General features: G+C 70.1%; 53 protein-coding genes, 1 tRNA gene and 1 pseudogene (2 of these 55 running past the window's edge). 37 read left to right on the forward strand and 18 right to left on the reverse strand.

Annotated elements, in window-relative coordinates; all coding sequences use genetic code 11:
- On the forward strand, positions 1 to 88 hold the 3' end of the coding sequence (locus tag ABH923_RS12230) for a hypothetical protein (RefSeq protein ID WP_370055634.1). The gene continues 281 nt to the left of window position 1, outside the view; only the last 88 of its 369 coding nucleotides appear in the window; the start codon falls outside the window, past its left edge; it ends in the stop codon at positions 86 to 88.
- Positions 89 to 101: 13 nt separating this feature from the next.
- Here the strand turns inward: ABH923_RS12230 and ABH923_RS12235 are convergent, their stop codons facing one another.
- Positions 102 to 386 (reverse strand): GNAT family N-acetyltransferase, encoded by a 285-nt coding sequence (locus tag ABH923_RS12235; protein WP_370055636.1) that lies wholly within the window; start codon positions 384 to 386, stop codon positions 102 to 104.
- A gap of 57 nt (positions 387 to 443) precedes the next feature.
- Here ABH923_RS12235 and ABH923_RS12240 point away from each other — a divergent pair, with 57 nt between their 5' ends.
- Positions 444 to 1,328: a site-specific DNA-methyltransferase gene (locus ABH923_RS12240; protein ID WP_370055637.1), complete on the forward strand. Its 885-nt coding sequence runs from the start codon at positions 444 to 446 to the stop codon at positions 1,326 to 1,328.
- 20 nt (positions 1,329 to 1,348) lie between these two features.
- Here the strand turns inward: ABH923_RS12240 and ABH923_RS12245 are convergent, their stop codons facing one another.
- A complete protein-coding gene (locus ABH923_RS12245) occupies positions 1,349 to 1,798 on the reverse strand; it encodes an SRPBCC family protein (RefSeq protein ID WP_370055638.1) in 450 nt (149 codons plus the stop codon).
- Positions 1,799 to 1,906: 108 nt separating this feature from the next.
- On the opposite strand from ABH923_RS12245, the gene ABH923_RS12250 reads away from it, so the two are divergent.
- Positions 1,907 to 2,734, forward strand: coding sequence for a phosphatase PAP2 family protein (locus ABH923_RS12250; RefSeq protein WP_370055639.1), 828 nt, complete (start codon positions 1,907 to 1,909; stop codon positions 2,732 to 2,734).
- A gap of 79 nt (positions 2,735 to 2,813) precedes the next feature.
- On the opposite strand, the gene ABH923_RS12255 is transcribed toward ABH923_RS12250, so the two are convergent.
- The 5 genes from ABH923_RS12255 to ABH923_RS12275 all read right to left on the reverse strand — a co-directional run bounded on the left by ABH923_RS12255 (position 2,814) and on the right by ABH923_RS12275 (position 8,811).
- On the reverse strand, positions 2,814 to 3,836 hold the full coding sequence (locus ABH923_RS12255) for a LacI family DNA-binding transcriptional regulator (RefSeq protein ID WP_370055641.1): 1,023 nt from the start codon (positions 3,834 to 3,836) through the stop codon (positions 2,814 to 2,816).
- A 56-nt stretch (positions 3,837 to 3,892) separates the two neighbouring features.
- Positions 3,893 to 5,386 (reverse strand): GH1 family beta-glucosidase, encoded by a 1,494-nt coding sequence (locus ABH923_RS12260; RefSeq protein ID WP_370055642.1) that lies wholly within the window; start codon positions 5,384 to 5,386, stop codon positions 3,893 to 3,895.
- Positions 5,387 to 5,388: 2 nt separating this feature from the next.
- Complete coding sequence (locus tag ABH923_RS12265; protein ID WP_370055643.1) at positions 5,389 to 6,264, reverse strand: carbohydrate ABC transporter permease; 876 nt, start codon at positions 6,262 to 6,264, stop codon at positions 5,389 to 5,391.
- Positions 6,261 to 7,394, reverse strand: coding sequence for a carbohydrate ABC transporter permease (locus ABH923_RS12270; RefSeq protein ID WP_370055644.1), 1,134 nt, complete (start codon positions 7,392 to 7,394; stop codon positions 6,261 to 6,263). Before ABH923_RS12270 ends, ABH923_RS12265 begins: the two co-directional genes overlap by 4 nt.
- Before the next feature lie 91 nt (positions 7,395 to 7,485).
- Positions 7,486 to 8,811 carry an extracellular solute-binding protein gene (locus ABH923_RS12275; protein ID WP_370055645.1) on the reverse strand — a complete coding sequence of 442 codons (1,326 nt, stop codon included), beginning with the start codon at positions 8,809 to 8,811 and terminating at the stop codon, positions 7,486 to 7,488.
- Between the two features lie 291 nt (positions 8,812 to 9,102).
- Here ABH923_RS12275 and ABH923_RS12280 point away from each other — a divergent pair, with 291 nt between their 5' ends.
- Positions 9,103 to 9,696 (forward strand): TetR/AcrR family transcriptional regulator, encoded by a 594-nt coding sequence (locus ABH923_RS12280; protein WP_370055646.1) that lies wholly within the window; start codon positions 9,103 to 9,105, stop codon positions 9,694 to 9,696.
- A gap of 211 nt (positions 9,697 to 9,907) precedes the next feature.
- Positions 9,908 to 11,254 (forward strand): cation:proton antiporter, encoded by a 1,347-nt coding sequence (locus ABH923_RS12285; protein ID WP_370055647.1) that lies wholly within the window; start codon positions 9,908 to 9,910, stop codon positions 11,252 to 11,254.
- 14 nt (positions 11,255 to 11,268) lie between these two features.
- Here ABH923_RS12285 and ABH923_RS12290 read toward each other — a convergent pair whose 3' ends face one another.
- A complete protein-coding gene (locus tag ABH923_RS12290; protein ID WP_370055648.1) occupies positions 11,269 to 13,470 on the reverse strand; it encodes an MDR family MFS transporter in 2,202 nt (733 codons plus the stop codon).
- Positions 13,471 to 13,785: 315 nt separating this feature from the next.
- On the opposite strand from ABH923_RS12290, the gene ABH923_RS12295 reads away from it, so the two are divergent.
- Together ABH923_RS12295 and ABH923_RS12300 are read left to right on the forward strand one after the other, a co-directional pair.
- Entirely contained in the window at positions 13,786 to 14,682 is an 897-nt protein-coding gene (locus ABH923_RS12295) for an amidase domain-containing protein (protein ID WP_370055650.1), read from the forward strand.
- Positions 14,683 to 14,753: 71 nt separating this feature from the next.
- Positions 14,754 to 15,542, forward strand: a complete 789-nt coding sequence (locus ABH923_RS12300; RefSeq protein ID WP_370055651.1) for a M15 family metallopeptidase — start codon at positions 14,754 to 14,756, stop codon at positions 15,540 to 15,542.
- Here the strand turns inward: ABH923_RS12300 and ABH923_RS12305 are convergent.
- Entirely contained in the window at positions 15,539 to 16,789 is a 1,251-nt protein-coding gene (locus ABH923_RS12305; RefSeq protein WP_370055652.1) for an LCP family protein, read from the reverse strand. The two genes, ABH923_RS12300 and ABH923_RS12305, sit on opposite strands and share 4 nt — an antisense overlap.
- Positions 16,790 to 16,922: 133 nt before the next feature.
- On the opposite strand from ABH923_RS12305, the gene ABH923_RS12310 reads away from it, so the two are divergent.
- From ABH923_RS12310 to ABH923_RS12325, 4 genes are read left to right on the forward strand one after another with little or no spacing between them, the layout of a single operon-like run.
- Positions 16,923 to 18,098 (forward strand): PP2C family protein-serine/threonine phosphatase, encoded by a 1,176-nt coding sequence (locus tag ABH923_RS12310; protein ID WP_370055653.1) that lies wholly within the window; start codon positions 16,923 to 16,925, stop codon positions 18,096 to 18,098.
- Positions 18,095 to 20,047: a glycosyltransferase family 2 protein gene (locus tag ABH923_RS12315; RefSeq protein WP_370055654.1), complete on the forward strand. Its 1,953-nt coding sequence runs from the start codon at positions 18,095 to 18,097 to the stop codon at positions 20,045 to 20,047. The genes ABH923_RS12310 and ABH923_RS12315 overlap by 4 nt, the downstream gene beginning before the upstream one ends.
- Positions 20,044 to 20,376 (forward strand): STAS domain-containing protein, encoded by a 333-nt coding sequence (locus ABH923_RS12320; RefSeq protein WP_370055655.1) that lies wholly within the window; start codon positions 20,044 to 20,046, stop codon positions 20,374 to 20,376. The genes ABH923_RS12315 and ABH923_RS12320 overlap by 4 nt, the downstream gene beginning before the upstream one ends.
- Complete coding sequence (locus ABH923_RS12325) at positions 20,369 to 20,794, forward strand: ATP-binding protein (protein WP_370055656.1); 426 nt, start codon at positions 20,369 to 20,371, stop codon at positions 20,792 to 20,794. The genes ABH923_RS12320 and ABH923_RS12325 overlap by 8 nt, the downstream gene beginning before the upstream one ends.
- Before the next feature lie 51 nt (positions 20,795 to 20,845).
- Here ABH923_RS12325 and pgm read toward each other — a convergent pair whose 3' ends face one another.
- Positions 20,846 to 22,465 (reverse strand): phosphoglucomutase (alpha-D-glucose-1,6-bisphosphate-dependent), encoded by a 1,620-nt coding sequence (pgm, locus tag ABH923_RS12330; protein ID WP_370055657.1) that lies wholly within the window; start codon positions 22,463 to 22,465, stop codon positions 20,846 to 20,848.
- A 72-nt stretch (positions 22,466 to 22,537) separates the two neighbouring features.
- Here pgm and pheA point away from each other — a divergent pair, with 72 nt between their 5' ends.
- Genes pheA through ABH923_RS12345 form a run of 3 tightly spaced genes read left to right on the forward strand, consistent with a single transcriptional unit; the run spans position 22,538 to position 24,933 of the window.
- Entirely contained in the window at positions 22,538 to 23,530 is a 993-nt protein-coding gene (gene pheA / locus ABH923_RS12335; RefSeq protein WP_370055658.1) for a prephenate dehydratase, read from the forward strand.
- Between the two features lie 27 nt (positions 23,531 to 23,557).
- Positions 23,558 to 24,208: a hypothetical protein gene (locus tag ABH923_RS12340; protein ID WP_370055659.1), complete on the forward strand. Its 651-nt coding sequence runs from the start codon at positions 23,558 to 23,560 to the stop codon at positions 24,206 to 24,208.
- 44 nt (positions 24,209 to 24,252) lie between these two features.
- On the forward strand, positions 24,253 to 24,933 hold the full coding sequence (locus ABH923_RS12345) for a DUF4190 domain-containing protein (RefSeq protein WP_370055660.1): 681 nt from the start codon (positions 24,253 to 24,255) through the stop codon (positions 24,931 to 24,933).
- 9 nt (positions 24,934 to 24,942) lie between these two features.
- Here the strand turns inward: ABH923_RS12345 and ABH923_RS12350 are convergent, their stop codons facing one another.
- Positions 24,943 to 25,929, reverse strand: coding sequence for a diacylglycerol kinase family protein (locus tag ABH923_RS12350; RefSeq protein ID WP_370055662.1), 987 nt, complete (start codon positions 25,927 to 25,929; stop codon positions 24,943 to 24,945).
- 35 nt (positions 25,930 to 25,964) lie between these two features.
- Here ABH923_RS12350 and serS point away from each other — a divergent pair, with 35 nt between their 5' ends.
- The 6 genes from serS (at position 25,965) to glsA (ending at position 32,162) form a co-directional block, all read left to right on the forward strand.
- Positions 25,965 to 27,230 carry a serine--tRNA ligase gene (serS, locus tag ABH923_RS12355; RefSeq protein ID WP_370055664.1) on the forward strand — a complete coding sequence of 422 codons (1,266 nt, stop codon included), beginning with the start codon at positions 25,965 to 25,967 and terminating at the stop codon, positions 27,228 to 27,230.
- Positions 27,227 to 28,039: an HAD family hydrolase gene (locus ABH923_RS12360; RefSeq protein WP_370055665.1), complete on the forward strand. Its 813-nt coding sequence runs from the start codon at positions 27,227 to 27,229 to the stop codon at positions 28,037 to 28,039. The genes serS and ABH923_RS12360 overlap by 4 nt, the downstream gene beginning before the upstream one ends.
- Before the next feature lie 169 nt (positions 28,040 to 28,208).
- Positions 28,209 to 29,480, forward strand: a complete 1,272-nt coding sequence (locus ABH923_RS12365) for an LCP family protein (protein WP_370055666.1) — start codon at positions 28,209 to 28,211, stop codon at positions 29,478 to 29,480.
- 172 nt (positions 29,481 to 29,652) lie between these two features.
- On the forward strand, positions 29,653 to 30,924 hold the full coding sequence (locus ABH923_RS12370; RefSeq protein ID WP_370055667.1) for an MFS transporter: 1,272 nt from the start codon (positions 29,653 to 29,655) through the stop codon (positions 30,922 to 30,924).
- 29 nt (positions 30,925 to 30,953) lie between these two features.
- Positions 30,954 to 31,038 (forward strand) — tRNA-Ser (locus tag ABH923_RS12375).
- A 74-nt stretch (positions 31,039 to 31,112) separates the two neighbouring features.
- Positions 31,113 to 32,162, forward strand: a complete 1,050-nt coding sequence (glsA, locus tag ABH923_RS12380; RefSeq protein ID WP_370055668.1) for a glutaminase A — start codon at positions 31,113 to 31,115, stop codon at positions 32,160 to 32,162.
- Positions 32,163 to 32,293: 131 nt separating this feature from the next.
- On the opposite strand, the gene ABH923_RS12385 is transcribed toward glsA, so the two are convergent.
- From ABH923_RS12385 to ABH923_RS12395, 3 genes and pseudogenes are all read right to left on the reverse strand, one after another.
- A complete protein-coding gene (locus tag ABH923_RS12385; protein ID WP_370057356.1) occupies positions 32,294 to 32,572 on the reverse strand; it encodes an SDR family oxidoreductase in 279 nt (92 codons plus the stop codon).
- Between the two features lie 4 nt (positions 32,573 to 32,576).
- Positions 32,577 to 33,011 (reverse strand): annotated as a pseudogene (locus ABH923_RS12390) (SDR family oxidoreductase); the annotation flags it as partial.
- A gap of 35 nt (positions 33,012 to 33,046) precedes the next feature.
- Positions 33,047 to 33,919, reverse strand: a complete 873-nt coding sequence (locus ABH923_RS12395) for an aldo/keto reductase (RefSeq protein ID WP_370055669.1) — start codon at positions 33,917 to 33,919, stop codon at positions 33,047 to 33,049.
- 100 nt (positions 33,920 to 34,019) lie between these two features.
- Between ABH923_RS12395 and ABH923_RS12400 the strand changes: the two genes are divergently transcribed.
- From ABH923_RS12400 to ABH923_RS12440, 9 genes are all read left to right on the forward strand, one after another.
- A complete protein-coding gene (locus ABH923_RS12400) occupies positions 34,020 to 34,910 on the forward strand; it encodes a helix-turn-helix transcriptional regulator (RefSeq protein WP_370055670.1) in 891 nt (296 codons plus the stop codon).
- A gap of 14 nt (positions 34,911 to 34,924) precedes the next feature.
- Complete coding sequence (locus ABH923_RS12405) at positions 34,925 to 35,260, forward strand: carboxymuconolactone decarboxylase family protein (protein WP_370055671.1); 336 nt, start codon at positions 34,925 to 34,927, stop codon at positions 35,258 to 35,260.
- Between the two features lie 10 nt (positions 35,261 to 35,270).
- Complete coding sequence (locus ABH923_RS12410) at positions 35,271 to 36,254, forward strand: aldo/keto reductase (protein WP_370055672.1); 984 nt, start codon at positions 35,271 to 35,273, stop codon at positions 36,252 to 36,254.
- A gap of 108 nt (positions 36,255 to 36,362) precedes the next feature.
- Positions 36,363 to 37,808: an APC family permease gene (locus ABH923_RS12415; RefSeq protein WP_370055673.1), complete on the forward strand. Its 1,446-nt coding sequence runs from the start codon at positions 36,363 to 36,365 to the stop codon at positions 37,806 to 37,808.
- A gap of 36 nt (positions 37,809 to 37,844) precedes the next feature.
- Positions 37,845 to 38,603, forward strand: a complete 759-nt coding sequence (locus ABH923_RS12420; RefSeq protein ID WP_370055674.1) for a DeoR/GlpR family DNA-binding transcription regulator — start codon at positions 37,845 to 37,847, stop codon at positions 38,601 to 38,603.
- 13 nt (positions 38,604 to 38,616) lie between these two features.
- Positions 38,617 to 40,149 (forward strand): GMC family oxidoreductase, encoded by a 1,533-nt coding sequence (locus tag ABH923_RS12425; RefSeq protein WP_370055675.1) that lies wholly within the window; start codon positions 38,617 to 38,619, stop codon positions 40,147 to 40,149.
- 11 nt (positions 40,150 to 40,160) lie between these two features.
- Positions 40,161 to 41,198 carry an SIS domain-containing protein gene (locus ABH923_RS12430; RefSeq protein WP_370055676.1) on the forward strand — a complete coding sequence of 346 codons (1,038 nt, stop codon included), beginning with the start codon at positions 40,161 to 40,163 and terminating at the stop codon, positions 41,196 to 41,198.
- A complete protein-coding gene (locus tag ABH923_RS12435; RefSeq protein ID WP_370055677.1) occupies positions 41,195 to 42,160 on the forward strand; it encodes an ROK family protein in 966 nt (321 codons plus the stop codon). The genes ABH923_RS12430 and ABH923_RS12435 overlap by 4 nt, the downstream gene beginning before the upstream one ends.
- Positions 42,161 to 42,318: 158 nt before the next feature.
- Entirely contained in the window at positions 42,319 to 43,065 is a 747-nt protein-coding gene (locus tag ABH923_RS12440; RefSeq protein WP_370055678.1) for a hypothetical protein, read from the forward strand.
- A 55-nt stretch (positions 43,066 to 43,120) separates the two neighbouring features.
- On the opposite strand, the gene ABH923_RS12445 is transcribed toward ABH923_RS12440, so the two are convergent.
- Together ABH923_RS12445 and ABH923_RS12450 are read right to left on the reverse strand one after the other, a co-directional pair.
- Positions 43,121 to 43,546: a hypothetical protein gene (locus ABH923_RS12445; protein WP_370055679.1), complete on the reverse strand. Its 426-nt coding sequence runs from the start codon at positions 43,544 to 43,546 to the stop codon at positions 43,121 to 43,123.
- 40 nt (positions 43,547 to 43,586) lie between these two features.
- A complete protein-coding gene (locus tag ABH923_RS12450) occupies positions 43,587 to 44,561 on the reverse strand; it encodes an RNA polymerase subunit sigma-70 (protein WP_370055680.1) in 975 nt (324 codons plus the stop codon).
- A gap of 171 nt (positions 44,562 to 44,732) precedes the next feature.
- Between ABH923_RS12450 and ABH923_RS12455 the strand changes: the two genes are divergently transcribed.
- Entirely contained in the window at positions 44,733 to 45,179 is a 447-nt protein-coding gene (locus tag ABH923_RS12455; protein ID WP_370055681.1) for an SRPBCC domain-containing protein, read from the forward strand.
- A gap of 18 nt (positions 45,180 to 45,197) precedes the next feature.
- Here ABH923_RS12455 and ABH923_RS12460 read toward each other — a convergent pair whose 3' ends face one another.
- Together ABH923_RS12460 and ABH923_RS12465 are read right to left on the reverse strand one after the other, a co-directional pair.
- Entirely contained in the window at positions 45,198 to 46,052 is an 855-nt protein-coding gene (locus tag ABH923_RS12460) for a lipase family alpha/beta hydrolase (RefSeq protein WP_370055682.1), read from the reverse strand.
- Between the two features lie 226 nt (positions 46,053 to 46,278).
- Positions 46,279 to 48,720 (reverse strand): LamG-like jellyroll fold domain-containing protein, encoded by a 2,442-nt coding sequence (locus tag ABH923_RS12465; protein ID WP_370055683.1) that lies wholly within the window; start codon positions 48,718 to 48,720, stop codon positions 46,279 to 46,281.
- A 362-nt stretch (positions 48,721 to 49,082) separates the two neighbouring features.
- Here ABH923_RS12465 and ABH923_RS12470 point away from each other — a divergent pair, with 362 nt between their 5' ends.
- From ABH923_RS12470 to ABH923_RS12500, 7 genes are all read left to right on the forward strand, one after another.
- A complete protein-coding gene (locus tag ABH923_RS12470) occupies positions 49,083 to 50,093 on the forward strand; it encodes a LacI family DNA-binding transcriptional regulator (RefSeq protein ID WP_370055684.1) in 1,011 nt (336 codons plus the stop codon).
- Positions 50,094 to 50,237: 144 nt separating this feature from the next.
- Entirely contained in the window at positions 50,238 to 51,245 is a 1,008-nt protein-coding gene (locus ABH923_RS12475) for a LacI family DNA-binding transcriptional regulator (protein WP_370055685.1), read from the forward strand.
- A 79-nt stretch (positions 51,246 to 51,324) separates the two neighbouring features.
- On the forward strand, positions 51,325 to 52,578 hold the full coding sequence (locus ABH923_RS12480) for an extracellular solute-binding protein (protein WP_370055686.1): 1,254 nt from the start codon (positions 51,325 to 51,327) through the stop codon (positions 52,576 to 52,578).
- 28 nt (positions 52,579 to 52,606) lie between these two features.
- Positions 52,607 to 53,581, forward strand: a complete 975-nt coding sequence (locus ABH923_RS12485; RefSeq protein WP_370055687.1) for a carbohydrate ABC transporter permease — start codon at positions 52,607 to 52,609, stop codon at positions 53,579 to 53,581.
- Entirely contained in the window at positions 53,578 to 54,396 is an 819-nt protein-coding gene (locus tag ABH923_RS12490) for a carbohydrate ABC transporter permease (RefSeq protein ID WP_370055689.1), read from the forward strand. Before ABH923_RS12485 ends, ABH923_RS12490 begins: the two co-directional genes overlap by 4 nt.
- Positions 54,397 to 54,399: 3 nt before the next feature.
- On the forward strand, positions 54,400 to 56,127 hold the full coding sequence (locus tag ABH923_RS12495) for an amylo-alpha-1,6-glucosidase (RefSeq protein ID WP_370055690.1): 1,728 nt from the start codon (positions 54,400 to 54,402) through the stop codon (positions 56,125 to 56,127).
- Positions 56,124 to 56,578, forward strand: the start of a protein-coding gene (locus ABH923_RS12500) for a glycoside hydrolase family 127 protein (protein WP_370055691.1). It continues 1,486 nt past the right edge of the window; the window shows 455 of its 1,941 coding nt (coding positions 1-455); it begins with the start codon at positions 56,124 to 56,126; its stop codon lies off the right edge, out of view. Before ABH923_RS12495 ends, ABH923_RS12500 begins: the two co-directional genes overlap by 4 nt.

The following is a 56,578-nucleotide window of genomic DNA, read 5'->3' on the forward strand; positions in this document are numbered from 1 at the left end:
GGCCGGCCGGGGTCAGCGCGCCGAGGGCCGCGCGCCCTCCGAGGAGGGTCGCGCCACCACGCGCACGACCGCCTCCCACCGCGCCTGACGCAGCCGGCGCCTCAGCGGTGCTGCAGCGCCTGGTACTCGGGGTGGTCGGCGAGCCAGCGCCGCACGTACGGGCAGGTGGCGACCACCCGCAAGTCGGTCCGGTCGCGCACGTCGTCGAGCGCCGTCTGGACGAGCTGGGAGGCCATCCCTCGTTCGCGCTTCTCGGGGTCGACCTCCGTGTGCACGAACACGATCGCGTCGTCGCGGAGCTCGTATTCGGCGATCCCGATGACCTCGCCGTCCTTCAGCAGGGCGTAGCGCGACTGGCCGGGCTGGTTCTCGACGGTGAGGGTCATGCGGCCAGGCTACCCGTCCGGCCGCCGCGCACCGGCGCATGCGGGAGAATGGAGGACATGTCAGAGCCCGTCGCCGCCACGCAGCCGCTGTGGCTCCCCGACGGGCCGAGCACGGTCGTCCACGGCGACAACCTGGAGGTCGTCGCGGGCCTGCCCGACGGAGCCTTCCAGCTCATCTACCTCGACCCGCCCTTCAACACCGGCCGGTCGCAGGCGCGGCAGCGAACGACCGCGGTACGCACGGAGGCCGGCGTCGGCAGCGTCATCGGCTTCAAGGGCCGCAGCTACGAGCGCATCAAGGGCGACATCCTCAGCTACGACGACCGCTTCGAGGACTACTGGGGCTTCCTGGAGCCGCGGCTGATCGAGGCGTGGCGCCTCCTCGCCGACACCGGCACCCTGTACCTGCACCTGGACTACCGCGAGTCGCACTATGCGAAGGTGCTGCTCGACGCACTGTTCGGCCGGGAGTCCTTCCTCAACGAGATCGTCTGGGCGTACGACTACGGCGCCAAGGCGAAGAACCGCTGGCCGGCGAAGCACGACACCATCCTCGTGTACGTGAAGAACCCGGGCTCGTACTACTTCGACTCGTCCGCCGTCGACCGCGAGCCATACATGGCGCCCGGCCTGGTCACCCCCGAGAAGGCCGAGCTCGGCAAGCTGCCCACCGACGTGTGGTGGCACACCATCGTGTCCCCGACCGGGCGCGAGAAGACCGGTTACCCCACGCAGAAGCCGGAGGGCGTCCTCCGCCGAATCGTCCAGGCGTCGAGCCGGGACGGCGATTGGGTGCTCGACTTCTTCGCCGGGAGCGGGACGACGGGCGCGGTCGCGGCGGCACTGGGCCGGCGGTTCGTGCTGGTCGACAGCAGTCCGGACGCGGTCGCGGTGATGCGCGCGCGGTTCGGCGCCCAGCCTGAGGTGCGTTTCGTCGGCTGACCGCCTCGGCGAATGGCGACTCAGGCGGGAGCCTCGACGTGCGCCTTCAGCGCCCGCATCGTGCGCCGGCTCTCCCTGGCCGCCATCATCGCGAACATCGGCTCGACGGCGCGGTACACGCCGTGCGTGGTGAGCTGGCCGATCCGGGTGACGCGCGTGACGCCTCCCCGGTCTTCGACCCCGTACACGATGAGCGCGTCGACGCGCCCGGACGGCTTGGACTGGTGGAAACGCAGCTCATGGTCGGGGACGTCATCGATCAGCTCGCCGCGCATCCGCCCGACCATCGTCGAGTCGACGTAGGTCGCGGAGTCCGGCACGGGGACGGTGGATGCCGCGGTGGGCACGCGGGTCCCGCGGTAGACCAGCGAGTGGCCGAGCCATGCGGGGTATGCGTCGACCGCCCGCAGGGTCGCGTAGACGTCGTGCGCCGGCGCGTCGATCTGGATGGTGTCGGTGAAGCTCTTCATGGCGCCCGTCCTACACCGTGCGGGACGGGTTGCGCACTGGCAATCTCCCTGCGACGATCCGGTTCCTTCATGGAAGTTCCCGGGGACGGTGTGGAAGGGTTGTCTACTATGCGACCCGCGCCCCTCCGTCTGCTCCCGTTCGTCTGGGGTGCGCTCGGGACGGCCGTGATGTTCGTCGCGATCTACCTGTTCTTCGTGCAGAGCTACATCGGCCAGGTGATCGACGAGCGGTCCTTCGCCGGCGCGGACGAGTGGAAGGGCAACCTGATCGACTTCGCGCACGCGTTCCTCAACGCGCTGCCCGTCGCGGCCGTCGTGGCCGGCGCGATCATCGCGGTGATCATCGTCCTGGTGCGGCGCAACTGGCTGGTGTTCGCGGTCGCCGTCGGCGCGGCCATCGCGGCGAACGTGAGCACCCAGGTGCTGAAGTATTCGATCCTCTCCCGTCCGGAGAAGGGCGTGGACGCCGGCCTCGCGAACTCGCTGCCGTCCGGTCACACCTCGGTCGCGGCCTCGGCGGCGCTCGTCGTCTTCCTGGTCGCGTCGCCGCGCCTGCGGCCGCTCGCCGCGGTGCTCGGATCGGTCTTCACCATCGCCGCCGGCGCCTCCACGCTGGTCGAGCAGTGGCACCGGCCGAGCGACGTCATCGCCGGGATGCTCGTCGTGGCGTTCTGGGGGTGCATCGCCGGGATCGTCCTCGCCGCGCTGCGCCTGCGCCCGGCCGACCCGCCCGTGCGGTCGAAGCTGTGGGCGCTGGTCTGGATCGCCGCCGCCACCGGCGTCGTCGCCGCGGTGGCGCTCGTCGTCACCTACAACTCCACCCAGAACGGCACAGAGCACCTCTTCATCGCGTACGCCGGCGGCGTCACCGCGATCGCGACCACGGGATTCTTCCTCGCCGTGATCGGCAACCGCCTCTACCGCGCCCTCGCCTGACCGCAGCCATCCCTTCCGGAGCTATGTACGCGACACGCCGGTGCCGGGCGTACACAACTCCGGAAGAGATTGCGTCGGGCTAGGAGCTCTGCCGGACGACGAGCTCGGTCGGGAGGAGGGTGACGCGCTCGACCGGCTCCCCGGCGAGCCGGCGGACGAGCACGCGGGCCATCGCCTCGCCGAGGCCGATGGACGGCTGGTGCACCGTCGTGAGCGGCGGCGTCGCCGTGAGTCCGAAGTTGTCGTCGTCGAAGCCGACCACCGCGATGTCGCCGGGGATGCTGAGCCCCGCCTCGTGGATGGCCGAGTACGCGCCCGCCGCCATCTGGTCGTTCGCCGCGAAAAGGCCGTCGATCGGGCGGCCGGTCGCGAGCAGCCGGCGCATGGCCTCCATGCCGGAGTACGGCGAGAAGTCGCCGTACTCGACCAGCGTGTGGTCCAGCCCGTGCGCGTCCAGCGCCCGGCGCCAGCCCGTGTAGCGGTCGAGGCCGGCCGGCATGTCCTGCGGGCCGGTGATGAGCGCGATGTTCCTGCGGCCGCGCGCGATCAGGTGCTCCGCAGCCCCCGCCGAGCCCGCGACGTTGTCCACGTCCACGAAGTACGACTCGTGCTGGGCCTCGCTCACCGGCCGGCCGCCGAACACGATCGGCAGCGTCGAGCCGAGCTGCGCGTACGAGTGGTCGCCGGAGTGGTGGGAGACCACGAGCGCGCCGTCCACGTTGCCGCCCATCAGGTAGCGGCGGGTCTTGTCGGGGTTGGTCTCCGACGAGATGACCATATTGAGCGTGTACTCGGTGTCCGCCAGGCTGAGCGCGACGCCCTGAACGATGGACGCGAAGAACGGGTCGGCGAACACCTTGGCCGTCGACTCCGGAACCACCAGCGCGATCACCTGCGTGCGGCGGGAGGCCAGCGAGCGCGCGGCGCGGTTCGGCACGTAGTTGAGGTCGGAGATGGCACGGGTGACGGCCTCCACGACCTCCGGAGTCACCTTGGTGGACCCGTTCACGACACGGGACACGGTCGCCCGGGAGACGCCCGCGCGCGCGGCCACGGCCTCCAGGGTGGGCACAGTGCGGCCGTCCACCTGCTCCGTCGTCATGGGGTCCTCTCCTCGGGCCTCTCGGGCGTCGGGCGTCGGTCGACGCCCGACCCATGTTAGGCGTGTGCCGCGGCAGGTCCAGTGGGCACGCCCACGACCTCGGCGGTGCGTGCCGCCTCCGCGATGCGGGCCTCCGTGATGACGCGCGCGTACGCCCGCCCGGAGTCCTTGACCGTGCGCTCCAGCGTGTCGTAGTCGACGTGCACGATCCCGAACCGCTTCGCGTAGCCCCACGCCCACTCGAAGTTGTCGAGCAGCGACCAGACGAAGTACCCGCGCACGTCGGCGCCCTGCTCGATCGCCTCCCTGACCGCGTCCAGGTGATCGAGGATGTACGCCTCCCGCTCCAGATCGCGGATGCGCCCGTCGTCGTCCACGACGTCGTCGTACGCTGCGCCGTTCTCGGTGATGTAGAGCGGAGGCAGCGCCGGGTACTCCGCCGTCAGCCGCACCAGCAGGTCCCGGAGGCCATTCGGGTTGACCTCCCAGCCCATCGCGGTGGTCGGCAGGTCGCGGGACGGGAACGTGACGAACTCGCTGCCGACGAACGGCGACGACTTGGGCCGGTCGGTCGGCACCGGCGCGTGAACGGTGTCCGCGGGCAGCGGCCGGCCGCTGACGTTGTCGTCGTGGTAGTGGTTCACGCCGAGGAAGTCGATCGGCTGCCGGATGACGCCGAGGTCGCCGTCGTGCACCAGCTCCTCGAAGCGGTGCTCGCGGAGGTCCTCCAGCACGTCCGCCGGGTACGTCCCGTCGAGCAGCGGGTCGAGGTACATCCGGTTCCAGAGGCCGTCGATGCGGCGGGCGGCGTCCAGGTCGCGGGCGTCCTCCGGGTCGTCGGGGATCGCGTTGGTCAGGTTGAGCGTGATGCCGACGTGCAGCGCCTCGAAGCGCCCCTCGTGCTCCCCGGCCAGGTCGCGGATGGCTGCGGCGGCGAGACCGTGCGCGAGGTGCTGGTGGTGGAGGGCGGCCAGTGCCGCGCGCGGCTCCCGGCGGCCCGGCGCGTGCTCGCCCGCCGCGTACGCGATCAGGGACGAGCAGAGCGGCTCGTTGAACGTCGTCCAGTGCGTCACCCGGTCGCCGAGGGCGTCGTACACGGCGACCGCGTAGTCGCGGAAGCGGTACGCCGTCTCCCGGGTCGCCCAGCCGCCGCGCTCCTCCAGCGCCTGCGGCAGATCCCAGTGGTAGAGCGTCAGCCAGGGCAGGATGTCCGCCTCCAGCAGCTCGTCGACGAGCCGGCTGTAGAAGTCCAGCCCGGCCCGGTTGACCGAGCGGTCGCCGGGCTTGACCCGTGCCCACGAGGTGGAGAAGCGGTACGACTGGAGGCCGAGCTCCCGCATGAGCGCGACGTCCTGCGGTACGCGGTGATAGTGGTCGATCGCGCGCTCGGGGGTCTCGCCTCCCGCGATCGCGCCGGGGACCCGGGCGAACGCGTCCCAGATCGAGTCCTCCTTGCCGTCCTCGTGCGCGGCGCCTTCGATCTGGGCGGCCGCGGTGGCGGAGCCCCAGAGGAAGCCGGCGGGCCAGGCGGCGGTGGAGTCGTCGGTCATTATTAGCCTTTCACCGCGCCGGCCATGATGCCGGAGACAAGCTGCCGGCCGGCGAGCACGAAGAGGATGAGCAGGGGGATGGTCGCGAGCACCGCGCCGGCGAGCACGATCGAGTAGTCGACGTACTTGGCGGACTGGAGCTGGCTCAGTGCGACCTGCAGGGTCGGGTTCTGCGGGGCGACCAGCAGCGGCCAGAGGTAGTCGGTCCACGCGGTCATGAACGTGAACAGGCCGAGGATGGCCATGGCCGGCCGGGCCGCGGGGACGCCGACATGCCAGAAGGTGCGGATCATGCTGGCGCCGTCCACCCGGGCGGCCTCGATGAGTTCCTCCGGGATGACGTCCACGAGGTACTGCCGCATGAAGAACACGCCGAACGCCGTGACGAGGGTCGGCACGATCACCGCGCCGAGGGTTCCCGTCCAACCGAACTGCTTCATCACCATGAAGAGCGGGATGATGCCGAGTTGGGTCGGCACGGCGAGCGTCCCGACGACGAACACCAGCAGTCCCTCGCGGCCGCGGAACCGCAGCTTCGCGAACGCGTACCCGGCGAGCGTCGAGAAGGAGACGACGGACACCGTGATGACGGTGGAGACGATGATCGAGTTGCCGAGCGCCTGCCAGAACGGCACGGTGTCGAGCACGGCGCCCACGTTCGTCCAGAACTGGCCGCCCGGCAGCAGCGGAGGCCACGTCGAGGTGAGCACGGTGCTGTTGCTGGAGCCGGCGACGAACGACCACCACAGCGGGTAGGCGCCGCCGACGAAGATCGCGAGCAGGATGCCGTAGGTGAGGAAGCCGGGGCGCCGGTCGATGCCGAGGGCGCGGCGGCGCGGGGCGCGCTGCGTGGCGGGGGTGCGAGTCGCGGTGGTCATACGTTCTTCTCCTCGCTCGCCGCGGCCAGCGCCAGGGCGCCCTCGGCGCTCGCCGCAGCCTCGGCGTCGGAAAGGGATGCGGTGTCGGCGGTGGAGCCCGCAGCCGCCCGGCTCCGCGCCAACCGCTTGGCCGTCCGCGACCGGTGCACGCGGGCCTCGGTGGAGGCGATCCGCCGCGAGATCAGGAAGTTCAGCACGCCGAACAGCACGATGATGAGGAACAGCATCCACGCGATCGCGGACGCCCTCCCGAAGTTCTGCCGGTTGAACGCCATGTCCCACAGGTAGAGCACGGTGGTCTGGTACTGGCGCTGCGGGCCTCCCGGCACCGCGCTCGACGGGTTGAACAGCTTGGGCTCTGTGAAGATCTGGAGTCCGCCGATCGTCGCGGTGATGATCACGAAGATCATGGTCGGCCGGATGCTCGGCAGCGTGATCGAGAAGAACCGGCGGAACGATCCCGCACCGTCCAGCGCCGCCGACTCGTGGATGTCGCGCGGCACCGCCTGCATCGCTGCGAGGAGGATGAGCGCGTTGTAGCCGGTCCAGCGCCAGTTGACCATCGTCGCGATCGCGATGTGCGACGGGAAGGTCTCGGTCTTCCACATGATCGGGTGGAGGCCGACGGCCTGGAGGATGTTGTTGATCAGCCCGTACTTCTCGTCGAACGCGCTCGAGAAGATCAGCGTGACGGCGACGGGGGTGACGACGTAGGGGAGCAGCACGCTCATCCGCCAGAAGGTCTTCGCCCGGAGGTTCTGGTCGAGCATCGCGGCGATGAACACGGCGGCGATGAGCTGCGGGATGGCGGAGAGCAGGAAGATGCTGACCGTGTTGAAGAGCGAGTTCCAGAAGAACGGGTCCTTCAGCTCGGTGACGTAGTTGGCGAAGCCGACCCACTGGCCGGGGCCGGTGAGCAGGTTCCAGTTGTTGAGCGAGACGACGAACGTGTAGATCAGCGGGAACAGGCCGACGAGGGCGAAGAGCACGAAGAACGGCGCGATGTAGAAGTACGGCGACGCCTTGACGTCGAAGCGGCTGAGCTTCTGCTTGAACGTGAGCGCCCGGTCGTCGCGGTCGCGCGGGGCCGCTGCGGGGGCGGCCTCCGGGGTGCGGGTGACGGTGGTCATGCGGTTCTCCGTGGGGGAGGGGAGCGGATGGTTCGAGTGGAGGGTTCGGGCCCCGCCGCCGACAGCAGCGGGGCCCGACTGGTGAGGTGTACTACTTGTTGACGACGAGCTGGTTCAGCAACGTCATCGCGTTGGCCCAGGCCTGGTCGCCGTTCGCCTTCTTCGAGTCGAGCTGCTGCACCGACGGGCCGAAGACCTGGGACTGGATGACCGAGTCGTCCGGTCCCTTGTACTGTGCGACGACGCCCTTCGCGCGCTCCGCCAGGATCTGGCCGACGGGGGCGTTGTTGAAGAACTTCGTCAGGTCGCTCGCGCCGGTCACTCCGGGGTCGGACTGCGCCGCGGTGACCGAGGGGAACGTGCCGGCCGCCTGGAAAGTGGCGACCTGCGACTTGGCCGAGGTGAGCCACGCGGCGAGGGCCGCGGCCTCCTTCGGGTGCTTGGACTGCTTCGGGACCGTCAGGAACGAGCCGCCCCAGTTGGCCGCGCCGCCCGGGAACACGTTGGCGAAGTCCCAGCCGGTGGAGGCGTCGCCGCCGCCGGCCTTGACCTGGCCCTGCACGACGCCGAGCATCCAGCCCGGGCAGACGAACGTGGCGAACGAGCCGTCGGTGAAGGCCTTGCCCTTGCCCCAGTCCCACTGGGTCTGGTTGGAGGAGAGGCCCGCAGCGGCGCCGCCGGCGAGCTGCGCCCACAGCGCCTTGAGGTCGCTGTTGTTCTCGATGTTGAGCTTGCCGTCCTTGGTGTAGTAGCCCTCCGGCTGCTGGTTCACCATGGCGTTCCACAGGAAGCCGGACTGGTCGTAGAACGCCTTGCCGGTCGCCGCGTGGTACTGCTCGCCGACCTTGAAGTAGTCGGCCCAGGTGGCGTTGTCGCCGCCGAACAGCTTGGCGACGGAGTCGCGGTCGCTGGGCAGGCCCGCCGCGGCGAAGAGCTTGCTGTTGTAGCAGAGGCCCTCCGGTCCGATGTCGGTGCCGTAGCCGATGATGCGGCCGTTCTTGTCGGTGGCCTGCTTCAGCTTCCAGTCGACCCAGCGGCTCTTGATGTCGTTGGCGCCGTAGTCCTTGAGGTCGTTGAACTGGTCGGAGACCTGCATGACCTTGGAGAGCCAGCCTTCTTCGACCGCCTGGACGTCGGGGAGCCCGCTGCCTGCGGCCTCCTTGGTCTGCCAGTCGGTCAAGGCGTTGTCACCGGTGTCGATGTTGGTCGCCTTGATCTTGATCCCCGGGTGCTCCTTCTCGTACTGCGAGTAGAGCTTGTCGAAGCCCATCGTGCCGAACGTCGTGACGGTCAGCGTGATGGGATTCGAGCTGGTTCCTGCGTCGCTGCCGCTCGCTGAGCAGCCAGTCGCGAGGAGGGCGAACGAGGCCGTGGCGGCGACTGCCGCAGCGACCTTGGTGCGTCGTGAAAGCTTCACGGATCACTCCCTTGTGCGTGTGTGTGCGTGGTCTGGTGTGACCAGTGAGAGCGCTCTCTTTGAAGGCCATGAGAGCGCTCTCACGGGTTGGATGAGAATGTAGATCGATGAGGATCGTCTTGTCAAGCGCGCCTGTGGTCGCGCTCTCATCGTTGAAAACACAGGATTTGTTGACCGTGCGGCGAAATGCGCGGGATTCCGCGTACCCGCGGTCCGCGGCGTGATCGAACCGTGATCTTGAATGTGCGTCTTTTAGATAGACTGATCTACCTAGACAGGGGAGGGGCGCCGATGGCGGAGTCCGCGCGCAACACCGGTGCCCGCACGGGCGCGGCGCGCCGCCGCATCCTCGAAGCGGCCGCCCGCAGGTTCTATGCCGACGGCATCGCCGCCACCGGGATCGACGCGATCACCGCCGACGCCGCCGTCGCGAAGATGAGCCTCTACAACAACTTCGCCTCCAAGTCGGCGCTGGTCTCGGCCGTGCTGGAGGCCCGCCACGCCGAATGGCTCGCCCTCTACGCCCGCCGCGCACGCCGGACGCCGGACCCGCTCACGCGCGTCCTCGCCGTCTTCGACGCCTACCTCGACCAGGCCGCGCTCGCGCCCGAGCCGGGCTACCGCGGCAGCGGCCTCCTGAACGCCGCCGCCGAACTACCGCTCGGCGACCCCGGCCGTGAGACCGTGCGCCGCCACCTGGCGGAGGTCGACGCCATCCTCGCGGCCGGCCTCCGCGAGCTCACCGACCGCGCCCGCGCCGAGCGGATCGCGCAGCACCTCTCCTACGTGCTGAACGGCGCCCTGGTCCGCGCCGGCCTGGAGGCCGACCGCCGCCGCCTCCGCGACGCCCGCGCCCTGGCCGTCGACGTGCTCGCCACTCTCTGACCCCGCGCACATTCGGCACGAATGTCGCCTTTCGCGCCCCCATTCACGACATTCGGCACGAATCGCGACTCCCGCCCGCGCGCACATTCGGCACGAATGGTGCGTTTGGTGCGCGCATTCACGACATTCGGCACGAATGTGCGGCCCTGGTGCGCGGGCGGGTGGGGAGGCAGACTGGACGCGCTTCGGGAGACGAGGGGAGGTGCGCGGGATGCCGGTCATCATCCTCGTGGGGTTCGCGGCGGTCGCACTCTGGTCGCTCGTCGCGCACCGGTTCGAGCGGTACGGGATCGCCGGGCCGGCGGCGCTCGCGGTGCTCGGCTCGATCGTCGTGCTCGTGGACGTGAAGGGCTTCACCGAGGCCATCGACAGCGACGTCGCCCAGCACGTGGTCGAGTTGATCCTCGCCGTGCTCCTCTTCGTCGATGCGTGCGAGGTGCGCGGCGGCATCTTCGGCGGCCAGGGCCGGAGCCTCGCGCGGCTGGTGCTGATCGCCCTCCCGCTGTCGCTCGCGCTCGTGGTGGTGACCGGCGCCTGGCTCCTGCCCGCGCTCAACGTCTTCGTGCTGATCGCCATCGCCTGCATCGTGATGCCCACCGACTTCGCGCCGGCGACCGCCCTGCTGCGGTCGGGGCGGGTCCCCGCCCGGGTGCGCCAGATCCTCAACGTGGAGAGCGGCTACAACGACGGCCTCATCTCGCCGCTGTTCGCCATGTCGGTCGCCATCGCCGTGGCCCTCCCGAGCATCCTGAAGGTCGCGAACACCGGCGCGCGGCTCTCCGGCGCCAGCGAGAAGGAGGTCGAGAAGAACCTGTCGGAGGCCGTGTACGCCTTCTTCGGCGCGATCCCCGCGACCGTCGTCGCGATCGTCGTCGGCATCGTGATCGGCGGCGTGCTCGGCTTGCTGACCCGCTGGGCCTCCGACCGCGGCTGGGCGAACGCGTCCGGCATCCGCTTCGTGATGCTCATCGCTCCGCTGCTGACCTACGGGATCGCGACCATCCACGACCTGGCGGCGAACGGCTTCGTCGCCGCCTTCGTCGCCGGCGTGATGTTCCGCGTCACCCGCACCCGCCGCCGCGAGCTGCGCGCGGTTCCGGAGGACGAGCTGCTGCTGGTGGAGGAGGCGAGCAAGGTCGCCTCCGACTTCGTCTGGTTCATCCTCGGCGGGATGACCATGGCGGTGATCGTGGAGGGCATCGACTGGCGGGTGCTCGTCATCGCGGTGCTGGCGCTCACCCTGTTCCGCGCGGTGCCCGTCTACGCGTCGATGCTCGGCTCGCCGGTGACCTGGCGCGAGCGCACCTACATCGGGTTGATCGGCCCACGCGGCACGGCCTCCATCGTGTTCGGCCTGCTCGCCTACAACCACCTCCCGGACAGCGACAGCGGCGACGTCCTGAGCGTGACGGTGCTGACCGTGGTGGGGAGCATCGTGCTGCATGGCGTGGTGACCCCGCTCGTGCTGCGCCGCATTCCGCCGCAGCCCGCGGGCGCAGACAGCGGAACGGCCGCCGCCCGGATGGGCGACGGCCGTCCCGTCGGTGAGGTGGACTGAGCCAGGTACCGGTGTCAGTCGACCGCCGGCCGCGGCCGCTGGGCGGCGACGGAGGCGGTGTCGATCACCGGTTCGATGAGCGCACCGGTCTCTCCGGCGACGCGGCTGGCGATCAGGCCGAGGTCGGTCTCCTCGAGCTCGCCGCGGGCTGCGGCGTCCGACTGGGTGGAGGCCATCGCCCCGACCGGCACCGGCTGACGCTCGCCTGCCTCGGCGCCCTCGCGGGCGGCTGCGGCCTCCGCGCTGGCGTCCGCGGCCTCCTGCAGCGCCGACTTGGCGCGCAGCGGCGGGGTGCGGAAGAACAGCGACAGGACGAACGCGACCAGGACCACGATCATCGCGACCCAGTAGACCTGCACGGCCGAGCTGTTGAACGCCACGAGGAACGGCTTGGACAGCCGCTTGTCGGCGGTGTTCAGGAACGAGGTGTCGTTGATGTCCGAGCTGCTGTTCGCGCCGTTGCCCTTCTTGAGCTGCGTCTGCATGACGGGCACCAGGGTGTCCACGTAGGCGGAGCGCGCGGCGGGGTCGGAGAGGTCCAGCGTCACCGTGCCGTCGCTCGCGACCTTCGCGTACGGGGCCTGCGCCTCGATCTTGGCCGTCGCGGCCTGGATGGCCTGCTGCTGCGCCGCGGCCGTCGCCTGGGCCTGAGCCTGGGCGGGGATGTGGCCGGCGGCGACCTGACCGGCGACGGCCTGGGTGGCCGCGGTCTTGGCGCCGTCCACGGCCTTCTGCAGCGCCTGCTGCGTGGCCGCGGTCGCCTTGCTGGTGATCGGCGTGTAGATCTTCTCCATGATCTGCTTGTTCTCGGGAGCCGAGGCGACCGAGGGGGTCAGCGCGGCGTCGAGGGCGCTGGTCAGCGTCGGCTTGTCGGTGAGCGCGGTCTGGATGTTCGTCGGGAACACCGTGAACAGCAGCGACAGCAGCACAGCCGTGCCGAGCGTTCCACCGATCTGGCGGAAGAACGTGGAGGCGCTGGTCGCCACACCCATGTCGCGGAGGCCGACCGAGTTCTGGCTGGCGATGGTCAGCGTCTGCATGAGCTGGCCGAGGCCGAGGCCGATCAGCAGCATCGCGCCGGCGATGAACCAGTACGAGTCGCCGTACCTCAGGAAGGTGAGGTAGAAGAATCCGCCCGCGAGCATCGCGGTGCCGATGATCGGGAACTGACGGTAGCGGCCGGTGCGCGCGATGATCTGGCCCGAGGCGATCGAGGAGATCATCAGGCCGAGGATCATCGGGAGGAGCTGGAGGCCCGACACGGTCGGGCTCGAGCCGAGCACGATCTGCAGGTAGAGCGGGAGGGTCAGCATCGCACCGAACATGCCGAAGCCGACGAGCACGCCGATGACCGTCGCCATCGAGAAGGTGCTGGAGCGGAACAGCTTGAGCGGGATGAGCGCGTCGTCCTTCATCGCACGCTCGACGAGGATGAACCCGACGATGCCGATGGCTCCGATCACGTAGCAGGCGATGGAGCCCGCGCTGCCCCAGCCCCAGTCGCGGCCCTGCTCGGCGACGAGCAGCAGCGGGACGAGCGCGACGATGACGCCCGTTGCGCCCCACCAGTCGATCCGCGCGGAGCCCCGGTCGTGCTTCGGCAGGTGCAGGAAGCGCAGGACCATGAAGAGCGCGGCGATGCCGATCGGGACGTTGATGAGGAACACCCAGCGCCAGCCGGCGATCCAGAGGATCTGGTCCGCACCGGCGAACAGGCCGCCGATCAGCGGGCCGATGAGGCTGGAGATGCCGAAGACGGCGAGGAAGTAGCCCTGGTATTTGGCGCGCTCGCGCGGGGCGAGCATGTCGCCCATGATCGCGAGCGGCATCGACATCAGACCGCCGGCGCCGAGGCCCTGGATGGCGCGGAACGCCGCCAGCCCGAGCATCGAGGTCGAGAACGACGCCAGGATCGAGCCGACGATGAAGATGCCGATGGCGATGATGAACAGCGGCCGGCGTCCGAAGATGTCGGAGAGCTTGCCGTAGATCGGCGTCGAGATCGTCGAGAGGATGAGGTAGCCCGTGGTGACCCAGGCCTGCTGGCTGAGGCCGTGCAGGTCGTCGCCGATCGTGCGGATCGCGGTTCCGACGACCGTCTGGTCGAGGGCCGACAGGAACATGCCGGCCATCAGGCCGAAGATCACGAACAGGATCTGCCGATGCGACATGATCGGTTTGGGTGCGGCCACTGCCGCGCTGGTCTGACTGGACATCTGTCTCCGTGTCGAGAGTCGTGTGAGGGGACGCCCGTCACTGTGAGAGCGTCACACCGGTGTGGGGCAAAATATTTTTGCGGAGAGTGCAAAGTTACACCCAGTGCGAGTCTTTCGGCAACGCGAGACTACGCCTCATGGGCCCTCGTTCGCCATGGGCGAACGCACGGGTGAATCCGCGAGTTGACGCGGTCGGCTGCGGTTTCCCGCAGCTTTCACAGGGCGGTTTGTACCCCATCCAGGTGTCGCATAGGTGTGCGGCGTACCGTGGAGGAGGTGGTTCCCGTCACCCTCCCAATCCTCCCCGAAGGTCGTATGAGTTCTCTCAGCCGTTCCCGTCGCTTGTTCGCCGTCGCCGCGGCGGTGGCCGCCGCAACCCTCCTGTTCACGGGATGCGCGGGCGAACCGTCCCCGGTGACGAAGGCCATCGCGAAGGCTGCTCCCGTCGCGCAGCCGAAGAACGCGACCGTCTCGGCCATCGTGCCGGCCGTGGGCAGCGTCTCCGGCGGCACGGCGACCATCACCGGCACGAACCTCGACAAGGTCGCCTCGGTGCAGATCGGCGGCCAGGCGGCTCCGGTCACCCAGCCCGGCAGCGACAAGATCGTCGTGACCGTCCCCCAGGCGGCGAACTTCGCGGCAGGGGCCGTGCCGATCGTCGTCACCGCGGCGGGCGGCGCGGTCGTCCCCACCGTCGGCAAGACCTTCACGTACCAGGTGCAGACCCCGGTGGACCAGCAGCTCGCCTACGCGATGGCGCACTGGAACAACTACAACACGGCCCAGTACGGCGACCTCAACCCGGTCGGCGGCGACTGCGCCAACTTCGTCAGCCAGACCCTGATCGCCCGGGGCTGGCAGATGAACTCCGACTGGTACAACCACGACGCCGCGGCCGACTGGAGCCCGGCGTGGGGCTATGTGCCGGCGATGGACGACTACTTCCGCGAGAACGCGGCGAAGCTCGGGCTGACCGAGTACTCGCTGGACCAGCGCGACAAGATCAAGGTCGGCGACATCGTGATGTTCGACTGGAACAACAACAACTCGCTCGACCACGTCCAGATCGTCTCGGCGGTGAGCACCGTGAACGGCAAGACCACCATCGAGATGGCGGGCCACAACACGGACACCGACTACCGCGATCTCGATCACACGATCACGGTCGACCACCCCGGTGCGACCGGTCACTTCTGGAGTCTCTCAAAGTAGGAGGCCCCAGTTCGGGTCAGACCGGGAATGCGCTGACAGGAACGGCGCCCTGAGGCGCTTATGCTCGTGCAGTGAATTCGACCGGTCCCCGTCGTCGTCTCGCGGCCGTCGCTGCCGCGGCGATCGTGCTGCTCGCCGTCACGGCGTGCTCCGCCGCCGACCAGCCGTCCCGCAAGCCGGCGCCCTCCAAGACCGCGACGCACGCACCCCGTCCCGTCCCCACGTCCACGCCGACCGCGACCGTCGCCGGCTTCGACAAGCACGCCCAGTCGATCGACGACCCGGCGAGCACCTGGGTGGTCGTGAACAAGCCGCGTCCGCTGGTCCCGGCGAACTACGCCCCGGCCTCCCTTGTCTACCCGGAGGTCGCCTACGTCAACCGCCAGCCGATGCGGCCCGAGGTGGGGGAGGCGCTGGTCTCGATGTTCCGCGCGGGCAAGGCGGAGGCGGGGCTCGACTTCTCGGTGCAGAGCGCCTACCGGTCGTTCGAGTCGCAGACCGGCGTCTACAACGATGATGCCGCGCGCAACGGAGTGGCGTACGCCGACACGGACACCGCCCGCCCTGGCCACAGCGAGCACCAGACCGGCCTCGCGGTCGACATCAGTGCCGTCCCGGCGAAGTGCTCCCTCGACGCCTGCTTCGCCCACACGCCGCAGGGGGAGTGGCTGGCCGCGAACGCCTGGCGCTTCGGGTTCCTGCTGCGCTACCCGGCCGACAAGGTCGGGGTCACCGGCTTCACCTTCGAGCCGTGGCACTTCCGGTACGTCGGTGTCCCCCTCGCCACCCAGCTCAAGGAGACGAAGGTCACGACCCTGGAGGAGTTCTTCGGGGTGCCGGGCGGCACCGAGTACCACTAGTCCGCGAACGGCCGCGAGCAGGTGACCTGCGCTGCGGTCTGCCCGTGCACGCTCGACGGCAGTTCGACCGTGGCGGGGTCGGCGGCGACCTCTCCGGCCTGGGGCTCCGCCGTCGACGGTGCCGGCTCCGCGGTCTCCGACCCCAGCCCGGCGTCGCCGGTCAGCGTGACCGGGCGGTCCTCGCGCAGCGCCGACATCAGCAGCTCCGCCTCGTCGGCGGTCGGGTCGACGCCGTCGCCCTCCAGATGGTTCGGGTACTGCACGAAGACGACCTTGGCGGGGTCGACGTCCTTCAGGGCCATGCTCAGCGACGCGATCGTGGTGACGTCCTTGAGGCTCTCGGAGAGCTGGATGTTGTCGGCAGCCGCCTTCGCCAGTCCGTAGACCCTCAGCGGGTTGGCCAGGGTGTCCGCGCTCTTGATCGTGCGGACCAGCGATGACAGGAACACCTGCTGGTTGCTGATCCTGGCGAGGTCCGAGCCGTCGCCGACGCCGTGCCGGGTGCGGAGGAACGCGAGCGCCTGCGCGCCCTGCAGGCTGTTGTCGCCGGCTTTCACGTCCAGTCCGCTGTACGGGTCGAAGATGTCGCCCGAGACGCAGACGTTCACGCCGCCGACCGCGTTGGACATCTCGATGACGCCGTCGAACTCGATCACCCCGGCGTAGTCGATCTCCAGCCCGGTGAGCCGCTTCACCGTCAGCACCGTGCAGGCGAGACCGCCGTAGCTCAGTGAGGTGTTGAGCTTCTGGCGTCTCAGGGAGTTGTGGCTGCCGCCGTCGCCGTCCGGGCAGGACGGGATGGGCACGTACATGTCGCGCGGGAGGCTGACGACGGTGGCGTTCTTGTGGTCGGCCGACACGTGCAGCAGCATCGTCACGTCGTTGAGGGCGGCCTCGCGCTCGTCGTAGGCCGGGTTCCCGCCACCGCTGTCGCTACCCGCGAGGAGCACGTTGAAGGCCCCGTCGACCGCTCCGACCCGCGGCGGCAGGGCCTTGCCGGCGGCGTCGACGAGCTGCACCCCCTCCTTCGCGTTCACGGTCGCGAACACATCGAGGACGGCGAAGCCGCCCAGGGCCGCGGCGCTGACCGCCACGACGGCGACCGAACGGAGCGCCAGGGCGCCGAGGGATGAGCGCAGAGTGCGGGGCTTCAGGCGTCCGTGACGGGCGACCGGCGCGCCGGGCGACCTCTCGCTGGCACGCGCCTGCGCGCGGGTCGGGGTGTTGGACGTCGGGTCGGAGCGCATCGCAACAGGCTATTCATCGATCCTGAATGTAAGACGTAAGCACTGTGACGCCTAGATTTCACGCCGGAATTAACCCGCGTAACGGGATGACGTCACCCTGGACTGCGGTAGACACCTCAGTACAGTTGTACGCATGGTCGTCGACGCGCAGGCGGTGCAGCAGACAGAGAGCGCGCGGCAACGCGCGCTCGCCGGCCTCCGGGTCGTGGACAGCGGGCCGGAGGCGCGGTTCGACCGGATCACCCGGCTCGCGCAACAGCTCTTCGCCGTGCCGATGGTGAGCATCACCCTCCTCGACGGCGACCGGCAGTGGCGCAAGTCGCACATCGGGCTGACCACCGAGGCCCCGCGCGAGAAGGCGTTCTGCGACGTCACCGCCCGGCAGGACTCGGCGCTGATCGTCTTCGACGCGACCGTGGACGACCGCTTCGCCGACAACCCGTTCGTCGTCGGCGACCCGCACCTCCGCTTCTACGCGGGCGAGCCGCTGCACGCGCCGGGCGGGGAGGCCGTCGGCACCCTGTGCGTGCTCGACACCGAGCCGCACACCATCACGCCGGAGCAGGAGCGCGTGCTGCGCGACCTGGCGGACTGGGTGCAGGACGAGCTCAACCGCGACGACGAGCTCGATCGGGCGGCGATCGCCCAGAAGGGCCTGCTGCCGCGCCGCAAGCCCCGGGCGCCCGGATTCGACGTCGCGGCGGCCTGCGAGCCGTCGCGCGGCGTCTCCGGCGACTTCTACGACTGGTACGACGTCGGAGACGACTTCTGCGTCACGGTCGGCGACGTGATGGGCAAGGGGATGGCCGCGGCGATCGTGGGCGCCTCCGTCCGCACCGCCCTGCGCAGCACGATGGACTTCTCCGACCTGGAGGACTCCGTGGACGCGGCCTCCCGGCTGGTGGAGGAGGACCTCGACCAGCTCGCCACGTTCGTCACCCTCTTCCACGCCAAGGTGCACACGGACGGCGCGGTCGACTACGTCGACGCCGGCCACGGGCTCGCGGTGATCGTCCGCGACAGGGGTCCGCTCGAACGGTTGGTGAGCAGCGCGCTCCCGCTCGGCCTCCCCGCTCCGGAGCCGCGGACGCCCGACCGGGTGATGCTCGGCCCCAACGACTCCCTGGTCTGCGTGAGCGACGGCGTCCTCGACGCGCTCGGCGGCGACCGGGCCTTCCCGCTGCTGGAGGCCATCGTGCGGGGCAACGCCACCCCGGGCGGCGCGGTCTCCCGCATCCTCAGCGCCGCGCGCGGAGGCGTTCCGATCGACGACGTGACCGCCGTGATCGTGCGCCGGAGCACCTGGTGAGTCGCGGGCTGCTCCGCCTCGTCTGCGTGCTCACGGTCCTGGCGGGCCTCGACTACGTGGTGTGGCGGTGGCTGGCCTCGGTCAACTGGTCGGCCTGGTGGATCGCCGTGCCGCTGGTGATCGCGGAGACCTACAGCCTGGTCGACACCTTCTTCTTCGCCATCACGATGTGGCGGGTCAAGGTGCGCACCGGCCCGGACGCGCCGCCCGCGGGCACCGTGGACGTCTTCATCACCACGTACGACGAGCCGATCGACCTCGTGCTGACGACCGCGCGGGCGGCGAAAGCCATCCGCTACCCGCACAGCACCTGGATCCTCGACGACGGCGACCGCCCGGCAATGCGCGCCGCGGCCGAGCGGGAGGGGCTCGGCTACGTCACCCGCTCCGACGACTGGGTGGACAAGCCGCGCCACGCCAAGGCGGGCAACCTCAACAACGCGCTCTTCCAGACCGACGGCGAGTTCCTCCTCATCCTCGACGCCGACCAGATCGCCGAACCGCAGATCCTGGACAGCACGCTCGGCTACTTCGCCGACCCGAAGGTCGCGCTCGTCCAGACGCCGCAGTTCTTCTCGAACGTGGACGAGGCCGACCCGCTCGGCAACCAGGCTCCGCTGTTCTACGGCCCCATCCAGCAGGGCAAGGACGGCTGGAACGCGGCCTTCTTCTGCGGCTCCAACGCCGTGCTTCGCCGCGACGCGCTGATGGAGCTGGGCATCGTCGGCTACGTGCGCGACGTCGAGCACACCGTGCGGCTCTCCCTCCGCTCGGCCGACCGCCTGCTCGCGAAGGCGGAGCGCTCCGCCCGCTCCGACCCGGACGCCGCGCGCCTCATCTCCGAGGTCCGCGGCCACGTGGAGGACGCCAACGCCCGGCTGCGCGCCGGCGAGAGCGTCGGCGAGGTGACGTACCGCCTCCAGAAGCAGGTGGACGACGTGTCGCGGTCGGCGGTCCGCAACGACGTCGCTGCGATGGAGGAGGACCTGCGCGCGATCGCCGCCCTCCCGGTGCAGGCCGACTCCGAGCTGGGCGCGTTCGTCGTGGACGAGATCGCGCTCGACCGGCTCGCCGAGCGGGACTGGTCGCCGCTCGGCGCGATCGACTCGGTGCAGCGCATCGCCGACACGCTCGCCGTCGACCGGCCGGGCCAGGCGCAGCCGGTGATGCCGATGGCCACCATCTCGGTCACGGAGGACATGGCGACGGCCATGCAGCTCCACGCGGGCGGCTGGCGCAGCGTCTACCACCACGAGATCCTCGCCTGGGGGCTGGCCCCGGAGGACTTGGGGACGATGCTCGGCCAGCGGCTGCGCTGGGCGCAGGGCACCCTCCAGGTGATGCTGAAGGACAACCCACTGGTGAAGCGCGGTCTCACCGCCGGCCAGCGGCTGATGTACTTCGCGACGATGTGGAGCTACCTCTCCGGGTTCGCATCGATCGTCTACCTGGCGGCGCCGGTCATCTACCTGCTCACCGGGATCATGCCGGTGACCGCGTGGAGCGTCGAGTTCTTCGCGCGATTCCTCCCGTATTTCATCCTGAGCCAGTTGATGTTCCTCGTCGCGGCCCGCGGGCTGAAGACCTGGCGCGGCCAGCAGTACGCCCTCGCGCTGTTCCCGCTGTGGATCAGGGCGTGCTGGACGGCGGCAGCGAACGTCTGGTTCGGGCGCAAGCTCGGCTTCGTCGTCACGCCCAAGGAGCGCAGCGGCAAGGCTCCCATCCCGTGGCGCCAGATCTGGCCGCAGCTCACGGCGATGGCCGTGCTCGTGATCGCCGCGGTGGTCGGCGTCCTGCGTGTCATCGCCGGAACCGCGGACGGGTTGGGCACGCTGGTGAACACGGTCTGGGTGATCTACGACCTGGTCGTGCTCGCCGTCATCCCGCGCGCGGCCCTGTACCGCGGACCGGCCGCTCACGCGGCCAGGAAGGAGCCCCGCCTCCGATGAACATCACCACGACCATCCGGGAGGACGGCGTCGCCGTGCTCGCCGCGGACGGCCGGATCAACCTGGTCACCGCCCCGACCGTGCGCCGGGAGGTGCAGCGGGTGGTCGACGAGGGCCACGCCCGGCTCACGCTCGACCTCAGCGCGGTGGAGTTCATCGACTCCTCCGGCCTCGGCGCGCTGGTGAGCGGGCTGAAGACCGCCAGGACGGCGGGCGGCGACCTGCGGCTGGCCGCGGCGTCCGAGCAGGTCGCGAGCGTCCTGCGACTGACCAACCTGGACCGCATCCTGCGCGTGTACCCGGCGACCGACGACGCCTACCGTGACTGACGCGTTCCGCGAGGCGTTCCTCGCTCCGGCGGACGCCGCGGCGATCGAGCGCGTCCACACGCTCTTCGAGGAGCTCGCCGTGCGCCGGCCGGACCTTCCGGCGGAGCGGCGCGGCGCCTTCGAGCTGGCCGTCGTGGAGGTCGTGACCAACGTCATCCAGCACGGCAGGGAGGGCACCCGCACCCGCGTGGAGCTGGAGGTGGGGCACACCCCGGACGGCATCCGCGCGGTCGTCACCGACGACGCCGAGCCCGCCGACATCGACCTGACCTCGACGGCCATGCCCGACCCGGAGGACTTCGGCGAGTCGGGCAGAGGCCTCGCACTGATCGCCCTGCTGGTGGACGAGTTCACGCACGAGCCGCTGCCGCACGGCAACCGCTGGACGCTGGCCTCCGGCACGCCGAAGGGCACGTAAACGCCCTTAAGACCGCGTTTTAGGGTCGTTTACGTGCCCCTCGACTGCGGATTACGCGCCGAGGGCGTCGCCCACGATGCGCTTGGCCTCCTCTTGGACCTCGCGGAGGTTCTCCTCGCCCGCGAAGCTCTCGGCGTAGATCTTGTAGACGTTCTCGGTGCCGCTGGGGCGGGCCGCGAACCACGCCGTCGCGGTCTCCACCTTCACGCCGCCGAGGGGCGCGTCGTTGCCGGGCGCGCGGCTCAGCTTCGCGGTGATCGGCTCGCCGGCGAGCTCGGTCGCGGCGATCGCGTCGCCGTCGAGCTTGCCGAGGGCGGCCTTCTGCTCCGGGCTGGCCGGGGCGTCCACGCGCTGGTAGACCGGGTCGCCGAACCGCTCGGTCAGCTCGCGGTAGAGCTGGGAGGGCGACTTGCCGGTGACCGCGCGGATCTCGCTTGCGAGCAGGGCGAGCAGGATGCCGTCCTTGTCGGTCGTCCAGGCCGAGCCGTCGAAGCGCAGGAAGCTCGCCCCGGCGCTCTCCTCGCCGCCGAAGCCCACCGAGCCGTCGATCAGGCCGGGGACGAACCACTTGAAGCCGACCGGGACCTCCCACAGCCGCCGGCCGAGGGACTCCGCCACCCTGTCGATGATCGAGGAGGACACCAGCGTCTTGCCGACCGCGGCGTCCTCCCGCCACCCGGTGCGCGTGGCGAACAGGTAGTCGATCGCCACCGCCAGGTAGTGGTTCGGGTTCATCAGGCCGCCGTCCGGCGTCACGATGCCGTGCCGGTCGGCGTCGGCGTCGTTGCCGGTCAGGATGTCGAAGTCGGCGCTGCGCGCCACCACGGATGCCATCGCGGACGGGCTGGACGGGTCCATCCGGATCTTGCCGTCCCAGTCCAGCGTCATGAAGCCCCAGGCCGGGTCGACCTCCGGGTTCACCACGGTGAGGTCGAGCCCGTAGGTGTCGGCGATGGCCTGCCAGTAGTTGACGCTCGCGCCGCCGAGCGGGTCCGCGCCGATGCGGATGCCGCTCTCCTTGATCGCCTTCAGATCGATGATGTTGGCCAGGTCGGCCACGTAGTTGCCGCGGAAGTCGTAGGTCTCCACGCCGCTCGGCTCGGCCATCCGCACGTCGCGCATCCCGTCCGCGATGATCTCGTTCGCGCGCGTCGCGATCCAGCTCGTCGCGTCCGTGTCGGCCGGCCCGCCGTGCGGCGGGTTGTACTTGAAGCCGCCGTCGCGCGGCGGGTTGTGGCTGGGAGTGACCACGATGCCGTCGGCCTGGTCGGGGTGACCCGCCTTGTTGTAGGCGATGATCGCGTGCGAGACGGCGGGCGTCGGCACCCAGTCGTCGAACTCGTCCACGAGCACGCGCACCTCGTTGCCGACCAGCACCGCCAGCGCGGTGGTGGTGGCGAACTCGCTGAGCAGGTGGGTGTCGGCGCCGATGAACAGCGGGCCGGTGATGCCCTGCGCGTTGCGGTACTCCACGATCGCCTGCGTCGTCGCGGCGATGTGGTCTTCGTTGAAGGCGGTGTCGAGCGCCGACCCGCGGTGCCCGGAGGTGCCGAACACCACGCGCTGCTCCGGGATGCTGACGTCGGGCTTCAGCTCGTAGTACGCGCGCCGCAGGGCGTCGACGTCGATGAGGTCGGAGGGCTGCGCGGGGGTGCCTGCTCGTTCGTCCATGCGACTACTCTTCCACGGCGGCGGGGAAGGGGCGAGGGTCCGGGGCGCGCCGCCCTCGCTAGGCTAAAGGCCATGTCCTCCGCCCCCGCCGACCCCACCGCCGAGCTGACCGCGTCCGTGGACGAGGTCTACAGCTTCCTCGGGCCGTCCGGCACCTTCACGGAGGCCGCGCTCGCGCAGGTCCCGGAGGCGCGCGGCAAGAGCTGGCGGGCCGTCAACAACGTGGGCGAGGCGCTCGCCGACGTGGTGTCCGGGCGCAGCGTCGCCGCGATGATCGCGATCGAGAACTCCATCGAGGGCGGCGTCTCCGTCGCGCAGGACGCGCTGGCGACCGTGCCGGGGCTGCGGATCGTGGGCGAGTACCTCGTTCCCGTGAACTTCGTGCTCGTCGCCCGGCCGGGGACGACACTGGCGGACGTGCGCACGATCAACGCCCATCCCGTCGCGTACGCGCAGTGCCACCAATGGCTCGACGCCCACCTCCCCGCGCACGGGCACCTGCCCGCGTCCAGCAACGTCGCCGCCGCGGCCTCCCTGTTCGACGGGAGCACCGCGGACGCCGCCATCGCCCCGCCCGGGATCGTCGACCACCACGACGTGGCCGTGCTCGCCGAGAACATCGGCGACAACCCGAACGCCGTGACCCGGTTCGTCCTGGTCAGCACGTCGCGCAGCGTGCCGGCGCCGACCGGGGCCGACAAGACCAGCCTGATCGCCGAGCTGCCGGACGACCGGCCGGGCTCGCTGCTCGACCTCCTGGAGCAGTTCTCCACCCGCGGCATCAACCTGAGCCTCATCGAGTCGCGGCCCATCGGCGACGCCCTCGGCCGCTACCGGTTCGTCATCGACGCGGACGGCCACATCCACGACGAGCGGGTCGCGGACGCCCTGCTCGGCCTCCGCCGGTTCAGCCCGTCCGTGATCTTCCTCGGCTCGTACCCGCGGGCGGACGGGGTGCGCGTCGCCTTCGACCAGCGCTACCGCGACGAGGTCTTCACCGAGGCGCGCGCCTGGCTCGGCACGCTGGTGGACGATCACGGTGACGCTGCGGACGACCGCGGGTAAGCTGCGCAGCAGGGAGCGCTCCCATCGATGCCGCCCCCATCCGATGCGCGGGAGGTCGGGATGATCGTGGACGACGAGCAGAAGGATGCCGCGCGCGGCGTCGACCCCCGATACGACCCGCAGTTCCAGCGGGGGTACCGTCCGCAGCCGGGTGAGCGGGCCAGGACCCGCCTGCGTGCGGCGCCGTCGCCGTCCGAGGCGACGGAGGACGACCGTCGCGTCGAGGAGGACCGCGCGCCCGTCGAAGCGGCCTCGCTCAGCATCGCGCCGGTCGACGTGCCGCGGGTGGCGCCGGCGGCGCAGCCTCCGGCGGGGCCTGGCCTCGACCGCGCGTACGCGGCCCCGTCCTCGGCCGCCGGCATCCTCGATCGGCTCGAGCTCTCGCCCCGCCGCAATCCGCTGATGCTCGCCCTCTGGCTGGTGTCCGGCGGCTTCGTCGTGCTGGGCATCGTGCTCTACTCGGTCTCGGTGAGCCTGTCGTACACCGGCTCCACCCCCTCGACCGACGTCGGCTCGCTGGTGATCTCGCAGCTCGGCTGGATGCTCGCCGGCCCGCTGATCACGGTCGGCCTGCTCACGCTGGTGGCGCTGCTGTTCCTCACGGCGCTCGCCGGGCGCGGCCCGAAGCGCGCGGCGTACCCGGAGGGCGAGAGCGAGCTGCCGGACGACGAGCGGTAGGTCGCGCGGCCGGAACCCGCGGCAGGCTGCACAATGGGAGGCCTATGCCCTCCGACTCCGTGCCGCCGCCGTACGCGCCCTCCCAGCCGTACCAGCCGTACCCGCCCTATTCGCCGTTCCCTCCGCCCGAGCCGACGACGAACGTCCTGGCCATCGTCGGGTTCATCACCTCGTTCTTCGTCGGCCTCGCCGGGATCATCTGCGGGCACATCGCGCTGTCCCAGATCCAGCGGACGGGGGAGAAGGGGCGCGGCCTGGCGCTCGCCGCGACGATCATCGGCTACGCGCAGGTCGGCCTGCTGTCCCTGTGGGTCGCCGCGATCCTCATGATTGCGGTGCTCAGCGGCGTCGGCCAGGCCGTGGCGACGGTGGGCTCCGACGTCCCGGTCGCACCAAGCTCCGAGTGCAGCACGCTGCAGAGCGCGGCGCAAGAGCTCTCCGCCGCGCTCACGACCCTCGAGACCTCCGATTGGAGGGATGCGCCGGCGGATGCGAAGAGCACCCTCCTCGACGAATGGTCGACCTTCGACGGAAACACGTCCTCGCTCCGAGACCCGAAGAGCTGGGATGCGATCGACACGACGGACAACGACCTGAACGCCCTCAGCACCGCCCTCGTCGACTACGAGGCCGCGGCCCCCGGCCAGGGCGACGCGACTGCGGTCGCGTCGGCGTTCACGCAGGTCGAGGACGGCCTGCACACGCTGATGTCCAGCTGTCGGTGAGCGTGGCGCTCACCGCGGCACCCGCACCCGCAGCCCCTGCGGGTCGACGGCGATGCCGAGTCTGATGACCTCCCCGAACCCGTCGCCGTCGATCTCGAACGGCTCCGGCACGTCCAGTTCGACCGCCACCGCCGCACCGCGCAGGTAGCTGAGGCGCGTGCGGATCGCGCGGTCCGTGAAGCGGATGATCCGCCGCCCGAGCGCGCTCCGGCGGAGCACCCGGTTCTCCCAGGTCACCTTGCGCCAGATGGCCAGCCAGCCGAACACCGTCGCGGGCTGCAGGATCGCGATGTCGATCAGGCCGTCGTCCACCTCGCTGTCGGGGATGAGCTGCATGTTGCCGGGGAGGGCGCCGCAGTTCGCGAACAGGATGGTGCTGACGTGCGCGGTCTGCTCCGGCTCGTCGTCGATCCCGAACCGCACCCGGACCTTCCGCGAGCGGGGCCACGACCGGAACGCCGACTCGACGTAGGCGAGCCAGCCGACCCGGCGCTTGAGCTCAGGACGCGTGGTCTCGATCATCCTGGCGTCGAAGCCGATGCCGGCCATGACCAGGAAGGCGTGCTCGCTGCTGCTGCCGTCGGGCCGCTCGGCGGTGGCGACACCGAGGTCGATGCGGCGGGTGACGCCGTCGAACGCGACGGCGACGGCCTCCTCCAGCCCGGTGAACGGGACGCCGATGTTGCGGGCGAGGAGGTTGCCGGTGCCGCCCGGGAGCAGGCCCAGCGTCGCGTCCTGGTCGCGCAGCGCCTCGGCGACCGCGCGCACGGTGCCGTCGCCGCCGGCCGCGAGCACCAGGGTGGCGCCGCGTTCGAGCGCCTGCCGGGTCTGGCCCTGGCCGCCGTCCTCCGGCGTCGTCTCCAGCCAGAGCAGCTCGATGTCGCCTGTCTCGGCCGCGCGCGCCTCCACCGCGGCCCGCACGCGCCGCACGTCCACCCGCACGGGGTTGTAGACGACGGCGACCGTCGTGCCGCTCGCCCCCGCCCGATCGTCCACGGGTTCACGCTACTGGACGACGATAAGCTGGGGCAGTGATCGATCCCGTCCTGCTGCGCGAGAGCCCCGATGTCGTCCGACGTTCCCAGGAGGCCCGCGGCGACTCCGTCCAGCTCGTCGACGAGGCTCTGCAGGCCGACATCGAGCGCCGGGCCGCCATCACCGCGTTCGAGGAGCTGCGCGCCGAGCAGAACGCGTTCGGCAAGCAGGTCGCTCAGGCCCCCAAGGACCAGAAGCAGGCGCTCGTCGCCCAGGCGCAGGCGCTCGCCGGCCGGGTGAAGGAGGCGCAGCAGACCGCCAACACCGCGGAGGCGCACTTCTCCTCCGTGCTCCGGCGCATCGGCAACCCGATCGTGGACGGCGTCCCGAGCGGCGGCGAGGACGACTTCATCGTCCTCAAGGAGGTCGGCGGCGTCCCGGAGTTCGACTTCGAGCCGCGCGACCACCTGGAGCTCGGCGAGCTGCTCGGCGCGATCGACATGGCGCGCGGCGCCAAGGTCGCGGGAGCCCGGTTCTCGTTCCTGCGCGGCATCGGCGCGCGCCTGGAGATCGCGCTCATGAACATGGCGCTCGACAAGGCGGTGACGAATGGCTTCGTCCCGATGATCACCCCGACCTTGGTGAAGCCGGAGGTGATGCAGGGCACCGGCTTCCTGGGCTCGCACGCCGACGAGGTCTACCACCTGGCCGACGACGACCTCTACCTCACCGGCACCAGCGAGGTCGCGCTCGCCGGCTACCACTCGGATGAGATCCTCGACGTGACCGAGCCGCTGCGCTACGCCGGCTGGTCCACCTGCTACCGGCGCGAGGCCGGCTCCGCGGGCAAGGACACCCGCGGCATCATCCGTGTGCACCAGTTCAACAAGCTGGAGATGTTCGTCTTCACCCTCCCCGAGCACGCGGAGGCCGAGCACGCCCGGCTGCTCGCCTGGCAGGAGGAGATGATGCAGGCCCTCGGGCTCAGCTATCGCGTCATCGACACGGCCGCGGGAGACCTCGGGTCGAGCGCGGCGCGCAAGTACGACGTGGAGGCGTGGATCCCGACGCAGGGCCGCTACCGCGAGCTGACGTCGACCTCCAACTGCACAACGTTCCAGGCCCGGCGCCTGGAGATCCGCTACCGCACCGAGTCCGGCAAGACCGCGCCGGTCGCGACGCTGAACGGCACGCTCGCGACGACCCGCTGGCTGGTCGCCATCCTGGAGACGCACCAGCGCGCCGACGGGTCGGTGCTGGTGCCGGAGGCGCTGCGGCCCTACCTGGGCGGCCTCGAGGTCCTGGAGCCGATCGCGCAGTGAGCACCGTGGCCGGGAGCGACCGTCTGCTGATCGCGCTCGATGTGGACGGCACCCTCATCCACGAGGACGAGTCCGTCGGCGACGCCGTGCTCGCGGCCGTCACGCGCGTCCGGGAGGCCGGGCACGAGGTGATGCTGGCCACCGGCCGGAGCTGGGAGACCGCGCGGCCGATCCACGAGAAGTTCGGGCTGACCAGCCGGTTCGTCGTGTGCGCCAACGGCGCGCTGACGATGATGCGCGACGAAACCGTCGAAGGCGGTTATCGCCGCGAGTTCATCGAGACCTTCGACCCGACCGAGGTGCTGCGCACCATCCGGCCGCACCTGCCGTCCGGCAGCTTCATGGTCGAGGACCCGACCGGCTTCCGCCGCTACACCGAGGGCATGACCGACTGGGAGCTGGTGAACGCCGAGCAGGTCGAGTTCGACGAGCTCACCGAGCATCCCGCGACCCGCGTCGTAGTGGTGTCGCCGCAGCACGACGAGGAGGAGTTCCTCGCGATCGTGGACCGGATGGGCCTCCAGCGGGTGAGCTACTCGATCGGCTGGACCGCCTGGCTCGACATCTCGCCGGACGGCGTGAACAAGGCGACGGCGATGGAGCGGGTGCGGCACGCGCTCGACATCCCGGCCGCCCGGCTGGTGGCGATCGGCGACGGGCGCAACGACCTGGAGCTGCTCGAGTGGGCAGGGGCCGAGGGCCGCGGCGCCGCGATGGGCCAGGCGCCGGACGAGGTCAAGGCCGTCGCGTCGGAGGTCACCGGGACCGTGGCCGACGACGGCCTCGCGGCGGTGCTCGACTCGCTCTGAGCGACGCGCGCGGCCGTCTGAGCGCGCCCATAGGCGGCGAATCGCCTCCGAATCGCAGGCTGAACGGGGATTTCGTTGCCCAGATCATTTCCAGCCGGCTGTGTCAGACTTGGGAATGGTGTGTGCCTTCTCAGGCGCCGCCCTCGCGATGTCCGACGAGAGGGAGTGAATGAACGAGATGCCCACGCGCGCCCAGGCGCGAGCGCAGGAGAAGTCGGCCGGCCCCACGGTGGCACGGCACGGACGCCTCAAACGGCATCACCCGTTCAAGACCGTCGCGGCCCTCCTCGTCGGCCTGCTCGCCGTCGTGGGCATCAGCACGGCCGGCGTCGCGGCCTATGCGACGTACGACGTAGCCTCCAGCCTGAAGCCTGCGGTCAAGCTCGTGGACGCGAAGGGCAAGGTCGTCACGCCCGGAATCGGTGCGATGGACGGTGCCTTCAACGTCCTCCTCGCGGGCTCCGACTCCGGCGGCGGCAACAAGGGCTACGGCGACCGCGGCGAGAACCTCAACGACGTGACGATGCTGCTGCACGTGTCGGCCGACCACAAGAACGCCACCGTCGTCAGCTTCCCCCGCGACATGTACGTGCCGATCCCGTCCTGCCCGGACGGCAAGGGCGGCAGCTACGACGCGATGAGCAGCCAGAAGATCAACAACACCCTCAGCTACGGCGGGCTGGCCTGCACGGTCCTTACGGTCGAGAAGCTGACCGGGCTCGACATCCCGTACGCGGGCGTGATCCAGTTCGACGGCGTCATCGAGATGTCCAACGCGGTCGGCGGCGTGAACGTCTGCGTCGCGGGCGACATCAAGGACCCGTACACCGGCCTCGATGTGAAGGCCGGCGAGAACACCCTCCAGGGCGCCCCTGCGCTGGCGTTCCTCCGCACCCGGCACGGCGTCGGCGACGGCTCGGACCTCGGCCGGATCAGCAACCAGCAGGTGTTCCTCTCGTCGCTGGTCCGCACGATCAAGAGCGCCGACACGCTTGCGAACCCGGTGAAGGTGTACGCGCTGGCCAAGGCCGCGACGAGCAACATCTCGCTGTCGGAGAGCCTCAACAACCCGACGACCATCGCCTCGATGGCCATGGCGCTGAAGAACGTGGACGTCCCGAAGGTCGTCTTCGTCCAGTACCCGAACCACTACCAGGGCGACGGTGTGGCCCCGACCAAGGATGCCGCGAGCACCCTGATGTCGGCGCTGCAGGACGACAAGCCGGTCACCCTGACCGGTGACACCGGCGTCGGCTCGGAGGCGGCGCCCGGTGCGGCGACGCAGGCCCCGGCGGCGCCCTCCACGCAGGCTCCTGCGGCGCCGGCCCCGACCGACACCTCGAGCGCGACCCCGGGCGACGGCTCGTCCGTGCAGCTCCCGTCCGACGTGCACGGCCAGACGGCCGCGCAGGTCACCTGCTCGAAGCCGTTCCAGGACTGACCCGCTCGAGTGCGCCTGGCGGGAATGAACCGCTGTGGTGCACACTTGAATGCAGTGGAGGTCATTCCTCCGCACACAGTTCCATCGTGTAACTACCTCGCGCCGGCTCGCCCGGCGGACCAAGGCGGCACTTGAAGCCCGCGGTCCGCCGCGTGAAGACAGAAGGCCAGGCATGACACGATCCGACACCACCCCCGCGGGGGTGACCCGCGAGCCGGAGCGCCCGACCACGTTGGTCCGCGCCGCCGGATTCTCATACTTCCCCGTGGCACTCCTGGCGCGCCTCCCGTACGCCATGATGGTCGTCGGCGTGCTGACCCTCGTCGTCTCGGCGCGCGGCGAGCTGTCGCTCGGCGGTCTGACCTCCGCGATGGTCGGCCTCGGCACCGCGATCTTCGGCCCGCTGATCGGCGCCGCTGCGGACCGGATCGGCCAGCGCGGCGTCGTGCTCGCCGCCGGCATCGCGAACAGTGTCGTCCTGGTGGCGATGGCATGGGTGGTCTTCAGCCCCGCGTCCGACGCGCTCGTGCTGCTGGTCGCGTTCCTGATCGGAGCGACCGCCCCGCAGGTGTCGCCGATGTCGCGCAGCCGCCTGGTCGGCATCATCGCGAGTCGCCTCCCCGGCGACCGGCACGCCGCGGTCCTCAACGGGACGATGGCCTACGAGTCCGCAGCGGACGAGGTCGTGTTCGTCTTCGGCCCGTTCATCGTCGGTCTCCTGGCGACCACGCTGAACCCGGCCGCCCCGATCATCGGCGCCGCCGTGCTCACCGCGCTCTTCGTCACCGCGTTCGCCCTGCACCGCACCGGCTCCGCCCGCCCGACCGAGGTGGACGGCCTCCCGGTGCGGCAGGCGCCTGCGCGCGAGCTGTTCCGTCCCGGCCTGATCGCGGTCACGGTCGGCGTGCTCGGGATGGGCCTGTTCTTCGGCTCGATGCTCACCGCGCTGACGTCTTTCCTGTCCGACTTCGGCCACCCGGAGCAGGCCGGCCTGGTCTACGGCGTGATGGGCGTCGGCTCGGCGGCGCTCGCGCTCGGGGTGGCCTGGTTCCCGCTCCGGTTCGCGCTGCGCTGGCGCTGGCTGACGTTCGCCGGCATCCTGGCGTTGTCGACGGCCGCCCTCCCGTTCGCGACCACAGTCCCCGGGATGGTCCTGGTGCTGCTCGTCGCCGGCTTCGGCGTCGGCCCCACGCTCGTGACGCAGTACAGCTTCGGCGCCGAACGCAGCCCGGTCGGCCGCTCGGCGACGGTCATGACGATCCTCGGCTCGGCCGTGATCGTCGGCCAGTCGGCGTCGTCGGCGATCGTGGGGGCGCTGGCCCAGAGCGCGGGCACGCACGCGGCGATGTTCGCCCCGGTGGCGTCGGCCCTGATCGTGCTGGCCGCGGGCCTGGCGAACGTGATCATCACCGGCCGACGGCCGTCGCCCACCCGCGTTCGCTAGAATCGGGCGACGCCGGTACGCCGGCACCGGGAGGGCTGTCCGAGCGGCCGATGGAGCCAGTCTTGAAAACTGGTGGGCAGAAATGTCTCGTGGGTTCGAATCCCACGCCCTCCGCAGTGGTGAAGTGCCTATCATGAGCGAGCAGGGACACCCCGGGGTGCCCTGAGGCGATCATGACGGAGGACCGGATGGCCTACTTGGAACGACAGACTCCGCTGCCCGATTTCTCGACCGACGCCGTCCATGCCGACGAAGTCCCCGTGGTGGAGAACGCAGTCTCCACCGGCACCCTTCCCGAAGTCGGGCGCGTCCACGAACTCATCGAGACCGCCTACGAGCGCTACCGCGGCCTGGATGACGGGAATGTCGCCGACTACATCCCCTCGCTCGGTGAAGCAGACCCCGGCCTCTTCGGCATCAGCGTGTGCAGCGTCGGTGGGCTCACGACCAGCGTCGGCGACTCCGCCCACGCCTTCTCGATCCAATCGATCTCGAAGGTGTTCGTGTTCGCCCTGGTCTGCCACGAACTGGGCCACTCGGAGGTGTCGCGCCGCGTCGGCGTGAACAACACGGGCCTCCCGTTCAACTCGGTCATGGCCCTCGAACTGAGCGACGGCGACCCGAGGAACCCGCTCGTGAACGCCGGTGCGATCACGACGACGAGCCTCGTGCCCGGCTCGACGGCGGCAGAGAAGTGGGACTTCGTCCAGCGCGGGCTGTCCCGCTTCGCTGGGCGACCGCTCGAGATCGACGACCAGGTCTACGCCTCGGAGTCGGCCACCAACCAGCGCAACAGGGCGATCGCGCGGCTCCTCCAGAGTTACGGGCGGATGGAGTTCGACCCGGTGCAGGCGACCGACGTCTATACGAGACAGTGCTCGCTCCTGGTGACCGCGGAGGATCTCGCGGTCATGGCCGCGACTCTGGCTGATGGCGGTGTCAACCCGATCACCCGCGAGAAGGTGATCGACGCCTCCGTCTGCCGTGACACGCTCGCCGTGATGGCGACGAGCGGACTGTACGAGTTCTCGGGTGACTGGCTGTTCGAAGTGGGCATCCCTGCCAAGAGCGGCGTCTCGGGCGGAATCGTCACGATCGCACCGGGCAAGGGCGGCCTCGGCACCTTCTCCCCGCGTCTCGACCCCGCAGGCAACAGCGTCCGGGGCCAGCGCGCCGCGCGATTCCTCTCCCATTCGCTCGGGCTCGACATCTTCGCATCGACCCCGGGCGTGTTCTGAAGGGTTCACCGCAGCGCGTACCGCAAGCGGCTCGTCCGACTCGCCTTCCAGCCCCTCCACATCGCGGCGGTGCTCTGATCGACATCAAGGCGCCCGACCGTTGATCGCCCGGTTCACAGCGGGAAGAGAGGTCAGACCTGCGTCGCCGGCCGCAGCAGGATCTCGTTGATTGCGAGGTGCCGAGGCCGGCTGAGCGCGAACACGATGACCTCCGCGATGTCTCCCGCGGTGACCGTGGCCTGGCTGTAGGCGTCGTTCACCGCCGCGCTGGTCTGCGCGTGGGTGATGTGGGTGGGGAGCTCGGTGGCCACGACGCCGGGCTCGATCAAGGTCACCCGGACATCCGGGAGGAGCTCTTGACGCAGCGACTCGGACCATCCGTTCAGTCCCCATTTCGTGGCCGCGTACACCGCCGTTGCCGGCGCGCGCGGTGCGGCCGGCGACGGAGGAGATGTTGATGACGTCGCCCTCCCCGGCGGTGAGCTGGTCGAGGAAGACTTCGGTCGTGGTGATCGCGCCGAGCAGGTTGACGTCGATCATGCGCCGGTAGTCCTCGCGCTGGTCGGCGGAGAACGGTCCGAGCAGCATGATGCCCGCGTTGTTGATCAGCACGCTCGCGGGTCCGAGTTCGTGCCTGACGCGTTCTGCGGCGGCGAGGAGCTGGTCGCGGTCGGTGACATCCGCTTCGATGGCGATCGACCCGTCTCCGAGTTCCGCTGCGAGAGCGTCGATGCGATCCGCGCGGCGTGCGAGCAGCGCGACCCGGTACCCGGAGGCAACGAGCGCGCGGGCGGTGGCTTCGCCGATTCCGGAGGAGGCTCCGGTGACGACGGCGACGAGGTCGGACATGGGTGTTCCTTTCGTGGGGTGTCGGATTCGGGTGCTCAGCCGAGGCGGCGGGCGCTCAGCCAGCGGACCATGTCGGGATCGGCGTGGTCGAAGAACTGCGACTCACCAGTGTGGAGGCCGGCGATCCGTGTCATCTCGTCGTCGCTGAGCTCGAAGTCGAACACGTCGATGTTCTGCGCCATGCGGTCCGGGCTGACGGTCTTCGGGATGACGACGACCTCGCGCTGGATCATCCAGCGCAGCACGACCTGGGCGACGGACTTACCGTGGGCGTCACCGATCGCGGCGAGCACCTCGTTCGTGAACAGGCCGTTCTTGCCTTCCGCGAACGGGCCCCAGGACTCGATCTGGACACCCTCCGCTTTCATCAGCTGCTGGTACTCGACGTTCTGCCGGAACGGGTGGGTCTCGATCTGGTTGACGGCCGGGGTGATCTCGTTGTTGATGATCAGGTCGATGAGCTGGTCGGGCGCGAAGTTGGAGACGCCGATGGCACGGGCGCGGCCGTCGCGGTTGAGGTTCTGCATGGCGCGCCACTGGGCGTAATAGTCGCCGAAGGGCTGGTGGATCAGGTAGAGGTCCACGTAGTCGAGCCCGAGCTTCCTGACCGAGTCGTCGAACGCGCGAGCGGTGTTCTCCTCGGCGGGCTGGTCCTGGATCCAGAGCTTCGTGGTGATGAAGAGGTCCTCGCGCGGGATGCCGCTGGCCGTGATCGCGGCGCCGACGGCCTCCTCGTTGCCGTAGGCGGCGGCGGTGTCGATGGAGCGGTAGCCGGCGGCGAGGGCGGCCTCGACGGCCGACTGGGTCTGGGCGTTGTCGACCTGGAAGACGCCGAAGCCGAGGATCGGCATTCTCGTGCCGTTGTTGAGCGTGACGGTCTGCACGGATGTTTCGCTGGTCGTTGTCATGCCTCCAGTCCACCGCTGTTCCCTCGCGCGAGGGAGTGACGGGTTATCCGTGTACTGGCAGTCAGTCGCTCGATGCCGGCCGGCGTCGTAGCGTTGCGGCATGGACAACAGGGACGAAGTCGGCGAGTTCCTCCGGACCCGCCGCGCCCGCCTGACCCCCGAGCAAGCCGGGATCATCGGCGGGGGCCGGCGTCGCGTCGAAGGACTGCGCCGGGAGGAGGTCGCGATGCTCGCCGGGATGAGCAGCGACTACTACGCGAAGATGGAGCGCGGCAACCTCGCCGGTGTCTCCGCCGAGGTGCTCGACGCCCTCGCGCTGGCCTTGCGGCTGGATGAGGCGGAGACCGAGCACCTGCACGACCTGGCCCGGGCTGCCGGCCCCGAGCCGATCCGGCGCCGCCCGCGGCCTGCCGCGGCCACCACGATCCGCCCGAGCCTCCAGCGGTTCCTCGACACGAACACGATGACGCCGACCTTCGTCCAGAACCGGCGCAAGGATCTGATCGCCGCCAACCCGATCGGACTCGCGCTGTTCTCGCCGCTGTTCGCGGACCCGAGCAACCAGCGCAACAACGCCCGGTTCACGTTCCTCAGCCCCGCCTCCCGGGTCTTCTTCACCGACTGGGAGAAGGGCGCAGACAGCATCGTCGCGTCGATGCGGACCGACGCCGGAAAGCACCCGCACGACAAGGACCTCACCGACCTCATCGGCGAGCTCGTCACCCGAAGCGACGCCTTCCGCACCCGCTGGGCCGCCCACAACGTCAAGCCGCACCGGTCGGGGAGCAAACGCATCCACCATCCCGACGTCGGCGACCTCGAGTTCGAGTTCGAGGGGATGGAGTTGCCCGGCACCCCCGGCTGGATGCTCTACGCCTACACGACCGAGCCCGGCTCCTTCACCGAAGAACGCATCGCCCTCCTCGGGAGCCTCAGCGCCACCGCGGATGAACCCACCAGCTCGACCGCGCACAACCGCGATCGCGCCTGACCGTAAGGACCACCATGTCAGCACCCCACCCCCGCGTCGCCCCCGAACTGATCCGTGAGCACGCGCCGAAGCTCGCCGACCTCACCGACGATGTGCTCTTCGCCGACGTTTGGGAGCGGCCGGAGCTGTCGCCCCGCGACCGCAGCCTGGTCACTGTCGCCGCACTGGTCGCGCTCGGCCGCGACGCCCAGCTCGTCGGCCACCTGCGCCGCGCGCTCGCCAACGGACTCACCACCGACGAGCTCACCGAGGCGATCACCCACCTCGCCTTCTACGCCGGCTGGCCCGCAGCCATGAGCGCGGTCGGGGTCCTCGCCTCCGTGTCCGCCGAGCCGGCCTCCCAGGACTGAGGACGATCGCATGCAGACACGCACCCTCGGCACCGACGTCGCCGTCTCCGCGATCGGCTTCGGATGCATGGGCCTCAACCACGGCTACGCCGACAAGCTCGATGAGGCCGGCGGCATCGACGTGATCCGCGCGGCCGTCGACCTCGGCGTGACCTTCTTCGACACCGCCCAGGTCTATGGGCCGTTCACCAACGAGCAACTCGTCGGGCGCGCCCTGGCGCCGGTTCGGGACCAGGTCGTGATCGCGACCAAGTTCGGCTTCGACTTCGACGGAACCCGCGAGAGCGGCCTCAACAGCTCGCCGGAGTACATCCGCAGCACCGTGGAGGCATCGCTGGCACGCCTGGGCGTGGAGCGCATCGACCTGCTCTACCAGCACCGCGTCGATCCCGACGTGCCGATCGAGGACGTCGCCGGAACCGTCAAGGACCTGATCGCCGAGGGCAAGGTCGCCCACTTCGGCCTGTCGGAGGCCGGCGCCGCGACGATCCGGCGCGCTCACGCTGTGCAGCCGGTCGCCGCCCTGCAAAGCGAGTACTCGCTCTGGTGGCGCGAACCCGAAGCGGAGATCCTACCGACCCTCAGGGAGCTGGGCATCGGTCTCGTGCCCTTCAGCCCCCTCGGCAAGGGCCTGCTCACCGGCGCCGTCGACGCCTCGACCTCCTTCGGCGAAGGCGATGTCCGAGCGACTCTTCCTCGCTACTCCGCCGAAAGCCGACAGGTCGGCGCCGACCTGGTCGAGCTGGTGACCAGGATCGCCGCGACCAGGAACGCCACTCCCGCTCAGATCGCTCTCGCCTGGCTGCTGGCGCAAGGGCCCTCGATCGTGCCGATCCCCGGGACGACGAAGGTCCGCCGGCTCGAAGAGAACGTCGGTGCGGCCTCCGTGGAGCTCAGTGCGGACGAGCGCGCGCAGCTCGACGCGGTGTCGGCCCGCATCGACACCACCGCTGCGCGCTACCCGGAGAAGATGCAGAAGTGGATCGATCGATGAGCTGAGCGACCGCCACTCCGAACAACCATCACCAATTCGAACAAAACACTTGTGTGAATGAACACAATGCGTGTTACAGTTGGTGCACCCGGTTCAAAGGAGAGCGCAATGTCAGCAACCCAGTACGAGGCCTCGTCGGTGGAGGAGCCGGAGCTCCCCTCCGGGCTCAACCGAGGCTCCATCGGGCTCGGCGGCACACTGATGCAGTCGATCGCCCAGATCTCGCCGACCCTCGGCATCTTCTACACGATCGCCTTCACCACCGGTCAGGCCGGCGTCACCGCGCCCCTGACCTACCTGGCCGCATTCCTCGTCTGCCTCATCATCGCGGTGCCGATGCGCGGGCTGGCACGGCACCTCCCGTCCGCCGGCGGCTTCTACACGTACGTCTCGGCCGGTATCGGCCCGCGGGCCGGGTTCATGACCGGATGGCTGTACGCGATCATGGTGACCGTCGTCCCGGCGGCGCTCGCCGCGTTCACCGGCGCGGTCCTCCAGGATGAGCTGTCGGGCAAGTACGGGTTCGACGTTCCGTGGTGGGTCTACGCGGTGGCCATCCTCGCGATCTGCTTCGCCTGCGCCTACCGCGGCATCGTCATCTCCATCAAGTTCCTGGTCGTGATGACCTGCTTCGAGATGATCGTCGGACTCGGGCTCGCCCTCTCCGGTCTGATCAAGCCGGGCCCCGGCGGCGTCAACCTCAGCGGGTTCAACCCGGCGAACATCACGAACGGCTCCGGGTTCTTCCTCGCGATCGTGCTGTCGATCTTCGCCTTCACCGGTTTCGAGAGCGCCGCGGCGGTCGGGGAGGAGTCTCGGGACCCCAAGCGCATCGTCCCCAAGGCGATCATCGGGTCCCTCACCCTCATCGGCATCTTCTACGTCGTCACGGCCTGGGGCCTGCAGATCGGCTGGGGCACCGACAACCTCCCCAAGCTGGCGTCCTCACCCACCGCACCCGCGTTCGTCCTCGCCGACCGGCTCTTCGACGGCGCCTCGATCATCATCCTGATCGCCTTGGTCAACTCCGGGCTCGGTGTCTGCATCGCCTGCACCACCAGCGCCACGCGCACCATCTTCGGGATCGCCCGCACCGGCGCCCTCCCGTCCGTGCTGGCGACCGTTCAGCGCAAGCACCGCACCCCGGTCGTCGCGGTCTACGTGCAGTCGATCGTGGCGGTCGTGGTCTGCCTCGCGGTCGGACTCCCGCTCGGGCCGTACAACCTCTTCAACCTGCTCGGGACCGCGGGGACCTTCGTCTACATCCCGATCTTCATCCTGATGAACATCGCGGCGTTCCTCTTCTTCCGCCGGCGCCACCCGGAGGAGTTCAACGTTTGGGCGTACGTCGTCGCCCCGATCGTCTCGACGGTCGCCCTCCTGCTGATCGCGTACTACAGCATCGTCCCGCTCCCGGCCTTCCCCGTCCTGCTCGCGCCGTTCATCGCCGTCCTGTACGTGGTCATCGGCCTCGCCATCCTGATCGGCCGCAACCTGCGTCCGGGGAATCGGGCCTGGATGGCACGTGCAGGGGAGCTGCCTGAGGTTGACTGATCCCGGACCGGAACACCAGAACAGCAGGAGGCCACGATGAACGCCGAAACCCGACAGCAGCAGATCCTCGAGCAGCTCGCCCGCCGCGGCGAGGCCACGATCGCGGAGCTCAGCGCCCGGTTCGACGTGTCGGAGATGACCATCCGCCGCGACCTCAACCAGCTCGCCGCCGCGGGCGTGATCGTCCGCACCCACGGCGGTGCGGCCCCGGCGGCGAGCGGGAGCTTCGAGCCGCCGTTCGGCCTCCGCTCCCGCACCAACAGCGAGTCGAAGCGGCAGATCGCCATCGCCGTCGCCAAGCAGGTGCTCGACGGCCAGACGGTCATCCTCGACGGCGGGACGACCGGCCTGGCCATCGCGGAGGAGCTCGTCGGCCGCAACATCACCGTCTGCGCGCTGAACCTCCGCGTCGCCGACATCCTCTCCGCGGAGTCCGCCACCCGGGTCATGATCCCCGGCGGACTCATTCGGACGGGCGAGTCGAGCATCATCGGCTCGGAGGCCGAGCGCGCCCTGCAGAACTTCCGCTACGACCTCTACGTGATGACGGCCTCCGCCGTCGACGCCTCCGCCGGGTTCACCGAGTGGAACATCGAGGACGCCGCCATCAAGCGCGCGAGCCTCGCCGCCTCCCGACGGACCATCGCGGCCGTCGACTCCTCCAAGTTCGGCCGCGAGGCGTTCGCCCGCATCTGCGGCCTCGACCAGGTCGCCGCCATCGTCACCGACGCGGCGATCACCTCCGAACAGAAGCGCGAGCTCTCGGTGTCAGGCACCGAGCTGCTGATCGCATGAACCAAGGAACACCATGAACACCACCCCTTCCGCACTCCCCACCCGCGTCGACACCCTCGTCATCGGCGGCGGCACCGGCGGCGCCGCGTTCGCCGGCACGCTGGCCGCCCAGAGCGACGAGACTGTGCTCCTCGTGGAGGCCGGCCCCGACTACGGCGCGTTCGACCGGGAGACCTGGCCGTCGGACATGCTCGACGCGCGCTCGATCCCGCTGTCGCACGACTACGACCTCCGCACCGCCCGGTCGTCGGGCGAGGGGAGCCTCGACCTCCCGCGCGCCCGGATCATCGGCGGCTGCTCGGCGCACAACGGCTGCACCGCGTCGGTGGGCGCCCGGTTCGAGTACGACGAGTGGGCGGGCCTCGGCAACCCGGGCTGGTCGGCCGACGAGGTCGCACCGCTGCTCGACGCCGTGCGGGAGCGGTTCCGCGTCCGCCGCTACACGATGCCGGAGCTCACCCCGCCGCAGCGCGCGTTCGTGGAGGCCGGGGTCGCCGCGGGCCTGCCGTTCGCCGACGACCTCGACGACCTGGAGGCCGCGGAGGGCATCGGTCCGATGCCGGTCAACGTTTCGGACGGCGTGCGCTGGAACAGCGCCTTCGCCTTCCTCGACCCGGTGCGCGATCGTCCCAACCTGACCATCGCGGGCGGCGTCACCGTCACCGCGCTCAGCTTCGACGGCACGCGCGTCACCGGGGCGTTCGTCACGAACGCGGCCGGCGTCGCCCACATCGACGCGGGCCGGGTCGTCCTCGCCGCGGGCGCGTACCACTCGCCGGCCCTTCTGCTGCGCTCGGGCGTCGGCCCTGCTGCGGAGCTGACGGCGCTCGGTATCCCCGTGATCGCGGATGTGCCGGGCGTCGGCAAGCACCTGCTCGACCACGAGTGCGTCCAGCTCGACTTCGCGGGCCAGCCCGGCCTGGTGGAGGAGCTCGCCGCGCTCGACTGGAACCCGGACGAGCAGACGGTCGGCCGCGCCCGGTCGAGCGTGTGCGACGACGGGCCCTACGACATCCACGTGTTCATGGTCGCCGGCGCGAACAGCGGCCACCCCGGCCTCCCGCCGATCACCCTCTACGGCGGTGCGATGCGCGCCCGGTCGGAGGGCAGCGTGACGCTCGGCCCTGACCTCGACGTCGCGGAGCCGGTGATCGACCACCGCTACGGGTCCGACCCCGAGGATCACGACCGCACCGTGTTGCGGGAGGCGCTCGGCCTGCTGGAGTCGATGGTGTCCCAGCCGGGGCTGGCCGAGGTGCTCGGCGAGCGCGTCGGCGACGCCGACCCGTTCGACGACATCGTCAACTACTGCCACCCCGCGGGCACCTGCAAGATGGGCCCGGCGTCCGACCCGCTCGCCGTGGTCGGCAGCGACGGCGCCGTGCACGGAGTGAGCGGGCTCTATGTCGCCGACGCCTCCATCATGCCGACGATCACCCGCGGCAACATCAACCTTCCGACGGCCATGATCGGGGTGAACGTCGCGAACCGGATTCTCGGCGCGCGCGTCCTCGACGCCGCCGGCACGACCGCGGACGCACGCTGAGGAGACCGACCATGACGACGCTCACCCCCTTCGAAGAGGACATCCTGGAGCAGCCCGCCGCCCTGCGACGGCTCGCCGCGGCAGGCCCGATCCCGGAGCTCGCCGCCCTCGGCGCCCGACGCTGGGACCGGATCGTGTTCACCGGCATGGGCAGCTCGCACTTCGCGAGCATCCCGACCTGGCGCAGCGCCGTCCACGCCGGGCTCGACGCCTGGCGCATCGACGCCGGCGAGTTGCTGGACTCCCCGGAACTGCTCACCCCGGACACGCTTCTCGTCGCGACTTCCCAGTCGGGCGCCAGCGGCGAAGTCGTCGAGCTCCTCGACCGCCTGGAGGCCGGCCGGCTCCGTGCGGGTCTGCTGGCGGGGATCGCGGCGGACCCGGCGAGCCCGCTCGCACTGCAGTCCGGCGTGTACCTGCCGCTCCTGAGTGGCGACGAGGCCACGGTGAGCACCAAGAGCTACCTCAACACGCTCGCGGAGCACCGGCGCCTCACGGCGGTGCTCACGGGAGAGGACCCGGCCGTCGTGGAGGCGGAGATCGCGGCCGCGGCCGACGCCGTCGAAGCACAGCTCGCCCGCGGCATCGACGGCGAGCTCGCGTCGCGGACGCTGTCGCCGGCGCGCCCCCGGCTCGCCGCGGTCGCCAAGCGCGACGATGCGGCGACCGCGCTGCTGGCCGGTCTCATCACCAAGGAGTCGTCCAAGGTCGCGATCGAGGGCTACGTCGGCGGTCAGTTCCGGCACGGGCCGTTCGAGCTCGCCGGCCCGGGTATGACCGCCTTCCTCTACGGCGCGTACGAGTCGGACGAAGACCAGAGCACCATCCGCCTCGCCGGGGACCTCGTGGAGAGCGGCGCCAACGTCGTCCTCGTCGGGGACCTCCGGGTGGAGGGTGCGACGACCGTGCGGACGCCGGACGGCCCGTCGCTGACCCGGCTCGCGACCGGTGCGGTCGTGGCGGAGCTGGTCGCCGTCGACCTCGCGCGGGTGAACGGCGTCGTGCCGGGCGCGTTCGCGTTCGGCAGCAAGGTCACGACCACGCTGTGAACGACACCGGATCGTCGCCCCGTAGCGAGCTCGCCATCGGCATCGATCTCGGAGGAACGGGCACGCGGCTGGTGGCCCTCGACGGCTACGGGGACACCGTGGCGCAGCTCGTCGTCCCGACGCCCGCCGACCTGCCCGGCGACGCGGCGGTCGCGTTCCTCGCCGAGCGGGTCGGGTCGCTGCCCGGCCCTGCGGTCGTCCGCTCCATCGGGATCGGCGCGAGCGGGCCCATCGACGCCGAGGGGGTCATCCGGAACCCCGACACCCTCCCCGCGTTCACGGGCATCGACCTCGCCGGGCCGCTCGGCGCCGCCTTCGCCGCACCGGTCGCCGTCGACAACGACGCGGTGACCGCCGCGATCGGGGAGGCCGCGGTGGGAGCCGGGCGCCCCTTCCGCAGCGTGCTGATGCTGACCCTGGGAACCGGCGTCGGCGTCGGCGCGCTCGTCGACGGCGAGCCTGTCCGCGGTGCGGACGGCGTCCACCCGGAGGCCGGCCACCTCAGTCTCTCCGGACGGGACGCGCCCTGTTACTGCGGTCGCACCGCGTGCCTGGAGCAGGTGGGCTCGCGGTCGGCGCTCCAGCGGTCGGCGAGCGCGCTCCTCTCGCGGCCCTCCGGAGGCCCGCAGGACATCGTGGCGGTCTACGATCGCGCGCTCGCCGGAGACGAGGCCGCGACCGCGCTGTTCGACGACTACGGGAGCGGGATCGGCGACGGCCTCCTCGACCTGCTGACCGTGCACCGCTCGGCGTGCGTCATCCTCGGCGGAAGCGCCGCGACATACTACCCGGCGTTCGGTGCAGCGCTCCGCGCCCGGCTCAGCGCGGTCACGACCTACGTCGCGCCGCCGCCGGTGCGGGTGTCCGAGCTGGGCGACCTGGGCGGCGCGCTCGGCGCGGCGATCCTCGGCTCCCGGCGACCGGACCGGAGCTCCTGGCTCTCGCTCGGCCGTGCCCGCTGAAGCGCGGGATCCGTCCTCACCCCCCCCGCCAGCCGCCGCGGCAACCCCAGCCACACGGTCTACCGCAGTCGTCCGTTTGGCCGCCAACCTCTGATGAGCGCAGGCACGCCTATTAGTTTCGCATTCCTCATGTCTGTACGAACTCACATAGTACGCTAATGGCAGAAGCCATGAAGCGCCGCTGCCGCCTGGGGCACCGGTGGCGTGGTTGTGCAGACGAAGGAAGTGAGGATCCGTTGAAACGGTGGTTGAAGTCTCTGCTTGCGAGTGGCGTGGCGCTTGGGCTCGTGGTCGGGGGTGCAACCGCGGCGCACGCGTCGGACGAGCCGGAAGTGAAGCTGGTGGTGCAGCACGAGGACGCATGGGTCGATGTGGACATGGAAGCTTTGGAGACCGCAACCCTCGACCTGAATCCGCCCATGACAGCTGAACCCGGGAAACCCGCGTCGCGGCTGATCGATTGGAATCAGTGGTTCGGCTGCTTCTCGCTCAACAACGAGACCGATGTTCTCGCGCGTTACTGGTTCCCGTGGGATGGCCGCCTGAAGCCCGTCAACCTCAAGTGCGGAAACTCCAGTTACGGGTACAAGCACATCCGCGAGGGCCATGAATCTCAATGGCAGGATGTCCTGAATACGGCTCGCGCTCGCGGATGGCAGTCAGCCCAGTATGGTGTCGAGTCCTGGGACGACCTTATGTCCGGGGTGACCAGTGGAGTAGTCGCTGACCCCGGCCCGGGGGCGACCTTCTACCCGGTTTCCAACAAGTGGTGCACCAAGACCATGTTCGGGCTCTGGGACAGTGCCCAAAAGTCGATCATCTACGAGTTCGGAGTCGAGACGGCGTGGGCGTCGGACAGTGACCGTCTCATCACGTCATTCCCCTCGTCCCGCAAGGTTTGCTGACCGATTGGGGCCGGCGTCCGAAAGGGCCTCGGCCCCAATCCTGAGTCGGCGCTCGTTATTCGGCTCGGTGCTCCGCGACGATTTCTGCACTGTCCCAGAGCTCCCGGGTCAGCCAGTCAACGAGTTCGTCTCCGCGCACCAGCCACTTGTCGCGCTGAGCTGCGTCGCGCCAACCGTCACCCGGGCCGACGGCGATCTCCCACTCGTCGTACCACCGCCGTAAAGCGGTGACGAGTTCGTCGCTCAGCCCATATTGGTCGGGGGTCGCCGTGTAGCCAAAGTCCGGGTCCCAAAGCGGCCAATTATGGCCGTGGTCGGGAAAGAACCTGATCGTGTGCAACTCTCGTGCTCGCGACCGCACGTTCCTGGCGATAGTGGCCTCGGCCGAGGAGTAGGGAGGTACGAGCAGTTCCTCCTGAGTTGCCGGGTCGACCGTTCGAAACCACGAGGAGTCCCGATCCGGCAATTCCTCGCGCTTCATACGATCCAGGCTACGCGGCATTCGCATAGCCCCGCGCCTCTCACCCCGCCAGCCGCCGCGGCAGCCCCAGCCACGCGCCGGCCCCCGGCTCGAAGTGCGTCACCTCCGCCACCCGGCCGCCGGCCACCCCGATCACCAGCACCCCCACCAGGTGCAGCCCGCCCGACACCGGGTCGCGCACGTACTCGCCCCACGCCGGCTGCCCGTTCGCGCCGGTCGGCACCATCCGCTCGATCGTGCGGCGGTGGTCGGTCATCGGGGCGAAGAAGGCCGCCGCGGCCTCCGGGCCGCGGTACTCGAACGGGAGCGGCGGCATCCGCACCCAGACGTCGTCCGACATCAGGGCGACCAGGTCTTCGACCGCACCGGATGTGAACGCGGTGACGAAGCGCTCCAGGAGCTCCGGGTCAGGGTCGATCGGGTCGACGGCGTGCGGAGCGTCCGCGAGTGTGGCGCGAGCGCGTTTCAGTGCGCCGTTGAGGGAGTCGACCGTCACGCCGAGGAGGTCGGCGGCCTCCGCAGCGGGGTAGCCGAGCACGTCGCGGAGGAGGAGGGCGGCCCGCTGGGAGGGCGGCAGCAGCTGGAGGGCGCGCGTGAACGCGAGGGTGACCGCCTCCCGCGACTCGTACTGCGCCTCCGGGCCGGGGGCGTCGTCGGGGAGGCCGTCGAGCAGCGAGTCGGGGTACGGCTCCAGCCAGGACACCTCGCCGAGCGCGGTGGGCCGGGCGACCGGGGCGTCCACCTCGGCCGGCCTGCGGCGTCCGGCGCGGAGCACGTTGAGGCACCGGTTCGTCGCGATCCGGTAGAGCCAGGTCCGCAGCGACGACCGGCCCTCGAAGCCCGGCAGGCCCAGCCAGGCGCTCAGCAGGGTGTCCTGCACGGCGTCCTCCGCGTCCTGCACCGAGCCGAGCATCCGGTAGCAGTGCACGTGCAGCTCGCGGCGGTGCGGCGCGGTCAGCGCGTCGAATGCGGCGCGGTCGCCGCCGAGCGCGGCGTGGAGCAGCTGGTCGTCCATCGTCCCTCCCTCCCCGGCGGTCCGATTCTGGTCGTCCGTCTCCCCTGTGTCGACACCCGGGACGCCGAGAACTGGTCGAGGAACGCGTGACCAGTTTGCGCGCCCGCCGGCGTCTACCCCGGTGAATCGACAACCGCGGGTCGACGACCCGCGCACCGAAGGGAGAGCACCATGACCACGCAGACCGCCACCGACTACACCACCACGATCGACCTCGACCGCAGCCCGGACGAGGTCTCCGCCGCCATCGCGGACGTCGGCCGCTGGTGGCTCGGCGACGTCACCGGCCAGGCGGAGCGGGTGGGGGACGAGTTCACCTACCGCTACCGCGACCTCCACGACAGCACGCAGCAGGTCACCGTGTTCGAGCCGGGGCGTCGCATCGTCTGGGACGTGATCGACAGCGAGCTCGGCTTCGTGGCGGAGCCCGACCCGTGGACCGGCACGCGGATCGTGTTCGACCTCCAGCCGTCCGGCGACGGGACGCGCCTGACCTTCACCCACGAGGGCCTCACGCCGGCGAAGGAGTGCTACGACGCGTGCTCCGCGGGATGGGACCACTTCGTCGTCGGCAGCCTGCGCCGGTTCGTGGAGACCGGCGCAGGCGTGCCGCTGTGACGAAGCGTCAGACTCCGGTCAGCCGGCGCAGTTCGGCTGGTAGGCCGGGTCGGCCGGACCGTTCGGCACGCTGAGCGCCTCCAGCACGAGCTGCTGCACGACCGGGTCGTTGGGGGACTGATCGTGCTCGATCGGGTCGGCCGGGCACTTGTCCTGGATGACGGTGTTGGTGACCTGCGAGGGCGAGCCGCTCAGCGCCTGGCTCTGGTACGGCGTCACCACCTCGTCGTGGGTGGTCGAGATGACGGTGTAGCTCGGTCCCCTCACGGTGTCGCCGATCGAGTTCAGCTTCTGCAGGAACGCGGAGCCCGCGGTCTGGTCGGCGCACGCCGGGCAGGCCGACGGGTCAGCGCTGGTGAGCGCCGGCAGCCCGTCCGGTCCCGGGACGATGACGCCGTGGGTGCCGTGGTTGGAGGGCGCGATCCCGATGAGCTGGTGCACCTTCTTGGCGCCGCCGAGGAAGCCCAGGTAATAGCGGGGCATCATCCCGCCCTGACTGTGACCGACGAGGTCGACCTTCGTGGCCTTCGTGGAGGCCAGCACCGCGTCCACGAACGGGGCGAGCTGCTGGGCGGACTGGGCGATCGGGCCGGACGCGTCCACGCCGTTGTACTGGCCGTAGTCCAGGGCGAACACGCAGTAGCCCGCCTGCTTGAGCACGGGCGACATGGTGGACCAGTTCTTCGCCATGCTCTCGAACGTCCCCGGCACCAGGATCACGGGGTACGGGTGCGCGGCGGAGGGCACGCACGACCAGTCGTTGGCGCCGGGAGGCGAGACGGAGACGGTGTCCGCCTGGGCGGGCAGGGCGATCGCCAACGACCCGAGGGCCGCCGCGGTGGCGGCGACGAGCAGCTTCTTCAGTAACGACATCGGTACCTCTTCCTGTGCGCCCGGCGGATCGGAGTAGGGGGTCTCCACCGCGGACGCGAGTGATGCCGTGACACGGTAGACGCGGTGCGGGGAGGGTCAAGCCGATCGCAGGCTTCCGGGAGGCTTCGCTCAGGTGGCGTGCAGGTGAGCCGGTGTCGAGCAAGCGGCGAACGCTGAGGAGGGGGCGGCGGATGCCCGCCGTCCCCTCCTTATCGTCGCGGTCGCGTCAGCCGGCCACGGGCGTCAGCGTCCAGAAGTGGTCCGCCGTCGCCGCGTCGGACGCGGTGGTGGAGGTCCCGCTCGCCGTCACGACGACCAGCGTGCCGTTGCGGCCGTGGCTGGAGGAGTCGACGATCGTGGTGCCGCCGGCCTCGTCGAAGGCGTAGTGCGCCACGTCCCCGCTGCCCACCGTTGCGGAGGCGAGGGCCGCGACCTCCGACGCGCCGAGCGCCCGCGAGTAGATGTTGAAATCGTCCACCTTCGCGTCGAGCGCCGGGTCGTTGTACTGCGACTTGCCGATCCAGTCGTTCGGCGTGGCTCCCATCGCGGACGGGTGCACGGTCATGTTCGTGTTGGTGCCGACGACCTGCCCGTTCACGTACAGGGTCCCGGTCGTCCCCGAGAGCGTCACCGTCACCAGAGACCACTGGCCGACAGGCAGCACGCTGGTGGCGTCGATCCGCTGCTCAGCGCCCGGGCCTCCCGTGGTGATGGCGAAGCGGAGGCCGGTGCCGGAGTTCACGGTCAGGAACATGTTGGTGCCGGGGCCGTTGCCGAAGTCGAACACGCGCGACCACGTGGTGTTCGCCGACGGGTCCACCCAGGCGGAGACCGTGTAGTCCGCGGTCAGCCCGCTGACGATCCCGGCCGGCAGCGAGACGTAGGACGCGGTGTGGCAGAAGTCGAGCGCGGTGCCGACCCGGCCGGGCGCACGCGGCCCGTCGACGGCGCAGGTCGGGGCGCCGTCGGTCCACTGGACCACGGAGGCGCCCGGCGCCGTGCTCATCGACGAGACCGCGAGGACCAGCCCGCTGCCGGCGTTGGCCAGCTTGACGCGGCCGTCCGCTGCCGGGATGACCTGCCAGAGCTGGTCGTCGCCTCCGGTGTCCGCGCCGACGACGACCTGCGCACCGTTCGCCGTGGGGGCCGACTGCACCCCGAGCACCGCGTGGGTCGCGCCGTTCACGACCTTGTAGAGGCCGGCGCCGCTGTAGACGAGCTTCCACATCTGGCTCGCGCCGCCGGTGGCCGCCGCCTGGTCGGCCGACGTGCCTGCGGTGTCGAGCGCGAGGCCGCTGTTGCCGTTGGTGAGCGTGTACTGGCCGTTGAGGTTCGTGACGGTGTTCGGGCGGGTGATGACGAGGTGATACCCGAACGCGGCGTTCATGGCGACCGGTACGGTGATCGAGCCGTCCGAGCCGACGTGGTACAGCGTGTTCGAGATGGTGATCGGCGCGGCCGTCGGGGTGGTGCGCCCGTACGACGGCGTGTACTCCAGCTTGACGCCGACGGCGTTGCCGAACTTGAGCGCGTTCAGCCCGTCGACGTGGATGGCCGTCGCACCGCTCCCGCCGCCCGCGATGACGTCCACCTCGGTCTTGTCCGCGGTGACGGAGGCTGCGCCGTCGAGGCCCGTCGACGCCGGCGGGGTGGTGGTGACCATGCTCCCGCTCATGTCGCCGTACCACGTGTAGAGCCAGTACGAGCCGTTGGGCGACCCGCCGGTGTCGGTGAGGGTGTCGCCGAGCGTGCCGTAGTGGTTCCAGAAGGCGAGCTCGGCGTTGTCCACGCCGTAGCGCTCGAACTTGGCGATGTAGCCGACCAGCGGTCCTGGCACGCCGATCTCGGACGGGGTCGCGTACTCCTCGATGGCGATCGGCCGCGGGGTGATCCCGAGGCTCTTCTCGATCGCCTCGACCTTCGCGATGTCGCCCTGGATGTGCGACGAGCTCTCCAGCTCGTGCCAGGCGATGATGTCGGGCACCGTGTTCGTGGCGACGGCGTTGGCGAGGAAGCCCTGCATCCCGCTGATGTTGTCCGAGTAGCTCGGACCCTGGATCGGCGTGGTGGCGTCGAGCGATCGGACCTCCCGGTAGGTGCGCGTCCACGCGTCATTGAAGGATCCGGCCTTGGCGGTGTCCCAGGTCCAGTCGGGCTCGTTCCAGAGCGCATAGGCGGAGATGTTCTTCGCGCCGGACGCCTGGACCGCCTTCACCTGCGTGTCGACCGCGCCGAGCCAGTCGCTCCAGCTCACCCACTTGTACGGGAAGTCCGGGTACCAGTCGGACATGCGGACCACGACCTTGGCGCCGGCCGCGGCGGCCTCCGGAGCGACGACGAGGGCGTCGCCTGCCGGGGCCGGCTCGCCGTTGGGGAGCTGATGGCCGCCGGGAGCCATCTGGACGAACGTGTTGGGCTTGATCGCCTGCACCAGGGAGTCCGAAGGGACGGTGCCGCTCGCCAGGCCGTACAGGGAGCCGGTGGCCACGTGCGTGACCGGGCGGAACGGCTGGTCGGCGTGGACTTCGAGGGTGGAGGCCGCGCCGGGGAGCGCGACGGCGGGGGCTGCTGCCAGGGCGGCGCCGGATGCTCCCAGGGCGAACGCGGTGAGCGTGGCCGTCAGGGCGGTCGGCGACCACCTCCTGCGGGGTGTCGTGCGTGACGTCATCTTGTGTTCTCCGTTGATCCGATGAAGTGGCGGTATTCGAACCGGTTCGATGACTCCGCGTCGGCTACGAGTGCCTGATCGGGGGAGAGAATCGGACGAATGGCCGTGGCCAGCACCGTAACAGCGCGTTTTCGCGAGGTCAAGCACTTTAGCGAACCGGTTCGACAATCCCGCGTCACGACATTCGTGCCGAATCGCGCCTTTCGCGGTGCCACAGCCGCGATTCGTGCCGAATGGGCGGGGCCAGGGGCACCACGTCCACCTCGATTCGTGCCGAATCGTGCGAATGCCCGGGTGAGAGGCACGATTCGCGACGAAGGCGCGTGCGAGAATCGTGGTCGACCCCGGCGAAGGAGGCTCGAGTGGCAACGATCGGCGACGTCGCCAGGGCCGCAGGCGTCTCACGGAGCACGGTGTCGTACGCGCTCTCCGGCAAGCGCGTCATCTCCGAGGAGACGCGGCAGCGCATCGAGGAGGCCATCCAGGCGCTCGGCTTCACACCCAACGCCGGCGCCCGCGCCCTCGCCACCGCGCACACGAACGTGCTCGGGCTGTATCTGCAGTTCCAGGAGGACGAGTTCGCTCCTGCGATGCTGCAGTACGTCCTCCCGGTGTCGACGACGGCGCGCGCCGAGGGCTACGACCTCCTGATGGTCACCGACGCCGACCTGGTCGGCGCGATCCGCCGGACGACCTCCTCGCACATGGTCGACGGCGTCGTGCTCCTCGACGTCACCTACGACGACGTCCGACTGGAGCCGTTGCGTGACGCCGCGCAGCCCGCCGTCCTCATCGGTTACGCCCGGGATTCCGCGGGTTTCGACTCGTTCGACCTCGATTTCGGCGAGGCGGCGCGGATGGCCGTGGACCACCTCGCGGAGCGCGGCCACCGCGAGCTGATGCTGGTCACGCCGCCCGGCCACGTGGCAGACCGCGGCGGCTCGTACGTGTGGCGCTTCCGGGACGCCGCCCTCGAGCGGGCGGCCCGGTACGGCCTGCGGCTGAGCGTCCACGCCGGAGACTCGCGTCACCCCGGGATCACCGAGGAGCTGGACCGGGCGTTCGACGCCCACCCCGAGGCGACGGCGCTGATCGTGCACAACGACGCGACCATCGCGGCGCTGCCGCGGTACCTCGGCGATCGCGGCATCCGCGTGCCGGACGACCTGTCGGTGGTCGGCGTCTTCTCCCAGGACTTCGGGCAGGCCTTCTCGCTGCCGTACACGGCGGTGGAGTCGCTGCCCGACCGGCTCGGCGAGCTCGCGGTGGAGCAGCTCGTCCGGCGCATCGCGGACCCGGCGATGGCCGGTGCGCCGATCGTGCGGCTCATCGAGCCCGGGTTCATCGACCGCGCCAGCACCCGCTCGCTGTAGGGATCGCGGCTCCTACCGCTGATTCTCCGCGGTTTCACCCGAGCGAACCGCTTCGACTTGAAATGCGCCCGAACCCGCGCTACAGTCATCGAACCGGTTCGACGATTAACTCGAACCCAACTCGACGGCGAAGGAGGCAGCAGCGTGGCAGTCACCATCTCGGACGTCGCCCGGCACGCGGGCGTGTCCCCGAGCACCGTCTCGTACGCGATCTCCGGCAAGCGCACCATCTCGCCCTCCACCCGCGAGCGGATCGACGCGGCGATCGCCCACCTCGGCTTCACCGCCAACGCGGGCGCCAGGGCCCTGGCCACCTCGCAGACGATGGTGATCGGCCTGCTCACGCAGTTCCACCAGGACGAGTTCGCGCCCGCCATGCTCCAGTACGTGCTCCCGGTCTCGGACACCGCCCGGGAGCTCGGCTACGACATCCTGCTCGTCACCGAGACCGACGCCACCGCGGCGCTGAACCGCGTGACCCGGACCGGCATGGTCGACGGCGTCGTGCTGCTCGACGTCATCCACGAGGACCCGCGGCTGGAGACCATGCGCGCGGCCCCGCAGCCCGGAGCGCTCGTCGGCCTCCCGAAGCACACCGAGGGGCTCGACGTCTTCGACCTGGACTTCGGGGAGTCGGCGCGCATGCTGGTCGACCACCTCTACGGGCTCGGACACCGGGAGATCGTGGTCGTCTCGCCGCCGAAGCACGTCTTCGAGCGCGGGGGAGCCTACGGCTGGCGCTTCAGGGACGCCGCCCTCGAGCGGGGTGCCAGGTACGGCCTCCAGATGCACCCGTACTACGGCGAGAGCCAGCAGCCGGCGATCGGCCACAGCATCAACGCGATCCTCGACGCCCGCCCGACGGCGACGGCGCTGATCGTCCACAACGACGCCACCATCGCGGCCCTGCCGGCGGTGCTGGCGGCGCGCGGAACCCGGGTGCCGACGGACTTGTCCGTCGTCAGCCTTTACTCCAAGGACTTCGGCCGAGCCTTCTCCCTGCCATACACGGCGGTGGAGAGCTCGCCCGATCAGCTGGGCCAGCACGCGGTCCGGCAACTCGTGCGGCGGATCACGAACCCGGAGCTCGCGGGAGCCCCGGTCACCCGATTCGTCGCGCCGGAACTGACGACCCGCGGAAGCACCCGATAACCCGACTCGAAACGCAGCGCATCCCCCACCGCTTCCCGGTCCTCACCGAACAACTGCACATCATTCAAGGAGGAATACTGTGATCGCCACCAAGCGAACGCGCATCATCGGCGCCGCCATGCTCGCGGCCACCATCATCGGCGGAGTCTCCGCCTGCTCCGGCGGTTCGGGCTCCGGCTCGTCCAGCAGCGCGGGCGGCACTTACACATTCTGGGATCCGTACCCCCAGTTCGACGCCTCTGCTGCCTGGACCAAGCTGGTCGAGCAGTGCGGCACCCAGGCCGGCGTCACCGTCAAGCGCACCGGTTACGACACCAGCGCGCTGACCAACAAGGCGCTCCTGGCCGGCCAGCAGGGCAGCTCGCCCGACCTGCTGCTGGTGGACAACCCGGTCGTCTCGACCCTCGCGGACGCCGGCATCCTGACCAGCACCGCCGAGAACAAGCTGGACACGTCGGCCATCCAGAAGAACATCATCGCCGCCGGCCAGATCGACGGGAAGACCTACGGCGTCCCGATCGGCGCGAACACCCTGGCGCTCTACTACAACAAGAAGGTCCTGGCCGCAGCCGGAGTCGACATCTCCACCGTCAAGGACTGGTCCAGCCTGACCGACGCGCTCGCCAAGGTGACCGCCGCCGGCAAGAAGGGAATCACCTTCTCGGCGATCGGCACCGAGGAGGGCAGCTTCCAGTTCCTGCCGTGGTTCTGGGGCTCCGGCGCCAACCTCAAGCAGCTCGACTCGTCGAAGGCGCAGCAGGCGCTCAGCCTCTGGACCGACTGGGTGAAGAAGGGCTACGCGCCCAACTCGGTGATCAACAACACCCAGACCACGTCCTGGCAGGAGTTCGCCACCGGCGACTACGCGTTCGGCGAGAACGGCACCTGGCAGCTCGGCAACGTGAAGGCGGCCGGGATCGACTACGGCATCCTGAACATCCCCGGGATCGACGGAGGCTCGGCTCCGGCCCCGACCGGCGGCGAGTTCATGACCATCCCGGTCCAGAAGGACACCGCCCGCTACGCCACGTCGAAGAAGATCGCCGAGTGCCTCACCAGCACCAAGAGCTTCGTGAACACCGACAACACCCTCTCCTACATCGCCCCGACCGCGGCGGCGCAGCAGGAGCAGGTGGCCGGGAACCCCGAGCTCAAGCCGTGGGTGGACGCCGTCGCGGCCGCGAAGGGCCGCACCAGCGACAACCTGGGCACCAAGTACCCGAAGATCTCCCAGCAGCTCTGGGGTGCGGTGCAGAACGCGCTCTCGGGTTCGCAGACCCCGCAGGCGGCACTCCAGGCCGCGCAGACGGCCGCCGCGGCAGCCACGAAGTAACCGCCCCACCGCAACAGAGGTAAAACCGATGACAACCCTCCAGACAGCGCCGAACGGCTCTGTCCGACCCGACGGCGGGGTGGCGGATGCCGCCACCCCGCCCCGGCGCCGCTCCTCACGGCGGCGCAGCGGCCAGTGGGCCGCCTGGGCGTTCCTCGCCCCGGTGGTCGTCTACCTGGTCGTCTTCTATGCCTTCCCGCTCTACCGGAACATCGAGCTGAGCGTCCGCGACTACACCGTGCGCTCGTTCGTGATGGGCGACGCCCCGTTCGTCGGCCTGGACAACTACGTCAAGGTGTTCCAGAACCCGACCTTCGCGCCGGCGATCCTCCACACCGCGCTGTTCACGGTGATCTCGATCGTCTTCCAGTTCTCGATCGGGATGGTGCTGGCGGTCTTCTTCCACCAGAACTTCCGCCTCTCGGGCACGTTGCGCGCGCTGTTCCTGGTGCCGTGGCTGCTGCCGCTGATCGTGTCGGCCTCCTCCTGGTCGTGGATGCTGAACAGCGACTCGGGCGTGGTCAACGCCGCCCTGCACGCGTTCGGGATCGCGCCGGTCAACTGGCTGACCTCGCCGGACTGGGCGCTGACCAGCGTGATCATCGCCAACATCTGGATCGGCATCCCGTTCAACCTGGTGATCCTGTACTCGGGGCTGCAGAACATCCCCACCGAGCTGTACGAGGCCGCGTCGCTCGACGGCGCCAACGCCTGGCAGAAGTTCTGGCGGGTCACCTTCCCGCTGCTGAAGCCGGTGTCGGCCATCACGATCCTGCTCGGACTGATCTACACGCTCAAGGTGTTCGACATCATCTGGATCATGACCCGCGGCGGCCCCGGCACCGCCTCGACCACGCTGTCGACCTGGTCGTACCAGCTCGGGTTCGCCTCCACGCTGCCCGACTTCAGCCCGGCGGCCGCCGTCGGCAACATCCTCATCGTGATCGCGCTGATCTTCGGCCTCATCTACATCCGCACCCAGCGAAAGCAGGACCTCGCATGACCGGCAAGCGGCCCTGGTGGAAGACCGCGCTCGGGGTGGTTCTGACCGCGCTGATGCTCTTCCCGGTCTATTGGATGATCAACGTCTCGCTCACACCGACGAGCCTGATGCGCAAGAGCCCGCCCGACCTGTTCCCGTTCCACGCGACCTTCGAGGGCTACCAGGCCGTCATCAACGACCAGCTCCCGAACCTCGGCACCAGCCTCCTCGTCGGGCTGGGCACCGTGATCCTCACCGTCGCGATCGCCGCGCCTGCGGCCTACTCGCTGGCGAAGCTGCGCCCGCGGGGGAGGGGCGTCCTCAACTTCGTGCTGCTGATCGCGCAGATGATCCCCGGCATCATCATGGCGATGGGGTTCTACGCGATCTACCTCAACCTCGGGATGCTCAACAGCATCGGCGGCCTCATCGTCGCCGACTCGACCCTGGCCGTCCCGTTCGGGGTGCTGATCTTCTCCGCCTTCATGGCCGGGATCCCGGACGAGCTGCTGAGCGCGGCGAAGATCGACGGCGCGGGAACGTGGCGCACGTTCCGCAGCATCGTGCTGCCGGTCAGCCGCAACTCGATCGTGACCGTCTCCCTGTTCGCGTTCCTGTGGGCGTGGTCGGACTTCATCTTCGCCTCGACGCTGAACTCGGGCGGCCCGCTGCAGACCGTGACGCTCGGCATCTACAAGTACATCGGCAACAACAACCAGGAGTGGAACGCGATCATGGCCACCGCCGTCGTCGCCTCCATCCCCGCCGCTGTGCTGCTTGTGATCGCCCAGAAGTACGTCGCCGCCGGGGTCACGGCCGGCGCGGTCAAGGACTGATCCGTGGCCGACCGATCAGACCTCGCGCTCGACATCGACGAGGTGCCCTTCTCCACGCGCGGCTCGTGGCTGGACCTCTCCCGCATCGTCGGACTGCATCGCCGGGCGGACGACGTCCACCTGGTGACGCACCGGACCGGGATGCACCCGATCCTCAGGCTGACGCCCCGGCTCGACGGCGCGGACGCGGAGTGCCGGGTCGCGCTGCGCCCGCACACGATGGCCTGGGAGCGCGACGGTGCGGTGATCGAGGCCGTGTTCGACGGCCCGGACGCGCTCCGCCTGCGCGGCGACGGGCTCGGGATGCGGTTCGCGGCGCCGGCCGAGCTCACCCCGTTCACCGGTGGCTACCTCTTCCGCGACCCGCTCGACGGCGCGTTCGTGCTCACCAGCTACGAGTCGGGCCGGCGGTACCGGCTGACCGTCCTGCGCGGCGACGTGGAGGTTGTCGGCGCCGAGGTCACCGGCAGCGGCAAGCGTCACATCGAGGCAGGCTCGGCGCCCTGGGAGATCGCGCTCGAAGAGCTCGGCACGGCCGCCGCACCCTACGCCGCCACCGCGACCTTCGAGGAGCTCGTCGCGCGGCAGCGGAGCGCGTTCGAGGCCTACGCCGACCGTCTCCGCGGTGCCGCCGAGGAAACCCCGGGGACGCGGAAGGCCGCCTACGTCCTGTGGTCGGCCACTGTCGCCCCGTCGGGCTTCGTCGGACGGGAGGCCGTCCTCATGTCGAAGCACTGGATGGACAAGGTGTGGAGCTGGGACCACTGCTTCAACGCACTCGCGCTCGCCCCGGGCGACGCGGACGCCGCGCTCGACCAGTTCCTCCTGCCGTTCGACCACCAGGACGCGTCCGGCGCCCTCCCGGACTCGGTGACCCACTCCGAGGTCCTCTACAACTTCGTCAAGCCGCCCATCCACGGCTGGGCCTTCCGCGAGTTGGAGGCGCGGGCGTCGCGTCCGTTCACGCCAGCGGAGCTGGCCACGGTGTACGAGCGGCTGGCCGCGTGGACGCGGTTCTGGCTCGACTCCCGCCGGGCGCCGGGGCACGCCCTCCCGTACTACCAGCACGGCAACGACAGCGGCTGGGACAACGCGACCACCTTCGACACCGATCGCGTCATCGAGTCGCCGGACCTCGCGGCGTTCCTGATCCTGCAGCTCGACGTGCTCGCCGGGCTGGCGGACCGGCTCGGGGAGGCGTCCGGCGACTGGATGGAGGCCCGCGACGGCCTCGCGCGCGCTCTGCTCGGCGAGCTCTGGACGGGCGACCGGTTCGTCGCGCGCGCCGTCGACTCGGGCCGGCCGAGCAGCAGCACCAGCCTCCTGAACGCCCTGCCGATCGTCCTCGGCGAGCAGCTCCCGCCGGAGGTCGCCGAGCGGCTGGCCGCCACGATCGCCGGCCACCTCACCGAGTGGGGACCGGCGACCGAGCCTGTGGACTCGCCGCGGTACGAACCGGACGGCTACTGGCGCGGCCCGATCTGGGCGCCCTCCACGGTGCTCATCGAGTCCGGCCTGCGCCGCGCCGGGTTCGAGGAGCTGGCCGACCGGGTCAGCGCCGCTTTCCGCCGGGTCTGCGAGCGGTCCGGCTTCGCCGAGAACTTCGACGCCGTGACCGGCGACGGCCTCCGCGACCGCGCCTACACGTGGACCGCCGGCGCCTACCTCGTCCTGCACGCGGACGCGCGGGAGCGCGACACCGCCCGACTTCTGACCATCGGAGAACGATGACCGACACCCTGCCGAAGCCCGCCGCCGTCGCGACCGCGATCGGCGGCCCCGTCGCCCCGTCGCGCTCGCGGTTGCGCCCGCTGAGTCTGGCGGAGGCGCGGGTCGTCGGAGGCTTCTGGGGCGAGCGTCAGGAGCTGAACGCGTCGGCGATCATCGGCCACTGCGAGACCTGGATGGAGCGCATCGGCTGGATCGGCAACTTCGACCGGGCCGCCGCGGGAACCGTGGCCGCCGAGCACGCGGGCATCGAGTTCGTGGACTCGGAGGTCCACAAGCTGCTCGAGGCGATGGCCTGGGAGCTCGGCCGCGCCGGCGATCCCGCCCTCCAGGAGCGCTACCGGTCGCTCGTCGCCCGTGTGGCCGCCGCGCAGGAGCCGGACGGCTACCTCCACACGTCCTTCGGCCGCGACGGCCAGCGTGCCAGATACTCCGACCTGGAGTGGGGCCACGA

This window comes from Leifsonia sp. EB41 (assembly GCF_041262565.1).
Taxonomy (GTDB): domain Bacteria; phylum Actinomycetota; class Actinomycetes; order Actinomycetales; family Microbacteriaceae; genus Leifsonia.

Coding starts and splice junctions, on each gene's coding strand:
- ABH923_RS12235 (WP_370055636.1), bottom strand. CDS start 386: ATGACCCTCACCGTCGAGAACCAGCCCGGCCAGTCGCGCTACGCCCTG.
- ABH923_RS12240 (WP_370055637.1), top strand. CDS start 444: ATGTCAGAGCCCGTCGCCGCCACGCAGCCGCTGTGGCTCCCCGACGGG.
- ABH923_RS12245 (WP_370055638.1), bottom strand. CDS start 1,798: ATGAAGAGCTTCACCGACACCATCCAGATCGACGCGCCGGCGCACGAC.
- ABH923_RS12250 (WP_370055639.1), top strand. CDS start 1,907: ATGCGACCCGCGCCCCTCCGTCTGCTCCCGTTCGTCTGGGGTGCGCTC.
- ABH923_RS12255 (WP_370055641.1), bottom strand. CDS start 3,836: ATGACGACGGAGCAGGTGGACGGCCGCACTGTGCCCACCCTGGAGGCC.
- ABH923_RS12260 (WP_370055642.1), bottom strand. CDS start 5,386: ATGACCGACGACTCCACCGCCGCCTGGCCCGCCGGCTTCCTCTGGGGC.
- ABH923_RS12265 (WP_370055643.1), bottom strand. CDS start 6,264: ATGACCACCGCGACTCGCACCCCCGCCACGCAGCGCGCCCCGCGCCGC.
- ABH923_RS12270 (WP_370055644.1), bottom strand. CDS start 7,394: ATGACCACCGTCACCCGCACCCCGGAGGCCGCCCCCGCAGCGGCCCCG.
- ABH923_RS12280 (WP_370055646.1), top strand. CDS start 9,103: ATGGCGGAGTCCGCGCGCAACACCGGTGCCCGCACGGGCGCGGCGCGC.
- ABH923_RS12285 (WP_370055647.1), top strand. CDS start 9,908: ATGCCGGTCATCATCCTCGTGGGGTTCGCGGCGGTCGCACTCTGGTCG.
- ABH923_RS12290 (WP_370055648.1), bottom strand. CDS start 13,470: ATGTCCAGTCAGACCAGCGCGGCAGTGGCCGCACCCAAACCGATCATG.
- ABH923_RS12295 (WP_370055650.1), top strand. CDS start 13,786: ATGAGTTCTCTCAGCCGTTCCCGTCGCTTGTTCGCCGTCGCCGCGGCG.
- ABH923_RS12305 (WP_370055652.1), bottom strand. CDS start 16,789: ATGCGCTCCGACCCGACGTCCAACACCCCGACCCGCGCGCAGGCGCGT.
- ABH923_RS12310 (WP_370055653.1), top strand. CDS start 16,923: ATGGTCGTCGACGCGCAGGCGGTGCAGCAGACAGAGAGCGCGCGGCAA.
- ABH923_RS12320 (WP_370055655.1), top strand. CDS start 20,044: ATGAACATCACCACGACCATCCGGGAGGACGGCGTCGCCGTGCTCGCC.
- pgm (WP_370055657.1), bottom strand. CDS start 22,465: ATGGACGAACGAGCAGGCACCCCCGCGCAGCCCTCCGACCTCATCGAC.
- pheA (WP_370055658.1), top strand. CDS start 22,538: ATGTCCTCCGCCCCCGCCGACCCCACCGCCGAGCTGACCGCGTCCGTG.
- ABH923_RS12340 (WP_370055659.1), top strand. CDS start 23,558: ATGCCGCCCCCATCCGATGCGCGGGAGGTCGGGATGATCGTGGACGAC.
- ABH923_RS12345 (WP_370055660.1), top strand. CDS start 24,253: ATGCCCTCCGACTCCGTGCCGCCGCCGTACGCGCCCTCCCAGCCGTAC.
- ABH923_RS12365 (WP_370055666.1), top strand. CDS start 28,209: ATGAACGAGATGCCCACGCGCGCCCAGGCGCGAGCGCAGGAGAAGTCG.
- ABH923_RS12370 (WP_370055667.1), top strand. CDS start 29,653: ATGACACGATCCGACACCACCCCCGCGGGGGTGACCCGCGAGCCGGAG.
- glsA (WP_370055668.1), top strand. CDS start 31,113: ATGGCCTACTTGGAACGACAGACTCCGCTGCCCGATTTCTCGACCGAC.
- ABH923_RS12395 (WP_370055669.1), bottom strand. CDS start 33,919: ATGACAACGACCAGCGAAACATCCGTGCAGACCGTCACGCTCAACAAC.
- ABH923_RS12400 (WP_370055670.1), top strand. CDS start 34,020: ATGGACAACAGGGACGAAGTCGGCGAGTTCCTCCGGACCCGCCGCGCC.
- ABH923_RS12405 (WP_370055671.1), top strand. CDS start 34,925: ATGTCAGCACCCCACCCCCGCGTCGCCCCCGAACTGATCCGTGAGCAC.
- ABH923_RS12410 (WP_370055672.1), top strand. CDS start 35,271: ATGCAGACACGCACCCTCGGCACCGACGTCGCCGTCTCCGCGATCGGC.
- ABH923_RS12415 (WP_370055673.1), top strand. CDS start 36,363: ATGTCAGCAACCCAGTACGAGGCCTCGTCGGTGGAGGAGCCGGAGCTC.
- ABH923_RS12420 (WP_370055674.1), top strand. CDS start 37,845: ATGAACGCCGAAACCCGACAGCAGCAGATCCTCGAGCAGCTCGCCCGC.
- ABH923_RS12425 (WP_370055675.1), top strand. CDS start 38,617: ATGAACACCACCCCTTCCGCACTCCCCACCCGCGTCGACACCCTCGTC.
- ABH923_RS12430 (WP_370055676.1), top strand. CDS start 40,161: ATGACGACGCTCACCCCCTTCGAAGAGGACATCCTGGAGCAGCCCGCC.
- ABH923_RS12440 (WP_370055678.1), top strand. CDS start 42,319: ATGGCAGAAGCCATGAAGCGCCGCTGCCGCCTGGGGCACCGGTGGCGT.
- ABH923_RS12445 (WP_370055679.1), bottom strand. CDS start 43,546: ATGAAGCGCGAGGAATTGCCGGATCGGGACTCCTCGTGGTTTCGAACG.
- ABH923_RS12450 (WP_370055680.1), bottom strand. CDS start 44,561: ATGGACGACCAGCTGCTCCACGCCGCGCTCGGCGGCGACCGCGCCGCA.
- ABH923_RS12455 (WP_370055681.1), top strand. CDS start 44,733: ATGACCACGCAGACCGCCACCGACTACACCACCACGATCGACCTCGAC.
- ABH923_RS12460 (WP_370055682.1), bottom strand. CDS start 46,052: ATGTCGTTACTGAAGAAGCTGCTCGTCGCCGCCACCGCGGCGGCCCTC.
- ABH923_RS12465 (WP_370055683.1), bottom strand. CDS start 48,720: ATGACGTCACGCACGACACCCCGCAGGAGGTGGTCGCCGACCGCCCTG.
- ABH923_RS12485 (WP_370055687.1), top strand. CDS start 52,607: ATGACAACCCTCCAGACAGCGCCGAACGGCTCTGTCCGACCCGACGGC.
- ABH923_RS12490 (WP_370055689.1), top strand. CDS start 53,578: ATGACCGGCAAGCGGCCCTGGTGGAAGACCGCGCTCGGGGTGGTTCTG.